Source organism: Roseobacter sp. (genome assembly GCF_045106495.1).
In the GTDB taxonomy this organism is placed as follows: domain Bacteria; phylum Pseudomonadota; class Alphaproteobacteria; order Rhodobacterales; family Rhodobacteraceae; genus Roseobacter.
The window spans coordinates 230,289-287,959 of the sequence record NZ_JBGCEQ010000010.1; the positions used below are offsets into that span (position 1 = coordinate 230,289).

Sequence of the window (57,671 nt, forward strand, 5' to 3'; positions counted from 1 at the left end):
AGGCCAGACAAAAAAGCAACGCGTCGCGATAGGTGCTGCGCAACCGGTCATACTGCCCCGCTCCGTAATTTTGCCCGAAGATGCCGCCAATCGCACCGGACATTGCGAAGATGCCGCCAAAGGCAACCACTGTCAGGCGACCCACGACAGCCCATGCGGCAACTGCATCATCCCCGAAAGGCGCCATGACAATGGTCAGAAAGTAGTTGCCCGCCGGCGTCGCCATCTGGGTGGCAATGGCGGGCAACGCCACCGCCAAAAACGGGCGCAACACCTGCAAGACACTGGCCCGTGATGGCAACGCGATGAGTTTTTCCTGATACGCTGCAAAAAAGAGGCCCAACGCCATCAGGGCGATGCGAAAACAAACGAGACCGATCGCTGCTCCATCCAGCCCAAGCTCGAGCCAAAGGATCAAGATCGGGTCGATCACCATCAACAACGTGCCCGACAGCAGCGTGATATACATGGACTTCGCCCCGAGGCCCTCAGCCCGCAGTACACCTGACGCGATCATGCCAACGGCCATGAAAACCAGCGATGGCATGGTAAATCCCAGGTACCTTGCCGCGAGGGCCGCCGTTTCGCCCGATGCACCGGCGAGGCTAACCAGATCATGCCTGAAAAAGATCACAAGCGCGGCGACACAAGCCTGAAATCCGGCAGCAATGACAATTGCGGCGCCCGCTTGATCGCGCGCAGCGTCCCGGCGCCCGGCCCCAATGCTGCGCGACACAAGCGCAGTCGTCGCGATCATCAGCCCCACACCGGAGGAAACTGAAAAGAACTGGATTGCAAAGGCAAAACCGATCGCCGCCACCAGTTTCGCGTCACCCAGTTGCGAAATCCACAGCAGGTTCGCGGCATCAACCAGAAACACAAAGGTGATCCCCATGGCCCCTGTTGCAGTCATCCGTATGACATGCCCCATGGTTGAGCCGGTCAGAAAGCGGGCATCGCTCATTCCGCCGCAGCCGTCACCGGTCGCGCAAAAATGGTTTCATTGCCTTTTTCAGGATGGCGCGGAATCAACATTGCCAGTGCCATCGACACGCCCGCCATGCCCGCCGCCATCAGGAATACGGCCGCCGGCGAGACAAGCCACAAAAGGCCCAGCAATACCGGCAAGAACACTGCTGCAATGTGATTGATGGTGAAGGCAACGGCAGCCGTGGGCGCAATATCTCCAGGATCGCCGATCTTCTGAAAGTAAGTTTTTATCGCCAATGCAAGACCAAAAAACATATGATCGATCACGTAGAGAAACGCCGCGACTTCGAATCTCCAATCGTAGAAATAGACCCCGCCATAGGCCAGAAAAACACACACCAACCCGGCGTATTCAAAAACCAGCGCGTTGCGTTCGCCAAAGCGAGATACGATATGCCCCAAAAACGGGGCCACGGCCATGTTGATCACCAGATTGATGAGATACAGCCCCACAACTTCGTGCACTTGAAATCCGAATTTCTCGACCATCATAAAGCCCGCAAAGACCATGAAGATCTGCCGCCGTGCACCGGACATGAACTGCAGCGCATAATAGAGCCAATATCGCCTGCGCAGGACCATTTTCTTGATTTGCGGATGGGGCGCTTCGAATTGCGGGTAGGCCAGCATTGCAAATATTGCGATGGCAACTGTGACACCACCGCCCGTCATGAACACAATATTGTAGGTCAGACCCAAAGGTTCCCACAAAATCATAATCACGAAGTAGACAATGAAAGTCGCCGCCGAACCCGAGGCCAGCAGCCATCCCAGTATTTGTGGTGCACGGTCCTTGGGCAGCCATTGCAGCTGCAACGATTGATTGACAGTTTCATAATAGTGGAAACCAACCGAACTGAGGAAGGTCAGGATCAGGATGCCTGTAAGTTCCGGAAACTGAGCGGTCACGGCCGTAGCCAGGCCCAGCAATACCAATGAACAAAGCCCCAGCACCTGCTCCCTCATGATCATGATAACGGCAATGACACCCACGGCCAGAAAGCCCGGGACTTCACGAATGGTGTGCAGGAGCCCGATGTCGGCACCGTCAAAACCGGCAACTTCCTTGGTGAAGTTATTCAAAAGCGCGTACCAGGTGAAAAAGGCGATAGGCATCGCAAATGACATCACAAACAGCAAGGTGATCGGACGCCGCAAAACCGGCAGCTCATGTGCTTGAGACAAGGTGACAAACTGGACCATAGCTTTGCAATATGCTCTTTATGACCCCTTGGCGAGGCGCAAAAGCGCACAAATACCCTGCGCATTGGAAGGCGATGTTTCCGGCGATACCTTTCAGGAGATTATCAGAAACCGCTTTTCAACGCATACGTGTCAATAGAAACTCTGCGGATCGATATCGACCGCCAGCCGCAAATCGCCCGAGAGACGCAGTTGCGCCACCCATTTGGCAAGCGCCACTTGCAGCGGTGCGGTTTTCTCTGCCTTGACCAGCAAACGCACCCGGTGGCGGCCCCGCACCCGAGCAATGGGCGCAGGTGCAGGCCCAAAAACCTGTGCTCCAATAGAGCGTAAAGGCGCATCCTGACGTGCCAAAGCATTGCCCGCATCAAAAACCTGCGCCACATCCGGTCCGCTCAGGATAATCCCGGCCATACGCCCATAGGGGGGCACGCCCGCTGCTGCGCGTTCCCGCGCTTCTGCGGACCAGAATCGATCCTCATCTCCGGCCAGAATCGCGCGGATCACCGGATGCTCCGGCTGGTAGGTCTGCATCAGCGCAGTGCCGGGCTTTTCGGCGCGACCGGCGCGGCCTGCGACCTGGCGCATCAATTGAAACGTACGTTCTGCCGCGCGCAGGTCCGAACCTTGCAGGCCAAGATCGGCATCGATGACCCCAACCAGTGTCAGATTGGGGAAATTGTGCCCTTTGGCCACCAACTGCGTGCCGATGATGACATCGGCGGCTCCCTCGGCAATGCCCTCTATTTCGGCCTTCAACGCGCGCGCAGTGCCATACATGTCCGAGCTGAGCGTCGCGATCCGTGCGTCCGGAAACAGACGGGCTGCTTCTTCACCTAGCCGTTCGACGCCGGGCCCTACCGCTGCCAGCCGACCTTCGATCTCGCAAGACGGGCATTGATCCGGCATTGGTTTTGTCTCGCCACACTGATGGCACACAAGTCGCTTGAGAAACCGGTGCTCCACCATGCGGGCATCACAGTGCTCGCAGCCGATCTGGTGGCCGCAGGCCCGGCAAAGCGTAATCGGCGCATAGCCTCGCCGGTTGATGAAGAGCAGCGCCTGTTCCCCCTTGTCCAGGCGCGCTGTCACCGCGTCTTGCAATTGCTTGGAGACCCAGCGGTCAGACGGCAAGGTCTCGGCGCGCATGTCGATGGCACACATCTCCGGCATGACGGCCGGACCAAACCGCGAGGTCAGTTCCAACCGGTTGTATTTGCCAGCCTCCGCATTGGCCCAGCTTTCCAGACTGGGTGTCGCAGAGGCCAGAACCACCTGCGCCCCGCAGATCGACGCTCGCAGCACCGCCATGTCGCGCGCGTGGTATAAAACCCCTTCTTCCTGCTTGTAGGAGGTGTCGTGCTCTTCATCGACAACGATGAGCCCGAGGTTCTGAAACGGCAAAAACAGCGCCGACCGGGCGCCGATCACCAATTGCGCATCGCCCTGTCCCACCATGCGCCAGATGCGGCGCCGTTCGGTCATGGTCGCGCCGGAATGCCATTCTGCGGGCTTTGCGCCGAACCGTTCCTGAACCCGCGTCAGAAATTCTGCGGTCAATGCGATCTCTGGCAGCAAGACCAAAGCTTGCCGCCCCGCCCGCAGGGCCGCCGCCACAGCTTCAAGATAGACTTCGGTTTTGCCGGAGCCTGTGACCCCCCGCAACAGAGTGGTGCCATAACGTGCACTGGCGACAGCTTCGGCCAATTGCGCCGCCCCAGCCGCCTGATCCGGGGTCAATGCCTTGCCCGGTTGATCCGGATCAAGCCGCGGAAAGGGCAAATCACGCGGGCTGTTCTCTTCTTTCACGACATTCAGCGCCACTAGGCCTTTGACCACAGAGGTTCCCACACCTGCCATTTCAGCCAGCTCATTCAGCGTAAAAGCCAAATCACCATAGGTGCTCAGCGCGTCCAGCACCTTGCCCCGCGCCGCCGTCATCTTTTCTGGCTCGCCATGGCCCCGCCGATAGATCTTGCGCATCGACGGCGGATCGCCCAACCCCGGGGCACGCGTCGCCAAACGCAACATAGCAGGCATTGGTGTCAGCGTGTATGCGGCGGCCCGCTCCAGAAAAGCCCGCAGTTCCGCACGCATTGGCGCCACGTCGAGTACCCGCAAAACAGCGCGTATCTTGGACAGATCATAATCACCCTGCCCCGGGCCCCAAACCACGCCCAAAACCTTGCGCGGTCCCAAGGGCACTTCGACAAATGCGCCCAAGTGGCACCCGCCTTCAGGCGCGCGGTAGTCCAGCGCACGGCCCAAAGGTTGCGTTGTCAGCACGCCAATCAGGTCGCCATGATCGTAGAATTGCGGCAAGCTCAACAGGCATGCTCCGGCTGGCAAGGACATTTCAGGGTTTCAGCATCGCAGATCATGCGGTAAAGCCAAGCGCAAGAGGCAAACATGTTAGCGTTCACATTGTCATTCGAAAGGAACAGCAACAATGAAATTCTTTGTTGATACAGCCGATACCCAAGCCATCCGCGAACTCAATGACCTGGGCATGGTCGATGGGGTGACAACGAACCCTTCCCTGATCCTGAAGTCCGGGCGCGATATTCTTGAGGTAACCAAAGAGATCTGCGACATCGTTGAGGGGCCTGTCAGTGCCGAGGTTGTGGCGCTCGAAGCAGATGCGATGATTGCCGAAGGGCGCAAACTGGCCGAGATCGCATCAAACATCACCGTGAAACTGCCGCTGACATGGGCCGGGCTCAAAGCCTGCAAGGTGCTGTCCGGCGAGGGAAAGATGGTCAATGTGACCTTGTGTTTCTCTGCCAATCAGGCACTTCTGGCCGCTAAGGCCGGTGCAACATTCATCAGCCCTTTCATCGGGCGTCTGGATGACATCAACCTCGACGGGATGGATTTGATCCAGGACATCCGCACCATCTATGATAACTTCGCCTTTGAAACCGAAATCCTGGCCGCCTCCATTCGCTCGGTGAACCATGTGCAGGACGCAGCCCTGATCGGCGCCGATGTGATCACCGCTCCGCCAGAAGTGATCAAGAAACTGGCCACACATCCTTTGACCGACAAAGGCTTGGAGCAATTCATGGCAGACTGGGCCAAGACGGGTCAGAACATCCTCTGAGAGCAATTCTTGCCAGGCTGGCCAGCGTCCCTGTGATGCTGGCACCCATCGGCAACACCTTGGCTGATCCTGAATGATCGTGCTCTTTTCGGTGCAGATTTTATGCGGCCGTTGTGATAGCGTTAAGAAAAACAAAAGAGCACAACATGAGCAGCATACCAAAAATAGAAGACGCTGTGCGCGCAGCGATTATTTCGCGACCCGATGCCATTCTGGACGATTCAGACGTCATGAAGGCGTTGATTGCAGAAAACGAAAGGTCCATGGGGCCCAATATCGTGGACTTGCGCGGCATTGCGATGGACCGGATGGAAACCCGTCTGGACCGTCTGGAAAACACGCACCGTTCAGTGATCGCAGCTGCCTACGAAAACGTGGCGGGCACCCAGCAAATCCACCGTGCGATTTTGCGGCTGTTGGAACCGACAAGTTTCGAGACCGTTCTGGAAGATTTGGGCGGCGAGATCGCCGACATTCTGCGGGTGGATGTGGCCAAGTTGGTGCTGGAGGCCGAAAAATGCACGACCGAACGTGAGATCATTCCCCTGACCCATGGGCTGACCGTAGCGGATCCCGGGTTCGTTGCGAGCTATCTGGCGCAAAATCGAGACGGTGCACCTCGGCAAATCACCCTGCGCCAGATCCAGCGCGGGTCTGGCCTTGTTTACGGTGTCAAGGCGGAGCAGATCCGATCCGAAGCCTGTTTGATGCTCGATCTCGGACCCAATAGGCTGCCCGGCATGCTGGTTTTAGGTGCTGTCGACGAGACCGTGTTTGGTCCGCATCAAGGCACTGACCTTTTGCTGTTTTTCGCCGGCGCTTTTGAACGGGTGGTACGCCGCTGGTTGTCATGAGCCTGATCAGCCCCGCTGCGAGAGACGCGTTGGAGGTTTGGCTCAGTCACCAACGTGCTCTACGTGGGGCTGCAGAAAACACGATTACGGCCTACCAGGGCGACGTTACGGAATTTTTGGCGGTTATCACCGAGTACAAAGCCGAACAACAAGGGCTTGCGGCCTTGTCGCGTCTCACGGTGACCGACATGCGGGCATGGATGGCACAAGCCCGCGGCTCCGGGATCGGGGCACGCTCGATGGCGCGCAAACTTTCTGCCGTCAAAGCCTTCTATCGCTGGTTGGCAGAGCGCGAGGGCTTTGAACCCACCGCCGTCCTCTCCATACGCGCGCCAAAATTCCAGAAAAAACTGCCGCGACCCTTGGCAGAAGATGCCGCGCGCAGCCTGATAGATGCCATCGAATTTCAGTCGGACAAACCCTGGGTCGCCGCGCGCGATGTCGCGGTCGTTACATTGCTGTGGGGCTGTGGGTTGAGAATTTCCGAAGCGTTAGGTTTGACAGGCGCAGATGCGCCTTTGCCAGATGTGCTTCGGATCACCGGCAAGGGCGGCAAAGAACGGGTTGTCCCGGTCATTCCGGCCGCAAAGGCGTCTGTCTCTGCATACTTGCGCGCCTGCCCTCATCCACTGGATGCAACCGGGCCGCTCTTCAAGGCGGTGCGCGGGGGGGCCTTGCGTCCCGGCGCAATTCAAAAAGTCATGGCCCGCGCCCGCATGCAACTGGGTTTGCCTGCCAGCGCAACGCCTCACGCCTTGCGCCATAGTTTTGCTACGCATCTTCTGGAAGCAGGCGGCGATTTGCGTGCGATACAGGAATTGCTGGGCCATGCCTCTTTGTCGACAACACAAGCTTATACCGCAGTGGACACCGCCAGACTGATGGAAGTCTACGACCGTGCCCACCCTAAAGCCTAAAGCCTGAAGCAGCTCACCAAATTGTGCGCGAAGGTTTACCTCAACGGCGCGCGGACATGTGCAACGCTGCCAACTGCGGCATTCCGCCACACTTAAATACCTGAGGTACGATCATGACACGCATTACAACTTTCCTTGCCGCCGTTGGCATTTCCGTTTTTTCAACCAGCTCTCATGCGGCAGACTGCGACTATACAGTTGAAAGCCCTCTGGACCTCGAACAGTCGGAGGTTGACGCTATCTACGATTGCGTAAAAGCCGCGATGGCAGAAGGTTATGCAAAAACCGGCGATCCTGTTGGAACGGCCTATCGAGATTGGACAGTCACTGCGACATCTGCAGCCATCGCGGGTGCCCACAGTAACCGCGCACTGCTGACCTTTGCCAATGAGATCGCTGCGCCACAATACCTTAAATTCGAAGAAGAAGGCGTCACAATGCCAGTCGGGTCAGTTTTGGCAAAGGAGAGTGTGTCTTTCAGTAAGAAAAAGAAAATGGCAAGACCAGGCCCCTTGTTCATTATGACAAAGGTCGCCGCGGGCGAAGCCCCTGATACAAACGATTGGGTCTATGGCGGCCTGCAACCGAATGGCAAACCGATGAAGTTCAAACAAGCCTTTTGCCATGATTGCCATTCAGCCTGGGCAGATCAGGATTATTTGGCCTATCCGCTCGAAGACGTGCGCGTCACGCCTTGAACGGCATCCGATACCTGCGACAGAATGGCCCGACGTCCACCGCGTCGGGTCTTTTCTTTTTGCATCCCCCGCACGCATGCGGCAAAAACGCCTAATGACACTTCGACTACGCGCACTTTGCGTGCATCTTTTTACGGCCACAGGTGCAGTTTTTGCGATGCTGGCAATGCTCGCTGCTGTAGAGGCCAAATGGGATCTGATGTTCCTTTGGCTGGTTGTGGCTTTTTTCGTTGATGGAATCGACGGCCCCCTCGCCCGCCATTACCACGTCAAACAAAACGCACCTGAATTCGATGGCGTGTTGTTAGATCTGATCATCGACTACCTGACTTATGTTTTCATTCCAGCATTCGCGCTGTTCAAATCCGGCTTGATGGACGGCTGGACCGGCTGGTTTGCGATCATTATCATCACCTTTACATCATCCTTGTACTTCGCAGATACACGCATGAAAACAAAGGATAATTCATTTTCAGGTTTTCCCGGATGCTGGAACATGCTTGTCTTGGTGATCTTCGCGCTTGAGCCAAACTTCTGGGTGTCTCTGACTTTGGTCACAGTGCTGGCGATTGCCATGTTTGTGCCGTTAAAATTCGTCCACCCGGTACGCACGGAACGATGGCGCAAAATCACGTTGCCCATGGCCTTGGCCTGGACATTTTTCGCAGGCTGGGCCGCGTGGGTCGATTTCCATCCGCAAAGCTGGGCGCATTGGGGGCTGGTCGTGACCTCGCTATACCTCGTTTTTGCCGGCATCGCACAACAGCTGTTTCCGAGCGCAACAGAGCACTTACCCGAATAGAGTCTGTGTTAAACTCAGCTTACGGCACCCCGGTATCACCGGCAACAAATGCCGCGACTGGCCGCGCTCAACCCACATGGCGCCTAAATAAGCAGCCCCGCCGCTTTTTCATGGCGCAACAGGGCAACCTTGGTCTCCACGCCACCCGCGCCGGAAAATCCGGTTAGCCCCTTGGCCCCCATGACACGGTGACAGGGGATAATGATCGGGATCGGATTGCCGCCACAGGCCTGACCCACAGCTTGTGCAGGCACCGCCAGCGCTTTGGCAATGTCGCCATAGGTGCAGGTATCACCAAAGGCAATTGCCGAGATTGCATCACAGACATCCCGCTGAAAAGCACTGCCTTGGACCCGGATGGGAATGTCAAACTGCTCTCTCGTGCCCGCGTCGTATTCTGCGACCTGCCGCACGGCCTCCTTCAGCAATGCCGTATCATCGTTGCGCAGAGATTTACCCCAACGCAACTGCGTTATCGCCTCGTCCTCTTCCCGGATCGTCAGCGATCCGAATTGCGTATGAACCGTTGCTTCTTGCATCTGTTGATCCTCTCTCAACACCGCGCTGTGAACAACCCGGTTTTTGCGCCTTTCCGGGGCCGTCGACGTGCCTCGCAAATTCGTTGGGAAATTTTCCGGAAAAGCGGCAGACTACCCACATTCGCCCCAAATCTCTTTTTCAAAGGATCATGATTGTGGCGCTTAAACACAAAGCAGCTGACGACACGTCCGCCTGGAATTCCTGCGATCCGGTTGCATTAGCCACCCATTTCGAACAGAACGTTCAAGTCGTGATCAACCGCCGCGATCTCCGTAAAGGCACCCAAGCACTGACAGATAGGACCGCCGGTTTTTAAGCCGAGTTTCCCGATCTGAAGGCATCCGGGACAATGGTGACCACGTGGTCTATCTCTGGACGCTGAACGGTCCCCATGTGGACACGAAAAATCCAGTCACAGTACCGGGTTGGAAAGCGTTGGACCTTACGGAAATCATGCTGATATCCGCCTCATTGGGGTGGTTTGACGCCACCGATTGCCAAAACCAAATCGACGGCATCGCCTGAGGCAGACAGGGGGAAGGCCGCCCGAGCCGCCTTCCCACTATCGTTTAACCGATTGCGCTGTTGCACCGTGCACAGACGCCGGGGTGATCATGCTGGCCGACATCCGGCAAGACCTTCCAGCAGCGTGCACATTTCTCGCCTTCGGCTTTTGCAAAACGAACGGCAACGCCTGCGATATCCGGCAGCGTGAAGGCATCCTGGGATGGCGCATCAGCACTGACCGCAATCTGCGATGTGATGCAAATGTCTGCAAAAGGCAGGCTTTCCAGAGCATCACGCACCTCCGCGTCAGAGACATAGACCAAAGGCGCGGCCTCTAGGGAGGCGCCAATGACCTTGTTGGTCCGCTCCACCTCCAAGGCAGCCGTGACCACGCGCCGGACACTGCGCACTTTCGCCCATTTCGCTGCCAGATCCGGGTCGCGCCACGCGTCGGGCGTGTCTGGGAAATCCGTCAGGTGTACCGAACTCTTCTCATCCGGGAACCGCTGCAGCCAGACCTCTTCCATGGTGAAAACCAGGATCGGCGCCAGCCAGCCGGTCAGCCGGTGGAATAACAGATCCAGCACCGTCCGGGCGGCGCGACGCTCCGGCGTGTCCCCATCGCAATAGAGCACGTCCTTGCGTACATCGAAATAAAAGGCCGACAAATCCACGGTGGCAAAGGTAAAGACCGCCTGGAAAACCCCCTGGAAATCAAACTTCGCGTAACCGTCCCGCACGGTTTGATCCAGTTCCGCCAGACGGTGCAGCACCCAACGCTCCAACTCTGGCATATCCGCAGGATCAACCCGGTCAGCCTCACTGAAATCGCTCAGAGAACCCAGCATGTAACGCATTGTATTGCGCAGACGGCGGTAACTGTCGGATACCCCTTTGAGGATTTCCGCGCCAATCCGCTGGTCCAGTGTGTAGTCGGTTTGCGCCACCCAAAGGCGCAGGATATCCGCGCCATATTGCTGCACTACTTTCTCTGGCACGATGGTATTGCCCAAGGACTTGGACATCTTCATGCCCTTCTCATCGAGCGTAAACCCATGCGTCACCACGTTGCGGTAAGGCGCCCGCCCGGTGGTACCCACGGACTGCAACAGCGAAGAATGGAACCAGCCGCGGTGCTGGTCTGTGCCTTCCATGTAAACATCTGCAATGCCGTCCTCGGACCCATCTGCCCGGTCACGCAGAGTAAACGCATGGGTCGAACCTGAATCAAACCAAACATCGAGAATATCGGTGACCTGATCATAGTCATCCGGGTTCACGATACCGTCCAGGAACCGCGCCTTGGCCCCGTCTTCATACCAGGCATCCGCGCCTTCAGCTTCAAAGACCTCGACAATCCGCTGGTTCACCTCCGGGTTGCGCAACAAAAAGTCATCTGCTGTGGGCAACACACCCTTTTTGGTGAAACACGTCAGCGGCACACCCCAGGCCCGTTGCCGCGACAACACCCAATCCGGGCGCGCCTCCATCATGGAATGCAGCCGGTTGCGACCAGATTTCGGCGTCCAGTTCACATTGTCGATTTCGGTCAAGGCGCGTTCGCGGATCGTTGTGCCATGGGTATCCAGCCCATCCCCCACGGATTTATCAATCGCGGCAAACCACTGCGGCGTGTTGCGATAGATCACTGGTGCTTTGGAGCGCCAGGAATGCGGATAGCTGTGCTTGATCTTGCCGCGCGCCAGCAAACCGCCGACTTCGGCCAGTTTGTTGATCACCGCCGCGTTGGCGTTGCCTTCTTTGCCGTTCGGCTTCAGGATCGCCGTCCCCCCAAAGAGCGGCAGATCATCGCGAAAACGCCCATCATTCATCACGTTGTAAGTGATGACCTGTTGCAGCATCCCCAGATCGCGATAAAGCTCGTATTCCTCCATCCCGTGGGAAGGCGCACAATGCACAAAGCCCGTGCCTTCGGTGTCGGTCACAAAATCTGCGGCACGGAAATCGCGAATGTCATCCCATTCGCCCTGCGCATCTTCAACACCCGACAAGGGGTGGCTGAGTTGGATTTTGGCCAGATCTTCGTTGGTGATAGCGCACAGGCGACGATACATACCTTCTTCAAGACGGGCGCGTCCCAGAACATCCTCAGCCAGATTATCGGCCAGAATATAGCGGTCCCCGATGGTGACCCAGCATTCTTCCGGGCGGCCCGTAATCTCGTAAAGCCCGTAAGAAATGTTTTCGCCATAAACCACCGCCTTGTTTGACGGCAGGGTCCAGGGCGTCGTGGTCCAGATCACCACATAGGCATCATCGAGGGTCCTGTCCCCAGTACCCACAACCTGGAACTTTACCCAAACCGTGAAACTTTCCTTATCGTGGTACTCCACTTCCGCCTCAGCCAGCGCGGTTTCTTCCACCGGTGACCACATCACCGGTTTGGAGCCCTGATAGAGCGTGCCATTCATCAGGAATTTCATGAATTCCTCGGCGATCACCCGCTCGGCATGGAAATCCATCGTCAGATAGGGATCGGCCCAATTACCGGTGATGCCAAGGCGCTTGAATTCCTCGCGTTGGATGTCCACCCACCCGGCTGCAAACTTGCGACACTCCGCGCGGAAATCATTGATCGGCACGTCGTCCTTGTCGCGCCCCTTCTTGCGATATTGCTCCTCGATCTTCCATTCGATCGGCAGACCGTGGCAATCCCAACCCGGGATGTAGCGCGCATCAAATCCCATCATCTGATGGCTGCGCACGATGATGTCCTTGATGGTTTTGTTCAGCGCGTGACCGATGTGCAAATGCCCGTTGGCATAGGGCGGACCGTCATGCAGCGTGAAAGGCGTACGCCCCGTCTTTTCACGCAACCGGTCGTAGATGCCCATGTCTTCCCAACGCGTTAGCCAATTGGGCTCGCGCTTGGGCAGGCCGGCGCGCATCGGGAAATCCGTCTTTGGCAGGTTCAGCGTTGATTTGTAGTCAAGTTTTTCGGTGGTGTCGGTCGTGTCGGCGCACATGGTGGGCGTCCTTCGGATGGAGCGTGGATATGGAAAAGCGGTCGGTGCGAGCGGCTCAAACACCTTGGCCCGGCGTCTCAACGGTCAGAGCGCCGGGGATGTAATTCGTATGATAATCGCGCAAAGGCTTGTCATGCGCGTCTTATAGGCAGACAGGCGGACACGAACAAGACCCAAGACGCGAGGCCGGGACAAACCCACCTGCGGGTGGGTTTTCAGGTCACCGTTGCAGCAAGTCATCCGTTCACATGCGCCCAGACCGCAGACATCACGACGGATCCCTCGCCCACTGCAGAAGCCACACGTTTCACCGAGCCCGCGCGCACATCACCCACGGCAAAAATACCTGGACAGGAGGTTTCAAATTGCGAGCCGGCTTCGACATCCGCGCCCGTCAAAACAAAACCCTTCGCGTCCAGTGCCACTACGCCAGACAGCCACGTCGTATTGGGCGCAGCGCCGACCATCACAAACAGCGCACCTGTGCGCAAATCCCAATTCTGTCCAGATGCACCGTCGTAAATGGTGATCTTCTCAAGTGTCTTATCCCCATGCAGTCCCTGCACTTGGGTCCGCGTGTGGATGGTGATGCGCGGGTGCGCATTCAACCGTTGCAACAAATAGTCCGACATGGACGCGGCCAGCGTGTCACCGCGGATCAGAACATGCACATGTCGCGTAGTGCGGGCCAGAAACATCGCTGCCTGCCCAGCGGAGTTACCGCCGCCAATCACGGCGACCTCCCTGTTGCGGCAATAGCGCGCTTCCAATTCTGTGGCTGAATAGTAGATGCCTGCGTTCTCAAATCGCTCCAAGCCCTCAAGCGGCAATTTGCGATACTGCACTCCGGTTGCAACGATCAAAGCTCTGGCATTCACCTCCTGACCATCATCCAGCGTCGCATGAAACCACTTCTCCGGACACTGTCGCAGTGTCACGGCGCGGCGCGGCACTGAAAACCGTGTGCCGAACTTCATCGCCTGCACCTCCCCGCGCCCAACCAGATCGCCCCCGGAAATGCCAGTTGGAAAACCCATGTAGTTTTCGATCCGGCTCGACGTGCCCGCCTGCCCGCCGATTGCCATGTCTTCGAGCACCAACGCTTTAAGGCCTTCAGCCCCGGCATAGACCGCTGCCGCCACACCGGCCGGGCCGCCACCCACGATCAAAACATCGAAAGTACAGTTCTGCGACATCTCCAGATGCAACCCCAACGCCCGCGCGACACCGCGCGGTGTCGGTGGATCGATCTTCAGATCCCGCCCGAAAATCACACCCGGATGCGCGTTCTCGATCCCGCAGTCCGCTGCCAGAGCCCGTGCCTCATCGGAAGTAATTTCAATCTCGCGATAGGGAATTCGATTGCGCGCTGCAAAGCTGGCCACATGTCGAATATCGCTGCTGACCTCGGTTCCGATCAGGGTCAGAGCGGAATCTGATGCTTCAACTGCACGCCTGCGCCGGGCCGCCAATACGGTCACAATGATGTCGCTCATTTCCGGCAGATCCGACATCAGTTGTAAAACATCACCGCGCGGAATGCACAGCACCTCACTATTCTCGGTCGCCCTTGCTCCCACCAGCGCCACGCCACCCGATAAGAACTGTAAATCGCCAAAGAACTGTCCGGCGCGCAGTGTCGCCCCGCCAACGCCTTTGAAAGTTTTCGGATCAAAAAATTCCAACTCGCCGGACAAAACAAAATGAAACAGGGCGATGTCGCGCCCCGGTTCCTGAACAATCTCACCGGTCTCGAATTCGAAAACCTTGCCACGTTTGCGCAGTGCCGCGATGTGATCCGCTTCCAGAGGTCGGCGGATCATTGTGGACAGATCGGCGGCAAAGTTTTCCATTCCAAATTCTCCTGATGCCGAAGCATGGTCACGATGCGTTCAGGATTTTGACGATGCAGAAAACAATCCGCCAAGGCTCCTCTTAATGATATCGCGCGTTTTCGGCTTTTTTCCAGCCGCAAAAGGCAAGGGCCGACAGACCTCCATCGCGGCGACACCCACGCGCGCGGTCAAGGCGCCATTGACAAGACCCTCGCCAAACCTCCGGGACAGTTTCCCCAGGATTGATCCGCCCAGAACCGGCTCCAAAAGATCATCGCCCACGGCGACCGCGCCGGTCGCGACCAGATGCGCCATCACCGCCCGGGTCAGACGCCATCCGCCCAGCACTCCGGACCGCCCGCCATAGACCTCGGCAATCCGCCGGATCATCCGCAGGTTGGCGGTCAGCGCCGCAGCGACATCCGCCAGCGCCAAAGGTACCAGCGCCGTCACGGTTGCCACCTGTCGGGCTCCGGCTTCAACTTCTCGCGAGGCCGCGACATCCAGAGGGCCCAGAATTTCATGGTCCGCCAGTGCGATGAGGCCGGGCGCATCCATCTGATCGTCTTGCAAATGCGCAAACCGATCTCGCCCCCAGCGCGTGTCTTCCCTGCCCTGATACAAACTCAAAAGCCGTTTCGTGACACGCCGCGCGGCGCCGAGATCGCCCTCTGCAATTGCCGTATCCGCCGCCTGGCGCAACCCGTCCAACCGCCCCAAGCGCCCCAAGGCCGCGATTTCACGCAGGCAAATGACCAATAGCACGGCAAAGAATGCAACCGTGAGCCCGGTCACACCCCAACCTAGAATCGGGTTGCGCAGCATCAAGCCGGTCAAAAAATCCCATAGCGCAATGGAGGCAAATGCACCGACGAGAGCCAATGCCAGCGACCAGAACCAACGCACCAAACGCGAGGGTTTGCGCGCCGCCAGACCGGCGGCCATCTGCATCGCCAGTCCGCTGGGCAAAGCGGTATCTATATCTGGAACGGGTGCCGCATCCGCAACCGAAGCGGCAGGTGGGTCATTTTCCAGATCGATCAGTACCGGGTCGGTATTTGCCATTTGCTCTGAAGCTGCTTTTGCCTGTTCCACTCAAACCTGATGTCCGGCAGCCCGACGTCGTTTTCGCTGCCATCGGTGCGCTCCATCTCGACAAAACCACGCAAACCGTAAAACCGCGTTGCACTCGTGTTTGCCTGATAGCTCCACAGCACAAGTGTTTCGCATTCCGACTTGGCATCTTCCACCAAGGCCGTGCCGATGCCCTGATCTTGCCAGTCCGGCAAGACATATAAGGCATGAATATCGTTTTCCCACCGCGCAATGAAGCCAACAATCTTGTCATCCGCCCGCGCCAACCGGATCCAGCCGGCCTTGATCATCTCCTCGGCATACATGATTTCTTCAGCCGCTGAGTGCAATCGCGGTAACCAGGGCATCAAATCATTGGACGCAGACAGAATGTCGCCGACCTTGCCTGCATCAAGAATTCGCGCGGAGGTTATCGCAATCGTGGTCATAGCCTATCCCCTAAAAGGAATTGGGCTGCCTTATCAAGCCGGATATGCGGCGGACCATCGCCGGGGCGCAAAGTAAGTGGCTGTGGTGCGAAATTCATCACACGGTAATCCTGATCCAGCCAGCTCTCGGCGCCTTCGCGCGCGGGTGTTAACAAGTGGTTAGGATCTTCGGGCAATTCACCGGGGAAAAACGCCGCCTGTTTGCCCGTGTCCAGTAGGGTGCCCCGCACCACATCCAAGTCGCCACCCTTATGGGTCATGGTGTCTTCGGTAGTCGCGCGCAGTGCGGCAATCACCAAAGATGATGTTTCGGCACCGGCAAACCGCGCACGATCCGTAGCACCCCGCACCAAAGCTTCCATGATCGCGCTCAGACGCCCATGCTGTTTGTGGTGCAAATGGTCGGCCTTGGTGGCTGCGAACAGAATTTTCTCAACCCGTTTGCCCTGAAACAACTGCGTCAGGAACGCGTTGCGGCCGGGTCGAAAGGCGCCCAGAATATCCGTCATGGCGCCACGCATGTCTTCCACCGCACGCGGACCCTTGTGGATCGCCCCCAGCGCATCAACCAGCACCACCTGACGATCGATGCGCGCAAAGTGGTCGTAGAAAAACGGGCGCACGACCTGCCGTTTGTACGCCTCATACCGGCGGTTCATCTCACGCAGTAGCGATCCGCGTGGCCCAGTGCCTTCGCCCGGTAAAGGCGCAAAAGTCAGAACCGGCGACCCCGCCAGATCGCCTGGCAGCAAGAACCGCCCCGGCGTGCAATCATAATATCCAGCGTTTCGGGCCGCTTGAAGGTAGCCTGTGAAAGCCTCAGCCAGCGCTTTGGCGGTTGGTTCATTCAGGGTCTTTGCAGGGTCAGTTTGCGCGGCAATTTCTGCGAACTGCCCGGCCTCTGCACGACCTTGCAATCGCGCCAATGTCTCGCGGGACCATTCAGCGTAGGTTTTGTCCAGCAACGCAAGGTCCAGCAACCATTCGCCGGGGTAGTCCACGATATCCACGTGGATCGTGCGCGGCCCCTGCAACCCAGCAAGCAATCCTGCACCCCGAACCCGAAGCGACAGGCGCAACTCAGAGACCGCGCGCGTGCTGTCGGGCCACTGCGGTGCGCGGGCGGTAAGATGCGACAAGTGGCTTTCGAAATCGAAACGGGGAACCGTGTCATTAGGCTGTGGTTGCAGGAACGCGGCTTCAATCCGCCCCTCGGCGGCCGCAACCAGATGCGGCATGCGCCCGCGATCCATCATGTTGGCCACCAGCGAGGTAATGAACACCGTCTTTCCGGAGCGCGCGAGACCGGTCACGCCAACGCGGATCACCGGCTCGAAAAAAGCTTCGTTGACGGTGTCTTGCACGGTTTCAATCTGGCGCAGAACTGTATCTGCGAGTGACGCAATAACCAAAATCTGGCTGTCCCTAAGGTTTTGTTGTCCGCTACATAAGGCTTGCTGCACGGCCATGCCAGAGCGAAGAAAGACATTTGACGCAATGTTCGCCACAGGCTAGGGGCTGCGCCATGCCGCGCTACGCTTTGAGAATCGAATACCACGGGGCACCCTTCGCGGGGTGGCAACGCCAGACAGACCAAGTGACGGTCCAGGGCGCCATCGAGGCCGCCCTGGCCCGGCTGGAACCGCGCGCCCACAAGATTGCCGCAGCAGGCCGGACCGATGCCGGTGTGCATGCCTTGGCCCAAGTGGCACATTGCGACATGGAAGCCGACTGGGCGCCTTTCCGTCTCTCCGAGGCGTTGAACTACCATCTCAAACCCGCTCCCGTTGCCATTGTCGACTGCGCGCGGGTCGCGGACGAATGGCATGCACGCTTTTCCGCAAGCCAAAGGCAGTATCTGTTTCGCATCCTGATGCGGCGCGCACCGGCCACGCATCAGGAAGGTCTGGTGTGGCAGGTCAAACATGAGCTGGATACCGACGTCATGCAAAGGGCAGCGAACCACTTGATCGGCCATCATGACTTCACAACTTTCCGCTCGACCATCTGTCAGGCCGACAGCGCAATGAAAACGCTGGACAAATTGACTGTGACCCAGGTCGATACCCCGCATGGCAGAGAGATGCATTTCGATGTGCGGGCGCGCTCATTTTTACACAACCAGGTGCGGAGTTTTGTCGGCACGCTGGAACGTGTCGGTACCGGCGCGTGGTCGCCGGATCGCGTGGCTGAGGCTCTGGCGCAAAGAACGCGTACCGCCTGCGGCCCGGTATGCCCGCCCCAAGGTCTCTACCTGGCGCATGTTGTCTACCCGGATGCGCCCTTTCCCAGCGGGTAAGGTGAACTCAACTGCTCGGCACTTAGTCGTTGTCGGTAAGACCGGCGCCTGCACCCGCCCGCCGTGAGGCATCGCTTTCAGGGACAAATGTGCGCGCGGCCAAATCGGACATCCGCGCGATCAACCTGTCGCATCCCGATATCCGCCCAACGGGTTTGCAAGCTGCGCCCCGATCATTACCCGTTACAACGCGGGTGTGATCTGGTTCAATGGCCGTGGTCTTCACCTCAAACGGTAAGGCGCTCAAGTAACTGTCGAAAAGCGCCGCGCAGTCATCGACACGCACATCAACGCAGGTGTCCGCTATCGCCAGCGCGGCCATCTTCACACGGTCGATGTCCCGTCCAAACCGCAGGATCGGGCCTTCGGGCAACGCGCGCAAGGCTTGATCAATCTCTGACGCCGCACGCCCCTGCGCCAGATGAGCCGCCGCCGCCTGACCAAATCGGACCGCCTGCTCCGGAGGTGCCCCCGCGCCACGTGCTGCCTTGGTCGCCAAAGCGCTGATTTCGGCCTGTGACCAGCTCATTGCCCAAAGACCGGCAACCACCAATCGTCTGCGCCGGTATCCAGCTCATCCGCAAGCGGCGCGCCCTGGCAGAGGGTGATCCGGGTCCAGCGGTCCGATTTCGGGTCAAATTTCGACGCACCGAAAAACGAGAGCTTGCACCGCAGCATGTCAATCGGCAGGCAGGTCTCCGCGATCAGGTTATCGCGAATTTCGGCATAAGGGTGCTGATTGGCCAAACACACCCGGGTGACTGCCAGCATATGGTCAGGATGCTGGTGCAAAAACGAACACACATCCATTGAGGCGGCGGGCAGATCGGCATGCAATGATTTGATGCGCCGCGCAATATCCAGTGGGCTTTCCAGATCCGCTCCCGCTTCCTCGAACCGGTTGCCCAAGCGGGGTTCTTGTTTGGCTGCACTGACATACCAGAACTGCCTGCACTGTTCCGGTGCTAGGTAATTCACATCCAGCGCCCAGTCGAAATCCGCCTCCAGCACCACGCGCAAGGCCTCTGTGTCCGGTAAGGGGGCAGGCCCCGCCTGCAACGGGTCGGCCATACATTCGGTCAATCCGTCGACAAGCTCCGGAAAAAGCTCGATGACCAAAGAGACGAGAAGCTCCTGCAGATCTTCCGACTGGGTCTCTGACCACCCCAGCAAGGATTCAATCGCGAAATCTGCGCTTGTATTGTCCGGCGTCAGCCAAGCCAGGACCCGCGCCCAATCCGCGCACAGCCGGTCTATCCGCGCCTGATGGGTCGCGTCCGGTACATGCCACTCGCTCAGATGCTGTGCGGCACGGTGCGCCAGTTGCATCAGACGATCCGTTTGCGCCGCGTCCAACGCGCGCACGGCCCGCACACGCGCCAGCGCTGTTTCCCGCACAAGCATCCAATTGTTCAGCAAAACCGGATGGTTGACCAGAAAAGGCGCCATCCCCAATCCTGTCGAATTGCCAATGCCCAGATGCCGTTTCAAATTCCGGTCCAACCGTCCCTGCCCGACATGTTCAACCAGATCATGGGTGAAATGCCGGATCAACCAAACGGTCAGCATCTCCGCCATGAACGGGCCACTCATCCCCGGGCGGGTGTCAATGACACCGCGATCCGCGATCCCGAACTTGCCATTTCCATAGACGGCCGTGGTGCGCATCAGATAACCAATGTCACGCACCATCGCCGCGTCGGGCTGCTGTCCGGCCCGAAGGCAATCGACCACATGGGAAAACAGCCGCAATGATTTATTCGCCCGGCTCAGCACCAGATCCCGCTCGGTGAAGCGCGCGGCTTCCTGTTTGGGCGCTGTCTGGCAAATCCGTACAATCTCATCGTGGCTCGGCACACCATCGTAAAGCACATAGGCCGTGTCCCAGGCCGTCGCGATGACACGGTCCGTGCGATCCTCCGGCGCCAGTTCGGTGGAGACCGCGACCAGAGAATAGGTATAACCACCCAGATCCACAGAATAGACCGCGTGGCCAAAGCCATTGGCACAGATCTCCCAGCTCTGCCGTTGGACCTGCGCCTTTTCCGTCGCCAGAAAACGGGTCAGCGTGCGCAAAAACGACAACCTTGTGGGGAACATGGCGCCCATGCGCGACAGGCGCATGACCTGAGCGGGCGGGCGTAACGGTGCTTGCGGGGGGGATATGAAATCCTTCATGCGGCACCAAAACTGGTGTCATAAAACCGCTGCCAATTGCCGCCCATGATCCCGTCGACATCCTGCGCGGGCATCCCTTGCGCCAACAACCCATTGCGAATATTGCCAAAATCGCGATTGTCGGCAAACCAGTCCGGCATCGGTGGAAACCCTGCGTGCGATTCAGACCCTTCCCCATAGTCGATCACCTTGGACCAGCGCCCGACCCGCATCCACTCCACCACACTGTTAGGCTGGTCCTGGCACAGATCCGACCCCAACCCCAGATGCTGTGCGCCATAGCGGTCAGCCGCCTCGGCAATCATGGCGGAAAAACCCTCAAGGGTGCAGGCCCCGCCGCCCGCAAGATGATGCGGATACATCGAAAACCCCAGCATGCCGCCCGCCCCGGTCAAAGCAGACAACACCCGATCCGATTTGTTGCGCAGCGCCGCATGCCACCAGTGCGGATTGGCATGGGTGATGGCAATGGGCCGGGTCGAGTGTTCAATAGCCTCCAGCGTGGAGCGCTCCGCGGAATGGGACATATCGACCACCATACCGACCCGGTTCATCTCTGCCACGACCTGCTTGCCCATACGCGTCAGTCCGGTGTCCTCGGCCTCGTAACAGCCCGTGGCAAGCAGCGACTGGTTGTTGTAGGTCAGCTGCATGAAGCGAATGCCCAGTTGGTGGCAAATCTCCACCAAACCGATGTCATCCTCGATCGGGCTGGGGTTCTGGAACCCGAAAAAAATCGCCGTGCGTCCGGTCTCTTGCGCCCGGACCACATCGGCCCCGGTTGTTGCTTTGAAAATCAGATTGGCGTGGTCTTCGAACCACCTGTTCCACCGCTCCAGGTTCAACACCATTTCGCGAAACGTTTCATGATATGCGATCGTCACATGCACCGCATCCACACCGCCCGCGCGCATCTGCTCAAAGATACAGGGCGAGAAATTGGCGTATTGAAGGTTGTCGATCAAAGGGGCGCGCATGCGGCCATCTTGCGAGAGAAATGCGTATTGCTCAATTCAAAAAACGACCCTGAAGATGCAACAGCGGCATGCTTTGCCAGGCCGCGCGTCGCAAGAACACTTTAAAACCGCCAAATACCAACACAACACACCAATAACATTGAATATATTCGATATTTTCACGGCCCAGAGCAATGGCTGTTGCACGTGTCTGCCCTATGCGACAGCACCACCTGCCACGCAGGACCTTGCCACAGACATCAGACCTTCTCCTGCGTATGCTTGCGCAATTCTGCCCTTGCGACCTGACGGCGGTGTACCGCATCTGGGCCATCGGCAAGCCGCAGCGTGCGCACGTGGGTCCATGCATGCGCCAGCGGCGTGTCCTGGCTGATGCCTTGAGCGCCATGCATCTGCACCGCGTCGTCAATGACCTTAAGGGCTACCAGCGGCGCGACGACCTTGATCTTGGAAATCCAAGGGGCCGCTGCGCGTTTATCGCCCTGATCCATCATCCAGGCCGCTTTCAGGCACAGTAAGCGCGCCTGCTCGATGTCCATCCGCGCCTCGGCGATGATGTCGTAATTTGCGCCCAACTGCGCCAGCGGTTTGCCAAAAGCTTCACGCGCAAGACTGCGTTTGCACATGATCTCCAGAGCCGCTTCGGCCTGCCCGATGGCCCGCATACAGTGGTGAATACGTCCCGGTCCCAAACGCCCCTGCGCGATCTCAAACCCGCGTCCCTCACCCAGCAACAGGTTCTCTGCCGGCACCCGGACATCGGCGAACCTGATGTGCATGTGCCCGTGCGGCGCGTCGTCATGGCCATAAACCTGCATCGGGCGCAGCACTTCAATACCCGGCGTGCTGGCGTCCACCACGATCATCGACTGACGGTTATGCTTGGGCAGATCATCTCCGCCGGTTTTCACCATCACGATATAGACGGCACAGCGCGGATCCCCGGCACCCGAGGCCCACCATTTCTCGCCGTTGAGCACGTAATCGTCGCCGTCCCGCACACAGGAAAGGCGCACATTCGTAGCATCCGACGAGGCCACATCTGGTTCCGTCATGAGATAAGCAGACCTGATCTCCCCCTCCAGCAACCGTGCCAGCCAGGTGTCTTTCATGGACTGTGTGCCATAACGCTCGAAGACTTCCATGTTCCCGGTATCTGGCGCGGAACAGTTGAAAACCTCCGCGCCCAGCGGCGTTTTCCCCATCTCTTCGGCAAAATAGGCATATTCGACCGTGCTGAGACCGATGCCTTTCTCCGACTCCGTCAGCCAGAAATTCCACAAGCCCGCCGCCTTGGCTTTGGCCTTCAATCCTTCAAGTATCTCTGCCTGCCGCGTGGTGTATTGCCACCGATCTCCCTTGCCGATTTCCGCATGGTATTCAGCCTCCATCGGCGTCACCTCGTCGCGGATCATGGCCGTCACCCGACCCAGAAGCGCACGGTTTTCGGATCGCATTCCAAAGTTCATGTCCATCGCCCGCGTCTCTCTCATATGTCAATCGGGGCTTTCCCCGCCCGCGCAGAGTTGCTTAGATCACGGTGAGATGTCCATGGCTCAGGAGGGTTTTTGCGATGCACACCTACGACCCGGCCAAGCTTGAAACCTATCTGGCGCAGCATATAGCGGGTTTTGGCAGGCTGGATGGCTTTGACAAATTCTCTGACGGGCAGTCCAATCCGACATACCGGGTCACCAGCGGCGCGCACTCTTATGTGCTGCGCGCCAAACCACCGGGAAAACTGCTGAAATCCGCACATGCCGTGGACCGTGAATACAAGGTCATGAAAGCCCTCTCCGGGTCCCGCGTTCCGGTGCCACAGGTTTACCATCTCTCCGGGGATGATACGCCTCTGGGCACGCAATTCATGGTCATGCAACACGTCGAAGGTCGCATTTTCTGGGACCCGGCTTTGCCGGAGCTGGAAAAACCCGCGCGCACGCGCGCCTACGACGCGATGAACGCCGTGCTCGCTGCGCTGCATGATGTTGAACCGCAAGCGGTTGGGCTGGGCGATTTCGGCAAACCCGGCAACTACTTTGCCCGCCAGCTGGCGCGCTGGTCCGGCCAATACCGTGATACGGCGACCGACCCGCGCCCGGATGTGGATTGGTTGATCGACTGGCTTGGCGACAGGATGGTCGCCGATGATGGAGCTGCCAGCATCGTGCATGGCGATTATCGCATCGACAACATGATCTTTGCGCCGGACCGGGAAGAGGTCATCGCCCTGCTCGATTGGGAGCTCAGTACCTTGGGTCATCCGCTGGCCGATCTGGCCTATCAATGCATGCACTGGCGCCTGCCGCATGAAGGTCATTTTCGAGGGCTGGGCGGCATCGACCACACCGCAAACGGCCTGCCGGATGAGGCAAGCTATGTTGCTGCCTATTGCGCCCGACGCGGGATCGACACTCCGGACAATTGGGATTTCTACGTTGTTTTTTCCTTTTTCCGCCTGCTTGCCATTCTGCAAGGGGTGCTGCGGCGCGGGCTTGACGGCAATGCGTCAAACCCACGCGACACTGGCCGTTGGAACGATGTGATCAACCTGATGGCGCAAGAAGCCCGCGCTTTGGCGCAGACAGGCTAATTCATTGGGAAATTTTGTGAAATCCGGCATATGCCCCTTGGTTTTGGTGATCCGGGCACGGGATGGCCTGACCGGCCCTGCGATCGGGTGCGAAAACCTTCGCTGCACCTTGGTACAACGCCTTCGACGCGCCAATCGCACCTCGCTGCGTGACAAAGCTTGACGCCACCCCGTCACCCGTGGTCCAGAAGTAACGCAGGAAAAAGGGGGCTTTGTGGCGCAACAACACAAATCATATGATGTCGTCATTGTCGGCGGGGCAATCTACGGATCCAGTGTCGCTTGGTGGTTAACCCAGATGGCTGGATTTGATGGCCGCGTTTTGGTGGTCGAGAAAGATCCGACGTATGAATTTGCCGGTACCAGCCACACAAACAGCTGCATCCGCCAACAATTTTCCAACAAGATCAACGTCAGCGTTTCGCAATTTGGCGCAGAGTTTATCAAGAACTTTCAGTCCTTTATGGGCAATGATCCAGAGGTTCCACCGCTCACCCTGCAAAGCTATGGCTATATGTATATGGCCGACACACCCGAATTTGCCGAAACGCTGCGCGAAAGCCAGGAAGTGCAGGCGGAGCTCGGGGCCGGCACAAAATTCATGACCGCAAAGGATATCGCAGCCGATTATCCTTTCTACATGCTGGACGACATCATCGGGGCCAACCACAACCTCAAGGACGAGGGTTACTTTGACGGTGGCACCATGTTCGACTGGTTCAAACGCATGGCGCGCAAAAACGGTGCGGAATATGTCGCTGATGAAGTGATCGCCATAGCCCGCTCCGGCAACCAGATCACCGGTGTGACGCTGAGGTCAGGGGACGATATCACCTGTGGCACGGTCGTGAATGCATCCGGCACCCGCGGGGCCTTGACCGCGCAAATGGCCGGTCTCGACATCCCCATCGAGCCACGCAAACGCTACACCTACATCTTTGATGCCGCCCACCCGCTTGATCGCGATCTGCCGCTGACCATTGATCCGTCCGGTGTGCACATGCGTACCGATGGGCGGTACTACCTGGCAGGCGGGCCACCAGATGAGGATCCCGCCGTTGGTCTGGCGGATTTCAACGCCGATCACGGGCTCTGGGAAAACAAATTCTGGCCCGTGATCGCGACACGCATACCGCAGTTCGAAAAGATCAAGCTGATCAACATGTGGGTTGGACATTACGACTATAACACGCTCGATCAGAATGCGATTGTCGGGCCGCACCCCGAGGTCAGCAACTTCATGTTCCTGAACGGCTTTTCAGGACATGGGTTGCAACAGTCTCCGGCCTTGGGGCGGGGCATGGCTGAACGGATCGCTTACGGCGAATACCGCTCGCTGGACCTCACGCCGTTTTACGTGGACCGCGTGCTTAGAGGCGAGAAATTCTTGGAAAAAGCTGTGATCTAACACGGCGGGAAGGACACTTATGAAACTGGTTTTAACAGGGGCAGCAGGACGTCTTGGCTCGTACTTGCGCGAGCCGCTGGCGGAAATGTGTGACACGCTGGTCAGCACGGACATCGCCGACGACATCGGCACGCTTTATGATGGCGAAAGCTACATCAAAGCCGATCTTGCCGATATGGCACAGATTGCGCCGGTTCTTGAGGGCGCGGATATGGTGATCCATTTCGGCGCCATCGTTGACGAAAAACCCTTTGAGGAATTGCTGGGCCCTAATTTCGTGGGCTCCTACAACATCTGGGAAGCCGGGTACCAAGCGGGCGTGAAACGCATCGTCTACGCCTCCTCCATTCACGCTGTTGGCATGCATCTGAAATCTGATTTTATCGGCATCGACGCCGAGCACCGCCCAGACACTTTCTACGGGCTGGCCAAATGTTTTACCGAAGATCTTGGCCGTATGTATTGGGACAAACGCGGGTTGGAATCGGTCCATCTGCGCATCTTGTCCTGTGCGCAAGTCACAAACACCCGCGCCCTGGGGTCGTGGCTGAGCTACGATGATCTGATCCAGCTGGTCACCCGTGCCATCGACACACCCTCTGTTGGTTTTGGCATTGTCTATGGGGTGTCCAATAACGACCGTGCACCGGTGGACAATGCCAAATCATCATTCCTCGGCTATCGCCCCAAGGACAACGCAGAAACCTTTGCCGCGGAGCTGTTGGCCGAAGCCGGTCCGGTGGACGTCACCGATCCGGGACAGATGTGTCACGGCGGGCCGTTTTCTTCCGTTGATCTGGGCCAAAGCGGCGTGGCGCAGATGAACATCGTCAACGACAAGAAAGAGATCTGACGGCGCGGACTGCGATCTGGACCCGGGAACAGGCCGCCGCATTGCTGCGCACGACTATCGCAAGGCGAACGTCGCAGCATGCGACGGTTTCTGGTTCAACAATCCCGGCAACCGACGAAGCTTTCAAAGCCAGCGCCAGCGGAACCCGATCAGATCCGGCGTACTGCCATCGAAGGTCACTTTCCCCGCACCCGACAACCTGCGCTCCTGAGACATCGGCCCGTTGATCCGAAGGTTACAATTGAAGCGCGGCACTATCAGCAAACGAGGCACTTGCACTCAGGCTTTATGGATCATCGGCACCCAGTGAAAACGCGGTGATGCCCATGAATGCTTCGGACGGCATTGTTTTCAGGGCGAAAGCCAAATCGAACGCCAGCCCCTAAAAGAGGCGCGCGACATTCAAAAAACTGCGTTGGACGCCTGCCAAACCAGCCGCTCCGTTGACAAGATCATCGCAGGTTGGCGCGAAGGCGATCAATGCGTCCACCGGCGAGCCCATCCATGAATTACGGGTTGGGGCGACTATGATAGCCACCGAATTCTTGCTAGAGGTGATGGCTCTACCAACGCTTTGAAAAGGATCTGCGCGCCATGCCCGTTGATATGATTGCCGGCGCCAGCCCGCTGATCCTGGCTTTTCCGTATTCAAGTACCAAGATAAATCGCCCTGTCTTTCAGCGGCTGAATGAGACCGGGCAGAAACTGGCCGACACCGATTGGCATATTGATCAGCTCTATCTGGATATCGTCGATGACGCGACTTACGTCCGGGCGGATTTTCACCGCTACGTTTGTGACGCCAACCGTGACCCCACCGGTCGAAGCCTTTATCCCGGTCATATCACAACCGGGCTGGTGCCGCTCACCAACTTCAAAGGTGAAGAGCTCTGGGATCAGCCCCCCAGCAAAGCAGAAATGGCAACCTGGCGCGCCGCCTTTCATGCCCCCTATCACGCAGCTCTTACGGCGCAGATTGCACGGGTCAGAGCCAGATACGGATTTGCCATCCTATTTGATTGTCTTTCCTCCAAGTCCACGACCCCAGAGCAGTTTGAAAACGCGCTTCCTGATCTGAGCATCGGGACATTTATGGGGGCCTCATGCGATCACAAACTGACCGCGCAGGTCGCAGGCATTTGCTTGAATGATCCCGCCTACACCAGCGAAGTAAACGGACGGTCCAAAGGCGGCTGGACGACGCGCCATCACGGACGGCCGAAATCCGGTGTGCACGCCCTGCAAATGGAATTGGCGCAATCGACCTATCTGGTCAACGAACCCGACGTCTGGCGCTACGATGATACGAAAGCAGAAGGGGTGCGTCAGGTTTTGGCGAAGATCCTGCTCCATTTGCAAAGCTGGAGCCCCAAGTAGCCGACCCGCACAACATTACTGATTAACGTGCCAGTACAACCCTGCAACGCATCTCCGTATAGCCCATAGTATGGCGATGAACGCTCTACCACCAGAGCGTGGCCGGGTAGGATGTACAGGCGATTTACCATCGGATGGGTTGCTCAGAATTCAGCCATCGTGCCTAAGAGACGCTTCCAGCAGGTTTCGTCAAATAATGCTGCGAAAAAAACAAGATGCGGCAAGCTGTTACCAGGCGCATCGAAGAGAGCGGGTGCGCCTGCGTCCCATTTCCCGAGCTATTGGATATGCTTTATCTATGCCACGTACCCATCTGCTATCACGGGTCGCCTAAGAGCTGCCAATTCCCCGGCTTCGGCTTTGCGACCTTGTCGCATCAGGCAAGCCAACAGGCTGTGCTCCACCAGATCGCGCTGCGCCCGGCTGCCGCCAATCCGCGCCGTATCCGCCATCGCTGCCCGCAAATGTGTCGCCGCACTGCGCCAGTTGCCCTGCGCCATGTCTTGAAAACCCAAAGCGATGCTGGGTACGAGATCCGCCGCAGGCCCCGCCGGAGCCGTCACGATACGTGACAAAGCCGCATTGTCCCCGGCCATCGCATGCGCAACGGCGGCATGCATGTCGACAAACGCATTGCCAGTTTTTGGAAAGGCCGCTGAGGCGAAGGCACTGATCGCGGCCCACCGTTCTGCGGGCACATCAACACCCGCCAGCTCCGCGCGGTGCAAAAGCGACGCGGTGTCCACAAGCACGCTCAGCGGGGCACCGCCAATGGCCGCATCCGGCGTCACCGCATCATCCAACAAGGACCACATGCCATCGACATCACCGATCTGCAGCGTCCAAAGCGCCTGATGCCAGCTCAGGTGGCCATGCATGACACCCTCCTTGCCGTAGCCTTGCAGCCAGCTTTTCAAATAGGCAATCCCGTTCGCCACTTCTCCCTCTTCGTACAACACGTGGCTGCGGACATGCGCGCCATGGGCATTTCCCGGATTGCGGCTCAGCGATGCATCGATCACCTTGCCGGCCTCTTTCAATTGCCCGGTTTCGCAGAGCGCAAAGGCGTATTGACTGGCAAACCACCAGTCGTCGCCGTAATGCGGCGCCAAACGCGACAAAAAGGCCAGCGCTTGCGCTTCACGGCCCGGCTGCCCGGAAAAACCGATCAACCCGTAAATCGAAGAACTCGTCTGCGCCACAACCGCGTCGCGCGGAAACCGATCCATATGATCATAAACCGCCTGTAAGGCCGCAGCACCTTGGCCCCGCATCATCAGCGCCAACATATGGATCTGCGAAGCTTCCCGCTCGTTGACGCCCGTCGTCAATGTCTGCGCCTTGGCAATGGCCGATTGCGCCCCGGCCATGTCTCCCACGGTCTGCCGGGCGCGGGAAAGCCCTGCATAGGCCGCCGCAAACCCCGGGTCTACGTCAATTGCCGCCAGAAAGCCCACGTCCATCTGAGGCTGGCCTGCCAACAGCCGATCCAACGCGGTCTGATAGTGCTCTGCGGCACTTCGAGACGCCGTCGTCAGCCCGTTGCCATAGCGATCTTTGAACATGGCGCTCCCCCTGCTGCACATGTCACACGCTAAATCACAGCATGCGTCGAAACAAGCAGCCTCCTAGGCGCCAGAGGCTTTGAGCTCAGGCAGCCTATACCGCCAGAAACGCAGCGACAGCAGCACGCCCGCCAGCCCCAGCCCGATGACAAGACCCATCCAGACACCAATACCGTCGAAGCCCAACACAAACCCAAAGATGTAGGAACAGGGTACACCAACGATCCAGTAACTCAGCGCTGCGCAGATCATTGGCACGCGAGTGTCCTGAATGCCGCGCAGCAGACCAAGCGCGATCACTTGCGCCCCATCCAAAAGCTGGAAGAGTGCGGCCATCGCCAAAAGACCCGCGCCGATGGTCAGGATCGCGTCTCTTTCAACCTCTTCTTTTTGGATGAAGAGAGAGATCAAAAGATCAGGAAACAAAAGGAAAAGCACAACCGTAATGGCGGCCACCGATAAGGAAAGCACCAAAACCACCAGCGCCCCTTTTTGCATATGCCAAGGATCATGGCGTCCATAGGCGTTGCCTGCGCGGATGGTTGCCGCATTGCTGAGCCCCATATGCACCATGAATGTAATGGAGGCGAGTTGCAGGGCAATGCCATGTGCCGCGAGTGGAACGGTGCCCAGCCAACCCATCATCATGGCAGAGGCGGCAAAAAGCCCAACTTCGCTGAGCCCTGTCAGACTGATGGGCCACCCCAGCCGAAAGACCTGCGCCAGCATTTTCCAATCAGCGCGCCACAGCCTTTGAAACAGTGTATGCTGTGGCAGCGCAAAATGCGCATAGGCGACGATGCCAATCAGCGCGCAAACATTCGTGCTCAAGGTCGCAATCGCAGCACCCGTAATGCCGAGTTCCGGCGCGCCCCAGTTGCCGAAAATAAACGCGTAGTTGGCGACCCCGTTGACCACCGCACTGAATACCGTGATCCAGAGCACAACCTGCGTGCGCTCCAGGGCGGCGAGGTAGGATTTGATCACCATCACCAAAAGCGCGGGCAGAATAGCAAAACCAGCCACACGCAAATAAGCACCTGCGTTTGCCGCCAGCATCTCGCTCTGACCCAAGGCGCGCAACACCGGTTCGGACCACACCATGACCGGCAGCGCCAGCATCGCAAAACCAGTGCTGAGCCAAAGCCCCATGCGGGTGGCGCGGCGCAGGCTGGTTTCGTCTTCTTCCGCATGAAATGACGCCACCATGGGCATGACTGCCCAGGCAAAACCGGAGCCAAAAATAAAAAGCACAAAGTAAAAGGTCGATCCCAACGTGACGGCTGCCAGTGCCTCGACACCGTACCAGCCCAGCATGACAGTATCCGTCACGCCGATCGCCGTCTGGGCGATATGGCCCCCGATCAGCGGCAATCCCAGCGTCATGATCGCGCGGACATGCTCAGGATATGTCATAACTTTGTGCATATGACTGCCTTACGCTTCGCGCATCGGTGTTGAAAGACTTCTTGTGACCCTGACACCGCATTAGCCGTGCGGTTCCGATGCGTCCAGACAGGGTGCACAGGACAAAAAACCGACCACATGATTTTTTGGTGTTTGTTCTGTCTTTCGTACCCGTATGGCCGCCTGCAACGCCGTCCTGGTTTCCAATTGGTCCGAAATGTAACAAACAAGGCCAGAAAAAACGCCTGCAGACACAAAATACACGTTTCAAGTGGTTGAATGGTTGCGAATTCCTGTCACTCTGTGCGCGGATTCATGCCGACAGAATACGCCTTGGAGCCGAAGATGAAGACCAGACGATCCCTAGCAGCCCTCACAGTCCTCGTGGCGGCTCCGGCTCTTGCGAACCCAATCGACCTCATTCGCCCAGATGCGCCTGAGCTTGCAGTCTATGGGGTTTTTCCGATCGGTGTGCAAACACTTGAATTGGTTCATACAAATCAGGTCGACATCGTGAATGCCGATGACGATTCCCTGCCCGAATACGACCGGCCGCTGACCGCAGAAGTCTGGTATCCCGCTGTCCAGGGCACCGAATCAGGTGGCGAGTACCGCGCCTTTCTGCGGGACGGTAAAACCGAAGTGACCCTGACCGGTCGCGCTGCGCGGGACGCCGCACCAGCCGCAGGCGAAAAATTTCCCTTGATCATCATCAGCCATGGCTATCCGGGCAATCGATATCTGATGTCCCATTTGGGCGAAAATCTGGCTTCCAAGGGCTATGTGACGGTATCGATCGATCACACCGACAGCACATATTCGGATCAGGATATTTTTGGATCGACCTTGTACAATCGCCCGCTGGATCAAAAGTTCGTGCTGGAACAAATGGCAACGCTTGACGGTCCGCTGGGGGCGATCATCAACACCGATGCCGTGGGTGTCATCGGATATTCGCTTGGCGGTTACGGTGCCTTGGTGTTTGGCGGCGCCGGCGTGACGCAATCATCCACCGAGTTCAGTTGGGGGACACCTTCTGGCTTGTTGTCAGAGCATCTCGCCGGCTCCGAAAGTCACGAAGCGCTGGTGGATCCACGCGTCAAGGCGATCATCGCAATTGGACCTTGGGGGCGAAACGCCGGTTTCTGGGACGCTAATAGTCTGGCCGGTCTGCGCGTGCCCACGCTGCTCATGGCCGGGGGTGCGGATGATGTTTCGGTGTATGATACCATCCGCACAATCTTCGAAGAGGCTGGCGGCGCCGACCGCCATTTGCTCACCTTTGAGCATGCCAATCACAACGCAGCCGCCCCGATCCCCGCTCCGAAAGAGGCTTGGCAGCCCGTGGACGAGCTGGAATTCATCCCGTTTGAGCATTACGCAGATCCCGTCTGGGACACCACGCGCATGAATAACATCGCACAACACTTCGCCACCGCCTTTTTGGATCTGCACCTGAAGAACGACAAAGAAAAAGGCAAATACTTGGATCTGATCGCTGTAGCTGAGAACGGCATTCTGGCCTTGGATGAAGACGGCAAACCGACAGAAGACCATACCTACTGGACCGGTTTCCCGGTGCGCACCGCCAAGGGGTTGCGTTTTGAGACCCTGCTCAAAGGCGAATGACCCGCGTAAAGCTGCTGCCGGTCGCCCGCCCATAAGAGATCGTCCTGACCCACATTATGTGTCCTGACCAGCGTCACAGGTTTCGCCCTCAGTGAAACCCCGAGCATACGCAACAGGAAAGCGGCGCAGACAAGCTCTGAACCCTTCCCCCGCCTTGCCTGCTCTGCCATAGTTGCGCCAATCAAAATAAAAGAGGTGCGAGCACAATGCCCAACGACCTGCTGTCCAACACCGATACCCCCATCTATGACGCCTCCTCCATCGAGGTTCTCGAAGGGCTGGAACCGGTGCGCAAACGCCCCGGCATGTACATCGGCGGCACTGACGAACGTGCCTTGCATCACTTGGTCGCCGAAGTGCTGGACAACTCCATGGACGAAGCCGTCGCAGGCCACGCCAATCGGATCGAGGTGGAATTGCACGATGATTTTGCCGTCACCATCCGCGACAATGGCCGCGGCATCCCGATCGACCCGCACCCCAAATTCCCCGATAAATCCGCCTTGGAAGTGATCCTCTGCACCCTGCACGCGGGCGGCAAGTTTTCGGGCAAGGCCTATGAAACCTCCGGCGGCCTGCATGGGGTCGGCGCTTCCGTCGTCAACGCGCTCTCGGATTCGATGGTCGTGCAGGTGGCGCGCAACAAGGAACTCTTTGAACAACGCTTCTCACGCGGTCTGCCGCTGGGCCCGATCGAAAAACTCGGCCCCACCCAGAACCGCCGCGGCACCACCGTCACCTTCCACGCCGATGCCGAAATCTTTGGCTCGCATCGTTTCAAACCGGCACGGCTCTTCAAATCCATCCGCTCCAAGGCCTACCTCTTCTCCGGCGTCGAAATCCGCTGGAAATCACACATCGACGATGGCGAAACCCCGCAAGAGGCCACCTTCCACTTCCCCGGCGGCCTGTCAGACTACCTCAACGAAACCCTCGGCAAGGCCACCACCTACGCCGACAAACCCTTTGCCGGGACTGTCGATTTCAAGGAGAAATTCGGCCAACCCGGCAAGGTCGAATGGGCGATCAACTGGACGCCCTCGCGCGATGGCTACATCCAGTCCTACTGCAACACCGTGCCCACCCCCGAAGGCGGCACTCACGTCGCCGGTTTCTGGGCCGCCATCCTCAAAGGCATCAAGGCCTACGGCGAATTGTCCAACACCAAGAAAGCCGCCCAGACCACCCGCGAAGACCTGACATCGGGCGGCTGCGCGCTGGTCTCCTGCTTCATCGCCGAACCAGCCTTTGTCGGCCAGACCAAGGACCGCCTCTCCACCGAAGCTGCCGCGAAAATGACCGAAGGCGCTGTGCGCGACCACTTTGACAACTGGCTGGCCGCCGATACGAAATCCGCAGGCGCCATCCTCGATTTTCTGGTCCTGCGCGCCGAAGAACGCCTGCGCCGCCGTCAGGAAAAGGAAACCGCGCGCAAATCCGCCACCAAGAAACTGCGCCTGCCCGGCAAACTCACCGATTGCACCTCCAAAACCCGCGAAGGCACTGAGCTGTTCATCGTCGAGGGCGATTCTGCGGGCGGTTCCGGCAAGGGCGCGCGCAACCGCAACACCCAAGCGCTGTTGCCACTCAAGGGCAAAATCCTCAACGTGCTGGGCGCGGCCTCGTCAAAACTCGGCACCAACGCCGAAATCTCCGACCTTTGCGAAGCTCTGGGCTGTGGCATGGGCACGCGTTTCAACCTCGACGATCTGCGCTATGACAAGATCATTATCATGACCGACGCCGATGTGGACGGCGCCCATATCGCCGCCCTGTTGATGACCTTCTTCTTTACCCAGATGCGCCCGCTCATTGACGCGGGCCACTTGTACCTCGCCTGCCCACCGCTCTTCCGCCTGACCCAAGGGCCCAAACGGGTCTACTGTCTGGACGAGGCCGAGAAAGACGCCTGGTTGGAAAAAGGTCTCGGCGGCAAAGGCAAGATCGACGTCTCCCGCTTCAAGGGTCTGGGGGAAATGGACGCCAAGGATTTGAAAGAAACCACCATGGACCCGGCGACGCGCAAATTGATCCGCGTTTCGATTGATGAAGACATGCCCGGAGAGACCGGCGATCTGGTCGAGCGGTTGATGGGGAAGAAGCCGGAACTGCGCTATCAGTATATTCAGGAGAACGCGAAGTTTGTGGAGGAGTTGGATGTTTGAGGAAAGTCACATTTGAAGAGTTCTCGAACGAAACAAATAACACGCGAAGCGAGTATCGCGACTCGATAATCTGGTTACTCAACCGAATGAACGTGAAGTTCATGATGCTCGGAAAAGATAGTGATACCATCACCAATGACCAACTAAGAGTTTCAACAGCGCTAGTTCTTTCCGCTAGTACGACTGGCGCAAATATCTCAAAGTTGGTCGAGCAGCTATCGATCTGCAGTAAGGATGCGTTACCGCTTGCTAGAACTTTCTATGAAAGCAGTTTGCAAGCCTGCTTTGTTTTGGCCGACGGCGACGAAAGTGCCCAAAGAGCCGAATACTATTCCGTTTACAGAGCTTTCGCTTCCCAAACCGAACACTTCGAACTTGGCCGGGCTGTTGGTCTAATTCAAAGTTCGACGCGGTTGGACCGAAACAACCCGACTGTAAAGCGCGCAATTGAAATATTCGCTCCAAAAAAAGGCAAACGGGCTAGGCCATGTTTCGATGCGTCACGAGATGAAATGATACGCAGGATAAAGGACGTTTCGCCACATGCAGCTATTGGATTCCAGGGAGTGGAAGGAATGAACTTCGACTTCGCCTCGGAGATTTCGCACGGTTCGTATCATGCACACAATCTGCTTTCAGGTCACCTTGAACCGAGTATAAGTGCCTCAAATGAAATACTTCAAGAAGTTGCTTTTCGCGCAACGGTTACCGTGGCTCTGTGTTCGGATGCGATTGCACGAACAATGCTTTCTGTGTCTAAAGAACTTGATGAAGCTAAATATGTGATAGAGGCCTGCAATCTGTTTTTTGCAGACGAGGTACCAGAAATGGCGCAAGACTTGCAGAAGTTGAATATTTGAGATTGATCGCAATGTGCTCGCGGCTCACCAGCCCGAGGCCCCGCCTCGGGAGGGCGCACTACGTGCCCCCCGAGGCTCACGCCCCCCTCCGGCTTCAAAAGGTCCACCGGACCTTTTGCAAGACAGCCTCCGGCCCGAGGTCGGGCGCGGCCCTTAACTTCTGTCTTACAAGACAGCCGCTACGTCCGGGGCTCCGCCCGTTCGGCCCTGAAACCTTCCCCCGGAAGGTTTCCAGGACGGGCCTCACCCCCACCCTCTCCCAAAACCCCCAAACCTCAAAATCACATCAGCGGTGCACAACCTGTGCTCAGATGTCATACGCAAATCATACAGCCATTTTTCACACATCAAGGTTCCTTCAGCACAGTGCTGACCCGGAGCCCCATCCCGCACCCCAGACAGCAACTGCTCAAATTTCCACCGCCCAAGGGCAGAAAGCCAAAGGAATGAGCATCCGCGCAACTGCCTTCGGATGCCATCGATGAACCCCATGTTCTCTCCCCTCGGATCGTGGATAAACAGCCCTCATGTCAAAAAACCTGCGCATCCTTGTCGTCGAAGCTAATGCCGCGAAAGCGCAGGATATTATCGACGCCCTCTCAGATGCCGGCTGGCGCGATGTCCATGCTTTGGCTCAGATTTCTGGCCTGGAACGCTCGATCAAGACCCATGCACCCGACATCGTTTTGATCGATATGGAAAACCCCGATCGCGACACGCTGGAACACATCAGCCTCGTGTCAGACACCAAATCGCGCACGGTCGCAATGTTTGTGGATCAGACCGACGAAGAGCTGACCCAAGCCGCGCTCGCCGCTGGCGTCAGCGCCTATGTCGTCGATGGCCTGCAGATGAACCGGATCAAGCCGGTTCTCGAAACGGCCATCGCACGGTTTCAGATCATGCGCCAAATGCAGTCGGAACTCGACGCCGCCAAACAGGCGCTGGAAGATCGCAAAACTCTGGATCGTGCCAAAGGCATTTTGATGCGACGGCGCAGCTTGACCGAGGATGCGGCCTACTCGCTCTTGCGCAAAACCGCGATGGACCAAGGGCGCAAAGTGATTGATGTTGCCCAAGCCCTTGTTACTGCATCGGATTTGCTGTCGTGACAGGTACTGTTTTGAATTGCGGGTATGTGCCGCTTGTCGACTGCGCCCCTTTGATCATTGCCAAAGAACTTGGCTTTGCCGCAGAAGAAGGACTTGATCTAAATCTTGTGGCACAACCTTCGTGGTCCGCGCTGCGCGACATGCTGGCGCTGGGGCACCTGGACGTGGCGCAGATGCTGTCACCCATGCCCATTGCAATGTCACTCGGTATGGGAGGGCTGAGCGCGGACATCGATACCTTGATGGTTCTGTCGGTCAATGGCACGGTCTTCGGTGCTTCTGACACGCTCACAGCCGCCCTTGGTGATGTGACATTTGGAGACGCCAGCGCTCTGCTCCAAGCATTGGCGGACCTTAACCATGGTCGGCTGCGCATTGGCGTGCCCTTTCCCTATTCTATGCACAGACTTTTGCTGGACTACTGGACGGAGGCGCAACCGGACCTGGCGGTTGAAACCGTCACCGTTCCGCCGCCGCGCATGGCGGATGCAGTCGCGGCAGGACAAGTGGATGCGTTCTGGGTTGGAGAGCCCTGGGGCACGGCCAGCATGCTGCGTGGCGTCGGTCGTATTTTGATGACAGGTCGGGATGTCTGGGAGTTTGCACCAGAAAAAGTGCTGGCGGCGCGCCACACTTGGATTGCTGACAACCCGGACGAAGTCCGGCATTTGATGCGCGCGATATATCAGTCAGCACGCTGGCTGGATGCCAAAAAGAACAAACCACTCGCGATTGAGATATTGGGGCGCAGTGAGCACCTCAACTTGTCACATGAAGTCATCGATCCGGCGGTGACCGGCTTTATCACGCCCCACCAAAACGCCCCGCCGCACCAGATTGATCGGTTTTTGGTGTTCCATGAACACGCTGCTCACTTCCCCTGGCGCAGCCAAGCCTCCTGGATTGCGGCCAGACTTGGTGCAGATGCAGAAGGCATTGCCCGAGCCAAACGCTGTTTTCGAACCGACCTCTACCGGCAAAACCTTGGCCCAATCGGTGCCGATTTGCCCGGCGCATCTGAAAAAGTCGAAGGTTCCATGCGGTATGACACCGCTGTTGCCTCGTCACGCGGACATATGATTCTAGCACCAGATGCCTTTTTTGACGGCAAAACCTTCGATTCAAGCTCAAAGAGCGATTAATAATAAGGCAAATCGCTGCATCGCCGCAAAATTTCATGCGGCAATGCAGAAAGTTCTTGTCCAAAGCGCGTGAGTTTTTCACGCTGGTTTCAAGGGGCACAGATGCCCGTTGTTCTGCACACCAATGTCGGTGCCGCAGGTTTTATAAGAGCAAAGCCGCTCGCTAGGTTTACGGAATCCTCCCCCCGTGAACTTCGCGGGCGGTTTTTTTTATTTTTGCTGGTTCGACCAGCTCAGACAAAGGAAAAAGCGATGAAGAAACCCCTGTCTTTCGTTCTCACGGCGACAACAATTCTTGCGACTTCAGCCTCTGCCGAAATGCTCGACCTGGAAAAGGATGAGCTGACGTTTGGTTTTATCAAACTCACCGACATGGCGCCTTTGGCGGTTGCCTATGAGTTGGGGTATTTTGAGGATGAAGGGCTCTTTGTGACCTTGGAGGCACAAGCCAATTGGAAAGTCCTTTTGGATGGCGTCATTGACGGACAGCTGGATGGTGCGCACATGCTTGCCGGCCAGCCGCTGGCCGCGACGATCGGATATGGAACCGAAGCACATATCATTACGCCCTTTTCCATGGATCTGAACGGCAACGGCATCACCGTTTCCAATGAAATTTGGGAGCAGATGAAACCCAATATTCCGCTGATGGACGATGGTCGCCCCCAACATCCGATCAGCGCCAGCGCGTTGACGCCCGTGGTTGAAGATTACAAGGATCAAGGCATCCCGTTCAATATGGGCATGGTTTTCCCTGTCTCCACGCATAACTATGAGCTCCGTTACTGGTTGGCGGCAGGCGGTCTGCAGCCCGGATACTATTCGCCTCAGGATATATCAGGCCAGATCGGTGCCGACGTGTTTTTGTCTGTTACACCGCCGCCGCAAATGCCCGCGACAATGGAGGCGGGAACGATCTTCGGATATTGCGTGGGTGAGCCCTGGAACCAGCAGGCGGTCTTCAAAGGCATCGGCGTCCCAGTCATCACGGATTACCAATTATGGAAGAATAACCCCGAAAAGGTTTTTGGCATTACGGATGAATTCGCCGAAGAAAATCCAAATACCACACTGGCTGTGACCAAAGCACTGATCCGGGCCGCGATATGGCTGGACGAGAACGAAAATGCCAACCGACCGGAAGCGGTCGAAATATTGGCGCGTTCTGAATATGTCGGTGCAGACTACGACGTGATTGCCAACTCGATGACCGGCACGTTCGAATTCGAAAAAGGCGACAAGCGCGAAATTCCCGATTTCAATGTCTTCTTTCGTTACAACGCCACCTACCCCTACTATTCCGATGCGATCTGGTACCTGACCCAGATGCGCCGTTGGGGTCAGATTGCCGAACCAAAATCCGACGAGTGGTTCATCGAAACCGCCAAGGAAGTCTATCGCCCAGACATTTACCTTGCCGCAGCGCGGCTTCTTGTCGACGAGGGCATGGCCAACGAAGCTGACTTCCCATGGGATACGGACGGGTTCAAAGCACCGACCCCTGCAGAAGACATCATCGACGGCATTCCTTATGACGGCACTGCGCCAAACGCCTACCTCGAAAGCCTGCCGATTGGTCTGAAAGGTCAACAGATCGTCGTGGATAACGAAATCCAAGGCTGACGCATAGTCCCACCCGGCGCCTTGATGCGCGGGGTGGATTTTTTCCAATTCCGTTCCATTCCGAACACAGGATCCTTGATATGTCCGTTACCGACCCCGATACGTTGAGTTCTGAAGCGCGTCGCGCCAGACTTTTCACCCGCATCAACAAAGCAGACGGGTGGTTCCAGGTCTTGGGATTGTCGTGGATGACGCCCATCTTGAAGGCTGTGGCGGGAGACAACCCCAAAGCTCAGTTCAGCGAGATTTGGCGTCTTCTGGGCGTGCCCATTCTCGCCATTCTGATCTTTCTGGTGGCATGGGGAACGCTTGCACCCAAAGTGCAAACTTCACTAGGCGCTGTGCCTGGTCCAGTCCAGGTATGGGAGCAGGTTGGCAATTTGCACAACGACGCGATCCGCGAGCGCGAAAAAGAAGCCGCCTTCTACGAGCGTCAGGAAACACGCAACGAAAAGCTGATCGCCGAGGGTAAAGAGGACAAGGTCAAGCAGCGCACATATACGGGCAAGCCCACCTATTATCAGCAAATATGGACCTCGATCAAAACCGTGTTCTTTGGTTTTGTCATCGCTTCCTTTATTGCCATTCCGTTGGGCATCACAGCCGGCTTATCGCAAACAGCAAATGCTGCGCTGAACCCTTTGATTCAAATTTTTAAACCTGTCTCCCCACTGGCCTGGTTGCCGATTGTGACCATGGTGGTGTCTGCCGCCTATGCCAGCAATGATGGGATGTTCTCAAAATCCTTCCTGATTTCGGCCATCACCGTCACGTTGTGTTCGCTTTGGCCAACGCTGATCAATACAGCACTTGGCGTAAGCAGTATCGACAAGGACCTTATCTCCGTGTCCCGCGTGCTCAAAATGAACACCTGGACCAAGATCACGAAACTGGTGCTGCCTTCCGCCTTGCCCTTGATTTTCACTGGTCTGCGTTTGTCGTTGGGTGTCGGTTGGATGGTGTTGATTGCAGCAGAGATGCTGGCACAGAACCCGGGTCTCGGCAAATTCGTCTGGGATGAGTTTCAGAACGGTTCATCACAATCTCTGGCCAAGATCATGGTGGCTGTTTTCACCATCGGGATCATCGGCTTTTTACTGGACAGGGTGATGTATGCCTTGCAGTCCATGTTCACCTTTTCGGCCAACCGGTGAGTGGCATGAGCATTCTTTCCATCAAACACGTGAACAAGGGCTTCGGCGTTGGAACACACCGCGCGGAAGTTCTCAAGAACATAAACCTCGAGGTGAAAGAGGGCGAATTCGTCGCCATCCTCGGTTTTTCCGGAACTGGAAAATCCACCCTGATGAACCTCATCGCCGGGTTGGAAACGCCCGACAGTGGGTCACTGACCTTCAAGGGGGCGCCGATCACCGAACCGGGGCCGGAACGCGGGCTGATCTTTCAAAGCTATTCACTGATGCCATGGCTGAGTGTGGGTGGGAACGTAGGTCTGGCCGTGGACGCGGTTTTTCCGAAACTCACCAAAGCGGAGAGACAGCAGAAAATCCTCCACTACGTAAGCATGGTTGGCCTCTCACATGCCATCAGCCGCCGCCCTGCGGAACTGTCTGGCGGTATGCGACAACGGGTGGCGGTGGCGCGGGCTCTGGCCATGAACCCCGAAATGCTACTGCTGGATGAGCCGCTGTCGGCACTTGATGCATTGACGCGTGCCAATCTCGCAGACGAAATCCTCGACATCTGGGAGCAAGACAAAAAGACCTGCATCCTGATCACAAATGACGTGGATGAAGCCATTCTTCTAGCCGATCGCATCGTACCACTGAACCCGGACGGCACCCTGGCGGCCCCCATCAACGTGAATATCCCGCGTCCACGCGACCGCATCCGCATGAACAATGATGCGACGTTCAAGAAGCTGCGCAGTGATGTGACCACATATTTGATGGATGTGGGGATTGCAGCCAAAGTGGCCGAAAGCAAAACGCTGCCCAATGTGACTCCGATCCATGGGGTTCCCAAAGCCGTGGCCGAGGTACAAAAAGGCGCTATCGAAGACCGGTTTTTGAATTTCTCCCAACTTCACAAAGTCTACCCAACCCCAAAAGGGCCCCTGACCGTCGTCGAAGATTTCGATCTCAAGATCAACAAAGGCGAGTTCGTCTCCCTGATCGGGCATTCCGGCTGTGGAAAATCCACGGTGTTGACCATGGCAGCCGGGTTGAACCCGATCTCCAAAGGCGCAATCCGATTGGACGGTTGGAACGTGGAGGGCGCAGATCCCGAACGCGCTGTTGTCTTCCAATCCCCCAACCTCTTTCCCTGGCTGACCGCCAAGGAAAATGTCGCGATTGGGGTTGATAAGGTCTACCCAAAAGCCAGCCAGGCGGAACGGCAGGATGTGATCGAGTATTACCTCGAACGTGTCGGCCTGGCGGACAGCATGGACAAGGGCGCCGCCAGCCTCTCCAACGGTATGAAGCAACGCGTGGGTATCGCGCGCGCCTTTGCCCTGTCTCCCAAACTGCTCTTGCTTGATGAGCCCTTTGGCATGCTTGACAGCCTCACCCGCTGGGAGCTGCAAGAAGTGTTGATGGAGGTCTGGTCGCGCACAAAAGTGACGGCGATCTGCGTCACTCATGATGTTGATGAGGCTATCCTTTTGGCGGACCGCGTTGTCATGATGACCAATGGGCCGCGTGCCACGATCGGGAAGATCACGGATGTAAAACTGCCCCGTCCGCGCACTCGCAAGGCCTTGTTGGAGCATCCTGACTACTACACTTACCGCCAACAAGTTCTCGATTTTCTTGAAGAATATGAGCATGGCGCCACCCCAAAGCCCAAAGCCATCGCAGCGGAGTAATAAGATGAAACAGAAGCTTATTGTCATCGGCGCCGGCATGGCGACGGGACGTGTGCTGGAACACCTGCGTGAGGCAAACCCCGACGCCTATGATGTGACCGTTTTTAACGCCGAACCCCGTGGCAACTACAACCGGATCATGCTTTCACCCGTTTTGGCCGGCGACAAAACCTATGCTGAAATCGAAACGCATTCGGATGAATGGTATGAACAAAATGCCATCACTTGCCGGTTTGGCGAAAAAGTTTCGCATATCGACCCTGCCACAAAAACCGTGACGGCCGCGAATGGGGATGTGCTGACCTATGAGAAGCTGCTGCTGGGCACCGGGTCTACACCCTTCATGATTCCCTTACCGGGTCACGATCTGGAAGGGGTGATCGCCTATCGCGATCTCGAAGATACCGAGCGGATGATGGCCCTCAGTTCAGGCGACCGATGCGTCGTCATCGGTGGCGGTCTCCTCGGTCTGGAAGCGGCGGCTGGCATGGCCGCCCGCGGTGTTGATGTTACCGTCGTGCACATCATGGGTCACCTGATGGAACGACAACTGGACGAGGCGGCCAGCTATCTGTTGCGCAAAGCACTGTTGGATAAGGGCATTGTCATCAAATGCTCTGCCAACTCCAAGGAAATTCTCGGCGAAAACGGCCATGTTCGCGCCTTGTTGCTGGATGACGGCACAGAACTGCCCTGTGACTTGCTGGTCATGGCGGTGGGCATTCGCCCCAATGTGGCGCTGGCTCAAAATGCAGGCCTCGCCGTTGGGCGCGGCATTCACGTCGATGATCAGATGATCACTTCGGATGCCAACATTCTGGCCGTGGGAGAGTGTGTCGAGCACAATGGCGCGGTATTTGGCCTTGTGGCCCCCTTGTACGATCAGGCCAAGGTGGTCGCCAAAACGCTGCTGGGCGAAGACGCTTGCTTTGTGCAGAAAGAATTGTCGACCAAGTTGAAAGTGACCGGTTGCGATCTTTTCAGCGCAGGGGATTTTGCCGACGGTGACGGGCGCGAAGATATTGTGTTTCGCGATCCTGCACGGGGCGTGTACCGCCGGTTGATTATTGAAAACAACATTATAATCGGCGCTGTGATGTATGGTGACACCGCAGACAGCAACTGGTTCTTTGGGCTGATCAAGGACAAGACCGACATTGCCGAGATGCGCGATACGTTGATCTTCGGACCAGCTTATCAAGGGGGTGCCCCCCTGGACCCGTTAGCGGCCGTTGCAGCCTTACCGCGTGATGCGGAGATCTGTGGCTGCAACGGCATTTGCAAAGGACAGATCGAAGACGCCATCGCCGCCGGTGCCGCGGACCTGGGCGCAGTCAGGGCCACTACAAAGGCGTCAGCCTCTTGCGGCACCTGCACCGGGTTGGTGGAGCAGGTTCTGGCCGTCTCCTTGGGCGATGATTTCGTTTTGCCAGCCGCGCAATCGATCTGCGCCTGTACAGAGATGACCCATGAAGACGTGCGCCGGATGATCAAATCTCGCGGGTTGAAGTCAATGCCAGCTGTCTGGCAGGAATGCGGATGGAAAACGTCTTGCGGATGCCATGTCTGCCGCCCCGCGCTCAACTTTTACCTTCTGGCAGATTGGCCACTGGAATATCGTGATGATCCGCAAAGCCGGTTTATCAACGAGCGCAAGCACGCCAATATCCAAAAAGACGGAACTTTCAGTGTCGTGCCTCGCATGTGGGGCGGGATTACGACGCCCTCCGAATTGCGCGCCATCGCCGATGCCGCAGATAAATACATGGTGCCAACGGTCAAGGTCACAGGCGGGCAACGCATCGATTTACTGGGCGTACGTGGCGAAGATCTGCCCGACATCTGGGCCGATCTGAACGCGGCGGGCATGGTGTCAGGGCACGCCTATTCCAAAGGTCTGCGCACCGTGAAAACATGCGTAGGAACAGACCATTGCCGGTTTGGAACCCAGGACAGCACCGGTTTTGGCATTAAACTCGAAAAAGAACTTTGGGGCTCCTGGACACCACACAAGCTGAAGCTTGCCGTTTCCGGTTGCCCGCGCAACTGCGCGGAAGCTACCTGCAAGGATATTGGCGTCGTCTGTGTCGACAGCGGGTATCAGGTGTCGATTGGCGGCGCTGCCGGCATGGATGTCAAGGAAACCGAGTTTCTTGTACAAGTGGGAACAGAAGAAGAGGCCATCAACGTGATCAAGGCCGTCACCCAGTTGTATCGAGAAAACGCCAAATACCTCGATCGGATCTACAAATGGATGAACAAGGTAGGCCTTGAGTGGATCAAGGCGCGCGTGGTCGACGACTTGCAGGAACGTGCGGCTTTGGTGGCGCGGTTCGAACTCAGCCAGAGCATCTACTGCAAAGACCCGTGGGCGGAACATTCAAGCCAGAAAGCAGGCGACTACCAGCCTTTGGCAAACCTGACTTTGGAGGCAGCAGAATGAGCACTTGGATCGACATCGCAGCGCTGGAAGACGTTCCTCTGAGGGGGGCCCGCGTGGTCAAAACAGGCTTTGGCTGCATTGCGGTTTTTCGAACAGGTGCAAACAGTGTCCATGCACTCAACAATACCTGCCCCCATAAGTCGGGACCCTTGGCCGAGGGGATCGTTCACGGCAAGTCAGTGACTTGCCCGCTGCACAATTGGGTAATCTCCCTGGAAACCGGTGAGGCACAGGGCCAAGACGAGGGCCGTGTGGCGACCTACCCCGCGCGGGTTGAGGCAGGACGCATTTTGCTGGATCGTTCGGTTTTGCAGGCACGCGTGGCAGCATGACACTGACGAAGACCACCTGCCCTTATTGCGGCGTTGGCTGCGGTGTTTTGGCCGGCTCAGATGGCACCATCAAAGGAGATCCCGATCATCCGGCCAATTTCGGACGTCTGTGTTCCAAAGGGTCCGCTTTAGGAGAGACTATTGATCTGACCGGTCGTCTTTTGCATCCGAAAGTCGATGGCAAGCGTGCGGATTGGGATCACGCCCTGGACTGCGTCGCCGAACGTTTCCAAACCGCCATCAGAGACCACGGACCTGACAGTGTGGCATTCTATGTGTCGGGCCAATTGCTAACCGAAGACTACTACGTGGCCAATAAACTCATGAAGGGCTTCATCGGCTCCGCTAACATCGACACCAATTCGCGCCTTTGCATGGCATCATCCGTAGCCGGTCACAAACGCGCCTTTGGTTCTGATACGGTGCCCGGCACCTATCGTGACCTCGAAGAGGCGGATTTGATCGTATTGGTCGGGTCCAATTTGGCTTGGTGCCACCCCGTCTTGCACCAACGCATCGCTGCGGCCAAGCAGGCCCGCCCTGGCATGCACATTGTCAACATCGACCCGCGGCGGACAGCGACTTCTGATCTGGCGGATACGCATCTGCAAATCACACCCGATGGCGATGTGGCGCTGTTCAACGGTTTGCTATCTCATCTGGTGGACGCTGGTACTGTTGATCTGGCTTATGTGCATGACCATGTTTCCGGATGCCGGGGAGCAGTTGAAGCCGCGCGCCAGTCTGAACCTTGTGACAGCGGTCTCGCGTCAACGGAGCTTTTGCAGTTTTATCAGCTCTGGGCCAACACGCCCAAGGTCGTCACCGTCTATTCGCAAGGCGTAAACCAATCAAACTGCGGCACCGACAAGGTGAATGCGATCCTGAACTGCCATCTGGCCACGGGTCGCATCGGCAAACCGGGCTGCGGCCCTTTTTCGGTCACCGGCCAGCCTAACGCAATGGGCGGGCGCGAGGTCGGAGGGTTAGCCAATATGCTGGCCAACCATTTGGACATCGATAATCTTGCACATCGCAAAGTGGTTCAGGACTTTTGGGCATGCCCCAATATTTGCACATCACCTGGCCTCAAAGCGGTTGATCTCTTCAAGGCCTGCGCTGAGGGTCAGATCAAGGCGCTGTGGGTGATGTCAACCAATCCCGCTGTATCCATGCCCGACGCAGACGGTGTCGCCAAATCCATCGAAAACGTGCCTTTCGTTGTGGTTTCTGACGTCATGGAGCGAACAGATACCTGTGATCTGGCCGACGTGTGCCTACCTGCCACCGCTTGGGGTGAAAAAGACGGCACCGTGACCAATTCAGAGCGCTGCATTTCACGCCAACGTGCCTTTTTGCTCGCCCCGGGCTCTGCGCGTCCTGACTGGCAGATTATTTGTGATGTAGCCGCGCGCATGGGCTTTTCCGATGCCTTTGCTTATCGAAAACCGGCAGATGTATTCGCGGAATACGTCGCTCTGGATGCCGCGGCTCCCCAACCGCGTGATCTGGACTTGAGCATTTTCAGCGATGCGGACTACGCCAATCTTGTTCCGACTCAATGGCCCCGAAATGATCATCGTTTCTTTGCAAACGGTCGCTTCTTTCACGAAGACGGCAAGGCCCGGATGATCCCGACTGCAGTGACTTCCAAACTGCACCCTAAGCTCACCCTGAATACCGGGCGCATTCGCGATCAGTGGCACACCATGACGCGGACCGGCAAATCACCCCGTCTCGGAGCGCATTTGGCGGAACCTTATCTGGAAATCCATGCGGAAGACGCCAATGCGCTTGATGTGATCGCCGGTAGCCTGATCCTGGTCGACACTCTTTATGGCACAGCCATACTCCGCGCCTTGGTGACGGACCGCGTAGCACCCGGTCAACTCTTCGCGCCGATGCATTGGACACGCCAAACCGCGGCAAACGGGACCATCAACAGCCTGACCGCGCCGGTCACGGATCCTTTGTCCGGCCAACCCGCGCTGAAGTCCAATTCGGTAACGATCTCCCTCTATGAACCCCGGTGGTATGGGTTTCTGTCCACAGCTAGAGAGCTGCGCCCGCAGACACCATATGCGGCCATCGCACGCACGGCCACGGGCTGGCAGGCTGAGCTTGCAGACATGGAATTGCCCGAGGATTGGGCGGCTGAAGCGCGCCTGTTGGCGGGATTGCCAGACACACATGCGTCTGTGCACCAAGACGCATCCACAGGCACAGTACGGGTGGCCTTGTGCGCGGGCGAGATTATCCAAGCCTTGTTCTTTGCATCACCCTCACCAGTGGCACTGTCGAGATCTGCCGCGATTGCGCACGTCGGCACAAATACTGCACCTCTCGTCGCCCTTGCGGGACGCACCGCAGCCGATCAACCGGACCCCGGCGCCACAGTCTGTGCCTGCTTCGGCGTCGGCAAAAACACGCTTTTGACTGCCATTGCCAAGGGTGCCAATACGGTCGAGGCTTTGGGAGATCAAACCTGCGCAGGTACAAATTGCGGGTCGTGTAAGCCGGAACTGGCCAGCTTGATCGAAGATGTGCGATTGCCGATGGCGGCGGAATGATGATTTTACCTCGCGTGCATCTCCTAGGTCGACCAACTCTCAAAATAGAAAGCCGGATCCTATGAAGACCTTTCCAATGTTCCTGCAAATGTCCGGCCGGCGCGTTGTGATTGCCGGTGGCGGCGAACAGGCCGCACAAAAAACCCGGTTGATTCTCAAGACCGAGGCCGAAATTCACCTTCTCGCCGACACTCTGGATGAGGAACTTGCCGCATTGGCACGGGAAGGCAAGATCGCACAAAGGCGCGGGCCTATCTCAGCTGAGGCCTTTGCCGACACTGCACTGGTTTTTGTCGCAACCGGGTGCCCGGGAGCCGATGCAGCCCTGCACGCCTTGGCAAAGGCGGCAAGCGCCACAGTAAACGTTGTCGACCAGCCGCATCTTTGTGATGCCATCACGCCCTCTATTGTCGATCGTGACCCGGTTGTCGTGGCCATAGGTACAGAAGGCACCGCGCCTTTTTTGGCGCGCCAGATCAAAACGCGAATGGAACAACTCCTCGAACCCCGATTGGGCGATCTTGCGGCACTTGCCGGGCGGTTGCGCGGAGCTGCAGCGGCTCGTCTGGCACAACGTCAGCGGCGAGACCTGTGGCGTTGGGTGTTCAATGAAACGCCGCGACACACCCATGCTCGTGGGGCGCAGCGCGAGGCAGCACAATTGATCAAATCGGCCATACAGACCGGCGAATTCGGTGCGACATCTGACGGCAGCGTCGCCCTTGTCGGCGCAGGTCCCGGCTCGAAGGATCTAATCACCCTGAGGGGCGTCCAACGTCTTCAGGAAGCGGATGTCATTTTTTACGACCGGCTTGTGGACCCCGATGTTCTGGAACTAGCGCGGCGCGACGCCGAACGCGTTTTTGTAGGAAAAGCCCCTGGTTGCCACAGCTGGCCACAAGACAAGATCACATCCATGCTGGTCTCGGCAGCGCGGCGCGGCAAACGTGTGGTGCGATTGAAATCTGGCGATCCCGGAATTTTTGCGCGCAGTTGCGAGGAGTTGTCCGCCCTTGAGGACGCCTGCATACCAGTGGAAATCGTTCCTGGCGTAACGGCAGCCTGCGGCGCGGCTGCAGCCAGCGGTGCGCCGCTCACGGAACGACATGCCATCGACACGTTGGTGTTGACAACAGGACACTTGAGCGACGGTCATCGGGTGCCGGATTGCGTGAAACATTTGCAGCCAGGCACCTGTGTCAGCCTCTACATGGCCGTATCCGCCGCCGCTTCCATTGCCGACCACCTGCGCAACCACCCCAATGTCGATCGAATTTCCATAACAATTGCAGCAAAAGCGCAAACCGAAGACCAAACAATTGCGACGTGCACACCAGAAACACTGACCGCCACGTTGGAACATCATAACATCATCGACGCTGCGACCATATTTCTGCGTTTGCGGAAAACCATAGAAGAGACGCAAAACGCCCCCGATCTGAATGCCACACCGAAATTGGATGTGCGGCATGTACAAGTGATTTGAAGCAGCGTTGCCCGCAGATCAGGAAGGAACCCTTTCTTGCTTGTTGTAATAGGCCGGGCGGGATCACAACGCCGACGCTAAATTGGAAGACGCAGGATTGCGCATAAAACAATGCCGCAAATCGTATGATAAGACTTGATCGTCGGGGCCATTTGAGCCCCACTGCCGCTATGCGATTTGTCTTAGCCTCCCTCATGTTGCTGGTTGCTTGTGGGCGCCCTCTCACACCTAATGAAACAGCTTTTATGCAAACCATTCACGGTGGCACTTTGGACGCGAGCAAAGTACGGATTGTGGATGGAGCTCCAACGCGGGCTGTCACTTTCGAGCGCAAACCCCGTCCCCGTACCACATGTCGCGCGCGCATTCTGCCTCCCATCAAGTCGGAAGTCGTGACCTCAAAACCCGCCGCTGTCGCCGTTTACAATCACATTCTTTTTGACCGCGATTGGTATCTTGACGATTACCTACCGGATTACCCCGATCAGATCGGGCTCGTCTCTGCCATGCTGTTTGCCCATGAGATGCTGCATGTTTGGCAATGGCAAAACCGAAAACTGACGGGCTATACGCCGCTGCGTGCAGCGTTTGAACATGGTGGTGCAGGCGATCCCTACTTGTTTGACCTGAACACAGCACCTCAGTTCAACAACTTCGGCTATGAACAGCAGGGCGCCATCATGGAGGAATTTGTGTGTTGTCGCGCGTTGGATCCAACCGCACCACGAACACAGCGCCTGCATGACCTGATTTCCCAAGTGATGCCGGTGGCGCCGCTTCCCCAAGCCCGGGAATTTTCAGTTGGATTGCCTTGGGAAGGCGTTGAAATCAATGGAATTTGCGATTGATCACGGGCGTTGCAGTGTCGACAGATAGGTTAAAAGCGCGGCCAGTTGTTCGGTGGTACGCGCGCGCTCTCGATCAATTCGAACACGTTTCTTCCGTTTGCCCTGCAGATCGGAAAAACCCGCCATTTGACGGCCCCTCATGCCTCCGTCTGCATAACCTTCTAGTGTTTCCAGCGTTGTGTAGACCGGAAAAGCACCGCCATTTCTTTGACTTAGGCCAGTCAGATCAGGTGGCGTTTTGCTCAGGCCATAGACACCGGCGCCACCGCCGCCCTGAGCGTCCCCACCATGGCAAACCGCGCAATTTTCCGTATACAACATCCCCCCACGGCGCAGATCGTCTTGCCCAATACCGCCGCAGCCTGCGACCAGTGCAGCGCTCAACATAGTTACCAACAAGAAACGGATCACCTTTGTACCTCGCGATATATGTTGTGCGGCGTCGCGCGACTGGGCTTGCCGAGCGCGCCTGACGAAGCCATGGTTGCGCTCAATGACACTACCCTAAAGGAGAATTATGAATGGCCCATTACGCAGGTATTATGTTGCTGGCCGGGATTGGCATTCCCTTGCTGGCCGCCTTGAATGCGGCATTGGGCATCCGCATCGGGTCACCGGCTGCTGCCGCAACTGTGCTTTTTGTAGTGGCCTTTGCAACCTGTGCCGTGGTGATGTTGCTAACCGGCACGCAGGCCTTGGCAAAGCTTTCAACGGCACCGCGACATCTCTTTTTTGGGGGAGTTCTGGTTGCTTTTTACGTGCTGACCATAACCTATATCGCGCCGAGTTTCGGGGTCGGCAATGCTGTTTTTTTTGTGTTGCTCGGGCAGCTAGTCAGCACCGCTGCTATTGACCACTTTGGACTTTTTGGTGCGAAAGTGACGCCTTTGGATGCAACCCGTGGCATCGGCATCGCCCTCATGAGTGCCGGAGTTTTTGTCACGCAGAAAGCTTAGGCGCCCTCAGCCAGTTGTAAAAGCCGTGTCCATGTTCGGTCGTCGACTTCAACCTCTTCACGCATTTGCCGGTGTTGACCCGGCAGTCGCGCACCCGCGTCTTGTGTGGCTGCCGTTTGCAACGCCATCACATGCGCGTCGAAAACAGATGATGCACCTGGGTCGATCAAAATGTAAAACTGGCCCAAATCATGCGGTGGCCCGTCCGGAGCCTTGAGAGGCTTCACGTTTTTCGACAAGACCGACCCGGTCATCCCAGCCGCCAAGATTTCAGCCATCAAGCCGAAACCCCAGCCCTTGTGCCCGCCGACGGATACCAGTGAGCCTAGCAAAGCTGCGTCTGGGTCCGTTGTGGGTTGACCCTTGGCATCCAAAGCCCATCCCAGCGGTATTTTATGTCCCATCGTTTTGGCCATCGTGATTTTGCCCAAGGCTACCGCGGTGGTGGACTGATCAAAATGCATGGCTATTTCACCGCTCGCCTTGGGCACCGAAAACGCGATAGGGTTGGTCCCGATGATGCGGCTTTTGCCACCTGGGGCCGCAACAATCGGCGATGCATTGGTAAAGCCAATGCCAATACACCCTTCGCGCGCGATTTGCTCCGTGAAATACCCCAACGAGGTGCATGTATGGGCATGCCCGATGGCAAGGGTGGCCGTGCCAAATTGCTGGGCGGCTTCCAACGCGGGTGTCAGGCCATGCGCAAATGCAGGCTGTGCAAAACCAAACCCCGCATCGACATGGATCGTCGCAGGCCGAGGATGTGTGACAACCGGTTTCACATCGCCCTTCACGCGCCCCGATTTTAACTGCAAGCAATAACTTTCGACGTAATATAGGCCACAGATTTTGTTACCGTAGCCTTCGGCAGCACGTACCGCGCGCGCGACTTCTGATGCGGCAAATGGGTCCGCGCCATGTTCCAGGAGTGCCTTGTTGGTGAGTTGTTCAATCTCGTCGAGCGCGTGATGGGACATGCGTAAAATTCCAATTCCTGACGGTCTATTCGTGAGTCAAAACCCGGCCTGCCGTCAAGCATTGCAGTCGGACTAGACGGATGCCAGTTTGCCATCCGCAAGGCGGATTTGACGATCCATGCGGGCGGCAAGCTCCAGATTGTGTGTTGCGATCAACGCAGAAAGCCCAGTTTCGCGCACCAGTTCCAAAAGCGTCTCGAATACCTGGTCCGATGTACCAGAGTCCAGATTGCCGGTCGGTTCATCGGCCAGTAACAGCTTCGGTTGATTGGCAAGCGCGCGGCAAAAAGCGACACGCTGTTGTTCGCCCCCAGACAGCGCCGCCGGTCGGTGCGCTGTCCGCGCGCCCACGCCAACGCGTTCCAAAAGGTCTTGCGCGCGCGCCTGTGCTTCGGAACGTGGCACGCCGTTTGCCAACTGCGGCAGCGAAATATTTTCCAGCGCAGTAAATTCAGGCAGCAGGTGGTGAAACTGATAGATGAACCCCACTTCAGCACGGCGCATATGTGTGCGCTTGCTGTCTGAGAGATGGGTCATATCTTGCCCGGCTATGGAAACAGTGCCGTTATCTGCAGTGTCCAAAAGACCGGCTATATGCAGAAGCGTGGACTTTCCGGCACCTGAAGGCGCAACCAAAGCAACGATCTCGCCTTTTTCCACAGTGAGATCGATGCCGTGAAGTACGTTAACCTCACTCGGCAAGCCGCGGTTATAGGATTTCGCGATCCCGGTAAGCGCCAGCATGGGTTCACTCATACCGCAGCGCCTCGACCGGGTTCATGCGCGCGGCCCGGCGGGCTGGAAAAATCGTTACAACAAAGGAAAGGCCCAAGGACAGTACCACTGCAGACAGAACGTCGTTCAAATGCAATTCTGCTGGCAGCGCATAGATCCCGCGAATGGAAGGGTCCCACACCCCGCCACCCATCATGACATTCACAAAGCTGAAAATTGGATCAATGTAGAGCGCAAAGAGCGACCCTAAAATGACGCCAAACAGAGTGCCCAAAATACCTGTGAATGCCCCACAGATGAAAAAGACCCGCATGACCGACCCTTGCGTCAACCCCATGGTGCGCAATATGCCAATGTCCCGGCCTTTGTTTTTGACCAGCATGATCAGACCGGACACAATGTTCATTGCGGCGATCAACACAAGGATTGACAGGATGATGAACATCACGTTGTCCTCCACTTCCAGAGCCCTGAGAAACCCTCCGGATGCGTCCTGCCAAGTCCAGATTTGCGCGCGCTCACCTGCAGCCTGCAGGAGCGTCGGAGTCATGGCGTGTACCTTTTCGGGCAAATCAACCATCACCTCGATCTCGTCGGCCACACCTTCGCGGTTAAAGAAGGATTGCGCCTCTGAAAAGGGGAGGTAAGCGCGGGTCTGGTCGATGTCATATCGCCCGGCGCTGAATATATAGGTGACGTCATAGGCACTCACCCGAGGGGAGGTACCAAAAGCGGTTTTGACGCCGTTGGGGGAGATCAGCTTTACCTTGTCACCCAAACCAATACCCAACGTGCGTGCGACACCGGACCCGATGGCGATCCCGGCGTCGAAATCGCCGATATTTCCCCGCGCGGTGTCAGGATTTGCAATACGAGGCAGCGTTGCGAGGTCTTCCGCCAGGATACCGTAGACTTCAACACCGGCGTTGCGACTTTGGAAAGCGGCCATGACCTGCCCGCGCACCAGCGGAGCCGTCCGCACCACGCCCGGAACAGTTGCAAGTCGTTCTGCCAGCGCCGTGTAATCCGCGATCGTTCTATCCACCGTGCCAGCCTCAGAGACAATGCCTAGAGAGTAAACCGTAGCATGCGCGTTTGACCCGAGTATTGTATCAACGAATTCAGCCCTGAAACCCGAACGCACCGCCAGCGTCGCAATCAAGGCGAAAACTGCCAGCGTAATTCCGATCAGACTGATCCACGTCATGACACTGACCCCACCTTCAGCGCGTCGCGCGCGTAAAAAGCGCCAGGCGATCATCCATTCAAAAGGGGCAAAAGGGGGGGGCGCTTTGGTCATGAAATTCCTGGTCTCAAGATGCGCGCAACCTGAGGCTTTGCTGTCACAGGGTCAAGCGGGCAATGACCTGCGCCGAAACGGCAGACGCAAAATCGCCAAGAGCAGATGGAAGCCGGTAACCGCCACGCCGAAACCGAAGGCGGCAAAGAGCAAGGTTGAGAAGTTCAAAGGGAAGGCCGGCTGAAAGGCCTGCCAGGCACGGGTGGCGATCTCGGCATCTGTCAGACGGCCGACATGATAAGCCCGCATAAAGGGCCCCTGCCCGGCAAGTGTTGCAAAATCCGATTGCAGTGTTTCATAACGCTGGATCGCGCGGGTCATGTCAGCCCGCCGTCGCTCTACAAACGCGCCACCTTGCATTTGCGCCAACGCAGCTTGTCGGGTCAGCCCTTCCGCTTGGGCGGAAGCATCGAAATCGGCGACAACCTGCTGCAAAGCGTCCACGGCACCGCCAAGACGCTGCAAATACTGCTGAGAATACGCCGGGAACTGCGCGGCCCCAAAGCCGCCAGCCAGTCCTGCGGTCAGCGTCATGGCGCGAAGTATCATCGCGACCCTCCTGCTTGCCCCCAGGCAGCACGTCGCAAAATCTATCAGAACTCAGTGCCGTGGCAAAGCCCTAGATATAGGTGAGAAACGACCGCTGGCCCATCATCTATACATGTTCAGAGCTGCTGAGCCCATTGTAGATGTCCGCGATCTTTTTCGCTGCCTGTTCGGGGGGCATTTCTTCACTTTCACCTGTGCGCCTGCTGGTTACCTCAACAACACCTTGCTTGAGACCGCGCGGCCCCACCGTAATTCGCCATGGCAATCCAATCAGGTCCATGGTTGCAAACTTTCCACCCGCCCGTTCTTTGCGGTCGTCGTAGAGCGGTTCAAGACCCAAGGCCTGAAGGCTGGCATATAGGCTTTCGCAAGCGGCATCGGCCTCGGCGTCACCCTGCTTCAAATTCACGATGCCGCAATGAAATGGCGTCACACCTTCGGGCCAGATAATGCCCTTGTCATCATGGCTGGCTTCGATGATAGCACCAACAAGGCGGCTGACACCGATCCCATGGCTGCCCATGTGCACAGGCACCGGCTTGCCATCCGGTCCCTGCACCGTTGCCCCCATGGCATCGGAATACTTGGTGCCAAAATAGAAAATCTGCCCCACTTCAATTCCGCGTGCCGTGCGACGGCGCTCTTCCGGGATCTGCTCGAATAGCGCTGGGTCATGGGTCTCGTCCGTACGCGCATACTTTGATGTAAATTCCTCAAGGACACCGGCACATTGTTCCACACTATCGTAATCAATGTGGCGGTCGCCAAACGTAAGATCGGTAACGGCGCCGTCGTAGAACACTTCAGACTCGCCCGTTTCCGCCAGTACCAGAAACTCATGCGTGTCGTCCCCACCAATGGGCCCGGAATCCGCGCGCATCGGGATCGCCTGAAGGCCCATCCTCTCGTAGGTACGCAGATAGCTTACCAGATGCCTGTTGTACGCATGCATGGCGTCTTCTTTGGTAAGATCAAAGTTGTACCCGTCCTTCATGAAGAACTCGCGCCCGCGCATCACACCAAAACGCGGACGCATCTCATCGCGGAACTTCCATTGGATATGGTAAAGCGTCAGCGGCAAGTCCTTGTAGCTGCCAACATGCGCCCGAAAAATATCCGTGATCATCTCTTCGTTGGTCGGACCATAGAGCATGTCCCGATCCTGACGGTCTCGCACACGCAGCATCTCCGGGCCGTAGGCGTCATACCGCCCGCTTTCACGCCACAGATCAGCTGATTGAAGCGTCGGCATCAACATCGCGATGTGGCCAGCGCGCGCCTGTTCTTCATGGACAATGTTCTCAAGCTTGCGCAGCACTTTGAACCCCAGAGGCAACCATGAGTAAATCCCCGCTGAGTTTTGTTTGATCATGCCAGCACGCAGCATCAACCGGTGGCTTACAATCTGTGCCTCGGCCGGGTTTTCACGCAGCACAGGCAGGAAATAGCGGGTCAGGCGCATGGGATGTCCTCTCAAGTCTCAGGTCGCCCCTGATTAGGCGAAAGAACGCAGCCCCGCAATCGTGAAACCGGCACCGGGTCAAAAGCGCCTGACCACGCTCGAAACGCTAGGATATCGGAATTTGAAAATCACGTGTGCAAATATTACACGTTTCTCACAAAGCCGCGAGTCCTCTGATCCATCACAAGTCAGGGCCGTAACCCGAACATGCCAGACAGGCATGAATGATACTGAAAAAAAGGACCAACCATGACATATTTTCGCAAATTCGCAGCCGTTGCCGCAACAGCATTGACCTTAGGATCAACCGCCCAGGCCGCTAACATTGTAGAGATCGCTTCCGGCGACGCGCGTTTCTCCACGCTAGTCGCAGCTGTCTCGGCAGCGGGTCTGGTCGAAACCCTGCAAGGCCCAGGACCTTTCACTGTGTATGCGCCTGTCAACGATGCGTTTGCCGCGCTGCCTGAAGGCACTGTGGAAACCCTCTTGAAACCCGAGAACAAAGACCAACTCACCGACGTGCTGCTCTATCACGTGGATGACCGCAAGCTGACCGCTGAAATGATTCCCAACGGGTCGAACTACTTCAAACCTGTCCTAGCCTCGCAACGGTTGTGCATCAGCAAGAGCGCGGATGGTGTATCGATTGGCGATGGTACTGGCGAGACAGCGACCGTCATTGTCGCCAACATTGAAGCAGACAACGGCGTTATCCATGTGGTTGACAAAGTCCTGTTGCCCGGCACGCGGCCAACCTGTCACTGATCTCATTGAAACCTTGCGCTTGGGCCCCGCGGACGCGGGGCCTTTGTCGTTAAACCGTATTTTGGCAGTTCCTTCGGCCGCTTGATCAAAAACATGCCCCGATGACTATCCTTTATTGACTTGAAACAACCGCTCGCATGAGCGATGTCACTTCTTGTCGAAACACCGGAGTTGTAATGGCACTTCCCGTGCACAAACAGTTGACTTATTGGGGGATCGCCACGGCGATTTTCCTCATAGTGCTGTGGTCCTTGGGGCATGTGTTGTTGCCGTTTATCCTAGGTGGCGCCATCGCGTATTTCCTAGACCCAGTCGCAGACAAGCTTGAACGGTTGGGACTAAGTCGCGTTGCTGCAACTGGTGTGATCACAGTCGCTGGCCTTTTCATTTTTGTAACAATGGCCTTACTGGTCATTCCGACGCTGACAAATCAGGCTTTGGCCCTGTTCAATGTGGCACCTGAATACGCCAAAAGCATCAGCGCCTTTGTCACCGAGCGCTTTCCTTCCTTGCTGGATGCCAGCTCGACGCTGCGTCAATCCATCGACTCGGTTGGTGAAACCATCAAAAGTCGCGGTGCCGAGCTTCTGGACACAGCACTGGGGTCGGTGGCTTCGATCCTGAATGTTGTTGTTTTGATCGTTATCGTCCCCGTGGTTTCGGTTTATTTGCTTTTGGATTGGGACAATATGGTCGAACGCATCGACGATCTATTGCCGCGAGATCACGCGCATATCATCCGGCAGCTGGCGCGCGAAATTGACGGCACTCTCTCTTCGTTTATTCGCGGCATGGGAACTGTTTGCCTGATCCTAGGCACATATTACGCCGTAGCATTGATGATTGTTGGTCTGCAATTTGGTCTGGTCGTCGGCTTCATCGCCGGGCTGGTGACATTCATTCCTTATCTCGGTGCTCTGATTGGAGGGGCTCTTGCCATCGGGCTGGCCTTGTTCCAGTTCTGGGGCGACTGGTTTTCGATTGGATTGGTCGCGGGAATTTTCGTGATTGGCCAGGTGGTAGAAGGCAATGTTCTGACGCCCAAACTGGTTGGTAGCTCCGTCGGCCTCCACCCGGTCTGGCTCATCCTGGCACTCTCTGTTTTTGGCGCTCTGTTTGGATTTGTCGGTATGCTTGTGGCCGTGCCTGTGGCGGCGGCAATAGGCGTGGTCACGCGTTTCGCCGTGGGACAGTACAAACATTCGCTGCTCTACCGAGGCCTCTCGGGACGAGACGAGGACTAATATGACCGAACAACTGGGGTTAGA

At 57.2% G+C, this 57,671-nt stretch carries 49 protein-coding genes (2 of these 49 cut by a window edge); 28 read left to right on the forward strand and 21 right to left on the reverse strand.

Translation table 11 applies throughout. From position 1 onward, the window contains the following. From AB8B75_RS08125 to AB8B75_RS08135, 3 genes are all read right to left on the reverse strand, one after another. Nucleotides 1-964 carry the 5' portion of an MATE family efflux transporter gene (locus AB8B75_RS08125; protein ID WP_405361296.1) on the reverse strand. It extends 428 nt beyond the left edge of the window, so 964 of the gene's 1,392 nt are visible here — the first part of the coding sequence; its start codon is at nt 962-964; its stop codon lies off the left edge, out of view. Then, nucleotides 961-2,193 carry an MFS transporter gene (locus tag AB8B75_RS08130; RefSeq protein WP_405361297.1) on the reverse strand — a complete coding sequence of 411 codons (1,233 nt, stop codon included), beginning with the start codon at nt 2,191-2,193 and terminating at the stop codon, nt 961-963. The genes AB8B75_RS08125 and AB8B75_RS08130 overlap by 4 nt, the downstream gene beginning before the upstream one ends. A gap of 132 nt (nt 2,194-2,325) precedes the next feature. Next, nucleotides 2,326-4,548, reverse strand: a complete 2,223-nt coding sequence (locus AB8B75_RS08135) for a primosomal protein N' (RefSeq protein WP_405361298.1) — start codon at nt 4,546-4,548, stop codon at nt 2,326-2,328. Between the two features lie 94 nt (nt 4,549-4,642). Between AB8B75_RS08135 and fsa the strand changes: the two genes are divergently transcribed. The 5 genes from fsa (at nt 4,643) to AB8B75_RS08160 (ending at nt 8,567) form a co-directional block, all read left to right on the forward strand. Beyond that, the gene (gene fsa, locus AB8B75_RS08140) at nt 4,643-5,296 is read left to right on the forward strand and encodes a fructose-6-phosphate aldolase (RefSeq protein WP_405361300.1); all 654 of its coding nucleotides are present in this window, start codon (nt 4,643-4,645) and stop codon (nt 5,294-5,296) included. Between the two features lie 146 nt (nt 5,297-5,442). Then, nucleotides 5,443-6,150 (forward strand): DUF484 family protein, encoded by a 708-nt coding sequence (locus AB8B75_RS08145; protein WP_405361302.1) that lies wholly within the window; start codon nt 5,443-5,445, stop codon nt 6,148-6,150. Beyond that, on the forward strand, nt 6,147-7,067 hold the full coding sequence (locus AB8B75_RS08150) for a tyrosine recombinase XerC (RefSeq protein ID WP_405361303.1): 921 nt from the start codon (nt 6,147-6,149) through the stop codon (nt 7,065-7,067). The genes AB8B75_RS08145 and AB8B75_RS08150 overlap by 4 nt, the downstream gene beginning before the upstream one ends. Before the next feature lie 113 nt (nt 7,068-7,180). Continuing rightward, entirely contained in the window at nt 7,181-7,765 is a 585-nt protein-coding gene (locus AB8B75_RS08155; RefSeq protein ID WP_405361304.1) for a cytochrome P460 family protein, read from the forward strand. Nucleotides 7,766-7,859: 94 nt separating this feature from the next. Next, entirely contained in the window at nt 7,860-8,567 is a 708-nt protein-coding gene (locus AB8B75_RS08160; protein ID WP_405361306.1) for a CDP-alcohol phosphatidyltransferase family protein, read from the forward strand. Between the two features lie 83 nt (nt 8,568-8,650). On the opposite strand, the gene AB8B75_RS08165 is transcribed toward AB8B75_RS08160, so the two are convergent. Then, nucleotides 8,651-9,106, reverse strand: a complete 456-nt coding sequence (locus tag AB8B75_RS08165; RefSeq protein WP_405361308.1) for a methylated-DNA--[protein]-cysteine S-methyltransferase — start codon at nt 9,104-9,106, stop codon at nt 8,651-8,653. A 361-nt stretch (nt 9,107-9,467) separates the two neighbouring features. Here AB8B75_RS08165 and AB8B75_RS08170 point away from each other — a divergent pair, with 361 nt between their 5' ends. After that, nucleotides 9,468-9,632, forward strand: a complete 165-nt coding sequence (locus tag AB8B75_RS08170) for a hypothetical protein (protein WP_405361310.1) — start codon at nt 9,468-9,470, stop codon at nt 9,630-9,632. A gap of 44 nt (nt 9,633-9,676) precedes the next feature. Here the strand turns inward: AB8B75_RS08170 and ileS are convergent, their stop codons facing one another. The 5 genes from ileS to AB8B75_RS08195 form a co-directional block, all read right to left on the reverse strand. Then, nucleotides 9,677-12,601 carry an isoleucine--tRNA ligase gene (gene ileS, locus AB8B75_RS08175; protein WP_405361312.1) on the reverse strand — a complete coding sequence of 975 codons (2,925 nt, stop codon included), beginning with the start codon at nt 12,599-12,601 and terminating at the stop codon, nt 9,677-9,679. A gap of 236 nt (nt 12,602-12,837) precedes the next feature. After that, nucleotides 12,838-14,454 carry an FAD-dependent oxidoreductase gene (locus tag AB8B75_RS08180; protein ID WP_405361314.1) on the reverse strand — a complete coding sequence of 539 codons (1,617 nt, stop codon included), beginning with the start codon at nt 14,452-14,454 and terminating at the stop codon, nt 12,838-12,840. Between the two features lie 39 nt (nt 14,455-14,493). Further along, nucleotides 14,494-15,501, reverse strand: a complete 1,008-nt coding sequence (locus AB8B75_RS08185) for a YcjF family protein (protein WP_405361315.1) — start codon at nt 15,499-15,501, stop codon at nt 14,494-14,496. Further along, nucleotides 15,477-15,959 carry a GNAT family N-acetyltransferase gene (locus tag AB8B75_RS08190; RefSeq protein ID WP_405361316.1) on the reverse strand — a complete coding sequence of 161 codons (483 nt, stop codon included), beginning with the start codon at nt 15,957-15,959 and terminating at the stop codon, nt 15,477-15,479. Before AB8B75_RS08190 ends, AB8B75_RS08185 begins: the two co-directional genes overlap by 25 nt. Further along, nucleotides 15,956-17,371, reverse strand: a complete 1,416-nt coding sequence (locus AB8B75_RS08195) for a YcjX family protein (RefSeq protein WP_405361318.1) — start codon at nt 17,369-17,371, stop codon at nt 15,956-15,958. The genes AB8B75_RS08190 and AB8B75_RS08195 overlap by 4 nt, the downstream gene beginning before the upstream one ends. Before the next feature lie 113 nt (nt 17,372-17,484). Between AB8B75_RS08195 and truA the strand changes: the two genes are divergently transcribed. Next, entirely contained in the window at nt 17,485-18,258 is a 774-nt protein-coding gene (truA, locus tag AB8B75_RS08200) for a tRNA pseudouridine(38-40) synthase TruA (RefSeq protein WP_405361319.1), read from the forward strand. Between the two features lie 22 nt (nt 18,259-18,280). Here truA and AB8B75_RS08205 read toward each other — a convergent pair whose 3' ends face one another. From AB8B75_RS08205 to AB8B75_RS08220, 4 genes are all read right to left on the reverse strand, one after another. After that, nucleotides 18,281-18,787 carry a hypothetical protein gene (locus AB8B75_RS08205; RefSeq protein WP_405361320.1) on the reverse strand — a complete coding sequence of 169 codons (507 nt, stop codon included), beginning with the start codon at nt 18,785-18,787 and terminating at the stop codon, nt 18,281-18,283. Continuing rightward, nucleotides 18,784-20,436: a hypothetical protein gene (locus AB8B75_RS08210; protein ID WP_405361321.1), complete on the reverse strand. Its 1,653-nt coding sequence runs from the start codon at nt 20,434-20,436 to the stop codon at nt 18,784-18,786. Before AB8B75_RS08210 ends, AB8B75_RS08205 begins: the two co-directional genes overlap by 4 nt. Further along, nucleotides 20,433-21,413 carry a membrane dipeptidase gene (locus tag AB8B75_RS08215; RefSeq protein ID WP_405361322.1) on the reverse strand — a complete coding sequence of 327 codons (981 nt, stop codon included), beginning with the start codon at nt 21,411-21,413 and terminating at the stop codon, nt 20,433-20,435. Before AB8B75_RS08215 ends, AB8B75_RS08210 begins: the two co-directional genes overlap by 4 nt. Before the next feature lie 239 nt (nt 21,414-21,652). Beyond that, nucleotides 21,653-22,888, reverse strand: coding sequence for an acyl-CoA dehydrogenase family protein (locus AB8B75_RS08220; RefSeq protein ID WP_405361401.1), 1,236 nt, complete (start codon nt 22,886-22,888; stop codon nt 21,653-21,655). Nucleotides 22,889-22,986: 98 nt separating this feature from the next. Between AB8B75_RS08220 and AB8B75_RS08225 the strand changes: the two genes are divergently transcribed. The 4 genes from AB8B75_RS08225 (at nt 22,987) to AB8B75_RS08240 (ending at nt 27,644) form a co-directional block, all read left to right on the forward strand. Further along, nucleotides 22,987-24,006, forward strand: coding sequence for a phosphotransferase family protein (locus AB8B75_RS08225; protein ID WP_405361323.1), 1,020 nt, complete (start codon nt 22,987-22,989; stop codon nt 24,004-24,006). Nucleotides 24,007-24,220: 214 nt separating this feature from the next. Beyond that, nucleotides 24,221-25,414 carry an NAD(P)/FAD-dependent oxidoreductase gene (locus AB8B75_RS08230; protein WP_405361324.1) on the forward strand — a complete coding sequence of 398 codons (1,194 nt, stop codon included), beginning with the start codon at nt 24,221-24,223 and terminating at the stop codon, nt 25,412-25,414. A 19-nt stretch (nt 25,415-25,433) separates the two neighbouring features. Further along, nucleotides 25,434-26,267, forward strand: a complete 834-nt coding sequence (locus AB8B75_RS08235; protein WP_405361326.1) for an NAD-dependent epimerase/dehydratase family protein — start codon at nt 25,434-25,436, stop codon at nt 26,265-26,267. Nucleotides 26,268-26,861: 594 nt separating this feature from the next. Next, nucleotides 26,862-27,644 carry an N-formylglutamate amidohydrolase gene (locus AB8B75_RS08240; RefSeq protein WP_405361327.1) on the forward strand — a complete coding sequence of 261 codons (783 nt, stop codon included), beginning with the start codon at nt 26,862-26,864 and terminating at the stop codon, nt 27,642-27,644. 296 nt (nt 27,645-27,940) lie between these two features. Here AB8B75_RS08240 and AB8B75_RS08245 read toward each other — a convergent pair whose 3' ends face one another. Beyond that, on the reverse strand, nt 27,941-29,209 hold the full coding sequence (locus AB8B75_RS08245; RefSeq protein WP_405361328.1) for a tetratricopeptide repeat protein: 1,269 nt from the start codon (nt 29,207-29,209) through the stop codon (nt 27,941-27,943). Nucleotides 29,210-29,272: 63 nt separating this feature from the next. Continuing rightward, entirely contained in the window at nt 29,273-30,625 is a 1,353-nt protein-coding gene (locus AB8B75_RS08250) for an MATE family efflux transporter (protein WP_405361329.1), read from the reverse strand. Between the two features lie 336 nt (nt 30,626-30,961). On the opposite strand from AB8B75_RS08250, the gene AB8B75_RS08255 reads away from it, so the two are divergent. From AB8B75_RS08255 to AB8B75_RS08315, 13 genes are all read left to right on the forward strand, one after another. Further along, the gene (locus tag AB8B75_RS08255; RefSeq protein WP_405361331.1) at nt 30,962-32,245 is read left to right on the forward strand and encodes an alpha/beta hydrolase family protein; all 1,284 of its coding nucleotides are present in this window, start codon (nt 30,962-30,964) and stop codon (nt 32,243-32,245) included. A gap of 206 nt (nt 32,246-32,451) precedes the next feature. Next, nucleotides 32,452-34,410 carry a DNA topoisomerase IV subunit B gene (gene parE, locus AB8B75_RS08260; protein WP_405361332.1) on the forward strand — a complete coding sequence of 653 codons (1,959 nt, stop codon included), beginning with the start codon at nt 32,452-32,454 and terminating at the stop codon, nt 34,408-34,410. An 86-nt stretch (nt 34,411-34,496) separates the two neighbouring features. Further along, nucleotides 34,497-35,270, forward strand: coding sequence for a hypothetical protein (locus AB8B75_RS08265; RefSeq protein WP_405361333.1), 774 nt, complete (start codon nt 34,497-34,499; stop codon nt 35,268-35,270). Nucleotides 35,271-35,797: 527 nt separating this feature from the next. Further along, complete coding sequence (locus tag AB8B75_RS08270) at nt 35,798-36,382, forward strand: ANTAR domain-containing response regulator (protein WP_405361334.1); 585 nt, start codon at nt 35,798-35,800, stop codon at nt 36,380-36,382. Continuing rightward, a complete protein-coding gene (locus AB8B75_RS08275) occupies nt 36,379-37,524 on the forward strand; it encodes a CmpA/NrtA family ABC transporter substrate-binding protein (RefSeq protein WP_405361336.1) in 1,146 nt (381 codons plus the stop codon). Before AB8B75_RS08270 ends, AB8B75_RS08275 begins: the two co-directional genes overlap by 4 nt. 252 nt (nt 37,525-37,776) lie before the next feature. After that, a complete protein-coding gene (locus tag AB8B75_RS08280) occupies nt 37,777-39,147 on the forward strand; it encodes a CmpA/NrtA family ABC transporter substrate-binding protein (protein WP_405361338.1) in 1,371 nt (456 codons plus the stop codon). Between the two features lie 80 nt (nt 39,148-39,227). Beyond that, a complete protein-coding gene (locus AB8B75_RS08285) occupies nt 39,228-40,301 on the forward strand; it encodes an ABC transporter permease (protein ID WP_405361340.1) in 1,074 nt (357 codons plus the stop codon). A 5-nt stretch (nt 40,302-40,306) separates the two neighbouring features. Then, nucleotides 40,307-41,977, forward strand: a complete 1,671-nt coding sequence (locus tag AB8B75_RS08290) for an ABC transporter ATP-binding protein (RefSeq protein ID WP_405361341.1) — start codon at nt 40,307-40,309, stop codon at nt 41,975-41,977. A gap of 4 nt (nt 41,978-41,981) precedes the next feature. Continuing rightward, nucleotides 41,982-44,420: a nitrite reductase large subunit NirB gene (gene nirB, locus AB8B75_RS08295; RefSeq protein ID WP_405361343.1), complete on the forward strand. Its 2,439-nt coding sequence runs from the start codon at nt 41,982-41,984 to the stop codon at nt 44,418-44,420. Then, a complete protein-coding gene (gene nirD / locus AB8B75_RS08300) occupies nt 44,417-44,752 on the forward strand; it encodes a nitrite reductase small subunit NirD (protein WP_405361345.1) in 336 nt (111 codons plus the stop codon). The genes nirB and nirD overlap by 4 nt, the downstream gene beginning before the upstream one ends. After that, nucleotides 44,749-47,322 (forward strand): molybdopterin-dependent oxidoreductase, encoded by a 2,574-nt coding sequence (locus AB8B75_RS08305; protein WP_405361347.1) that lies wholly within the window; start codon nt 44,749-44,751, stop codon nt 47,320-47,322. Before nirD ends, AB8B75_RS08305 begins: the two co-directional genes overlap by 4 nt. A gap of 61 nt (nt 47,323-47,383) precedes the next feature. After that, entirely contained in the window at nt 47,384-48,808 is a 1,425-nt protein-coding gene (gene cysG, locus AB8B75_RS08310; RefSeq protein WP_405361349.1) for a siroheme synthase CysG, read from the forward strand. Nucleotides 48,809-48,978: 170 nt separating this feature from the next. Continuing rightward, nucleotides 48,979-49,656 (forward strand): hypothetical protein, encoded by a 678-nt coding sequence (locus tag AB8B75_RS08315; RefSeq protein WP_405361403.1) that lies wholly within the window; start codon nt 48,979-48,981, stop codon nt 49,654-49,656. On the opposite strand, the gene AB8B75_RS08320 is transcribed toward AB8B75_RS08315, so the two are convergent. Further along, nucleotides 49,657-50,055: a c-type cytochrome gene (locus tag AB8B75_RS08320; RefSeq protein ID WP_405361351.1), complete on the reverse strand. Its 399-nt coding sequence runs from the start codon at nt 50,053-50,055 to the stop codon at nt 49,657-49,659. A 122-nt stretch (nt 50,056-50,177) separates the two neighbouring features. Between AB8B75_RS08320 and AB8B75_RS08325 the strand changes: the two genes are divergently transcribed. Next, nucleotides 50,178-50,612: a DMT family transporter gene (locus AB8B75_RS08325; protein WP_405361353.1), complete on the forward strand. Its 435-nt coding sequence runs from the start codon at nt 50,178-50,180 to the stop codon at nt 50,610-50,612. On the opposite strand, the gene AB8B75_RS08330 is transcribed toward AB8B75_RS08325, so the two are convergent. From AB8B75_RS08330 to proS, 5 genes are all read right to left on the reverse strand, one after another. Then, a complete protein-coding gene (locus AB8B75_RS08330) occupies nt 50,609-51,592 on the reverse strand; it encodes an Ldh family oxidoreductase (RefSeq protein ID WP_405361355.1) in 984 nt (327 codons plus the stop codon). The two genes, AB8B75_RS08325 and AB8B75_RS08330, sit on opposite strands and share 4 nt — an antisense overlap. Nucleotides 51,593-51,664: 72 nt before the next feature. Next, nucleotides 51,665-52,348 (reverse strand): ABC transporter ATP-binding protein, encoded by a 684-nt coding sequence (locus AB8B75_RS08335; RefSeq protein WP_405361357.1) that lies wholly within the window; start codon nt 52,346-52,348, stop codon nt 51,665-51,667. Next, a complete protein-coding gene (locus AB8B75_RS08340; protein ID WP_405361358.1) occupies nt 52,341-53,627 on the reverse strand; it encodes a lipoprotein-releasing ABC transporter permease subunit in 1,287 nt (428 codons plus the stop codon). The genes AB8B75_RS08335 and AB8B75_RS08340 overlap by 8 nt, the downstream gene beginning before the upstream one ends. A 51-nt stretch (nt 53,628-53,678) precedes the next feature. Next, nucleotides 53,679-54,176: a DUF2937 family protein gene (locus AB8B75_RS08345; protein ID WP_405361359.1), complete on the reverse strand. Its 498-nt coding sequence runs from the start codon at nt 54,174-54,176 to the stop codon at nt 53,679-53,681. A gap of 106 nt (nt 54,177-54,282) precedes the next feature. Further along, a complete protein-coding gene (gene proS / locus AB8B75_RS08350) occupies nt 54,283-55,638 on the reverse strand; it encodes a proline--tRNA ligase (protein ID WP_405361360.1) in 1,356 nt (451 codons plus the stop codon). Between the two features lie 249 nt (nt 55,639-55,887). Here proS and AB8B75_RS08355 point away from each other — a divergent pair, with 249 nt between their 5' ends. The 3 genes from AB8B75_RS08355 to AB8B75_RS08365 form a co-directional block, all read left to right on the forward strand. Next, nucleotides 55,888-56,403: a fasciclin domain-containing protein gene (locus AB8B75_RS08355; RefSeq protein ID WP_405361361.1), complete on the forward strand. Its 516-nt coding sequence runs from the start codon at nt 55,888-55,890 to the stop codon at nt 56,401-56,403. A gap of 176 nt (nt 56,404-56,579) precedes the next feature. Next, nucleotides 56,580-57,647 (forward strand): AI-2E family transporter, encoded by a 1,068-nt coding sequence (locus AB8B75_RS08360; RefSeq protein ID WP_405361363.1) that lies wholly within the window; start codon nt 56,580-56,582, stop codon nt 57,645-57,647. A 1-nt stretch (nt 57,648) separates the two neighbouring features. After that, nucleotides 57,649-57,671 carry the beginning of a chromosomal replication initiator DnaA gene (locus AB8B75_RS08365; RefSeq protein WP_405361364.1) on the forward strand. Its footprint extends 652 nt past the window's final position, so 23 of the gene's 675 nt are visible here — the first part of the coding sequence; it begins with the start codon at nt 57,649-57,651; its stop codon lies beyond the right edge, outside the window.

Coding starts and splice junctions, on each gene's coding strand:
- AB8B75_RS08130 (WP_405361297.1), bottom strand. CDS start 2,193: ATGGTCCAGTTTGTCACCTTGTCTCAAGCACATGAGCTGCCGGTTTTG.
- AB8B75_RS08135 (WP_405361298.1), bottom strand. CDS start 4,548: ATGTCCTTGCCAGCCGGAGCATGCCTGTTGAGCTTGCCGCAATTCTAC.
- fsa (WP_405361300.1), top strand. CDS start 4,643: ATGAAATTCTTTGTTGATACAGCCGATACCCAAGCCATCCGCGAACTC.
- AB8B75_RS08145 (WP_405361302.1), top strand. CDS start 5,443: ATGAGCAGCATACCAAAAATAGAAGACGCTGTGCGCGCAGCGATTATT.
- AB8B75_RS08150 (WP_405361303.1), top strand. CDS start 6,147: ATGAGCCTGATCAGCCCCGCTGCGAGAGACGCGTTGGAGGTTTGGCTC.
- AB8B75_RS08155 (WP_405361304.1), top strand. CDS start 7,181: ATGACACGCATTACAACTTTCCTTGCCGCCGTTGGCATTTCCGTTTTT.
- AB8B75_RS08160 (WP_405361306.1), top strand. CDS start 7,860: ATGACACTTCGACTACGCGCACTTTGCGTGCATCTTTTTACGGCCACA.
- AB8B75_RS08165 (WP_405361308.1), bottom strand. CDS start 9,106: ATGCAAGAAGCAACGGTTCATACGCAATTCGGATCGCTGACGATCCGG.
- ileS (WP_405361312.1), bottom strand. CDS start 12,601: ATGTGCGCCGACACGACCGACACCACCGAAAAACTTGACTACAAATCA.
- AB8B75_RS08180 (WP_405361314.1), bottom strand. CDS start 14,454: ATGGAAAACTTTGCCGCCGATCTGTCCACAATGATCCGCCGACCTCTG.
- AB8B75_RS08185 (WP_405361315.1), bottom strand. CDS start 15,501: ATGGCAAATACCGACCCGGTACTGATCGATCTGGAAAATGACCCACCT.
- AB8B75_RS08190 (WP_405361316.1), bottom strand. CDS start 15,959: ATGACCACGATTGCGATAACCTCCGCGCGAATTCTTGATGCAGGCAAG.
- truA (WP_405361319.1), top strand. CDS start 17,485: ATGCCGCGCTACGCTTTGAGAATCGAATACCACGGGGCACCCTTCGCG.
- AB8B75_RS08205 (WP_405361320.1), bottom strand. CDS start 18,787: ATGAGCTGGTCACAGGCCGAAATCAGCGCTTTGGCGACCAAGGCAGCA.
- AB8B75_RS08210 (WP_405361321.1), bottom strand. CDS start 20,436: ATGAAGGATTTCATATCCCCCCCGCAAGCACCGTTACGCCCGCCCGCT.
- AB8B75_RS08215 (WP_405361322.1), bottom strand. CDS start 21,413: ATGCGCGCCCCTTTGATCGACAACCTTCAATACGCCAATTTCTCGCCC.
- AB8B75_RS08220 (WP_405361401.1), bottom strand. CDS start 22,888: ATGGACATGAACTTTGGAATGCGATCCGAAAACCGTGCGCTTCTGGGT.
- AB8B75_RS08225 (WP_405361323.1), top strand. CDS start 22,987: ATGCACACCTACGACCCGGCCAAGCTTGAAACCTATCTGGCGCAGCAT.
- AB8B75_RS08235 (WP_405361326.1), top strand. CDS start 25,434: ATGAAACTGGTTTTAACAGGGGCAGCAGGACGTCTTGGCTCGTACTTG.
- AB8B75_RS08240 (WP_405361327.1), top strand. CDS start 26,862: ATGCCCGTTGATATGATTGCCGGCGCCAGCCCGCTGATCCTGGCTTTT.
- AB8B75_RS08245 (WP_405361328.1), bottom strand. CDS start 29,209: ATGTTCAAAGATCGCTATGGCAACGGGCTGACGACGGCGTCTCGAAGT.
- AB8B75_RS08250 (WP_405361329.1), bottom strand. CDS start 30,625: ATGACATATCCTGAGCATGTCCGCGCGATCATGACGCTGGGATTGCCG.
- AB8B75_RS08255 (WP_405361331.1), top strand. CDS start 30,962: ATGAAGACCAGACGATCCCTAGCAGCCCTCACAGTCCTCGTGGCGGCT.
- parE (WP_405361332.1), top strand. CDS start 32,452: ATGCCCAACGACCTGCTGTCCAACACCGATACCCCCATCTATGACGCC.
- AB8B75_RS08265 (WP_405361333.1), top strand. CDS start 34,497: ATGAACGTGAAGTTCATGATGCTCGGAAAAGATAGTGATACCATCACC.
- AB8B75_RS08270 (WP_405361334.1), top strand. CDS start 35,798: ATGTCAAAAAACCTGCGCATCCTTGTCGTCGAAGCTAATGCCGCGAAA.
- AB8B75_RS08280 (WP_405361338.1), top strand. CDS start 37,777: ATGAAGAAACCCCTGTCTTTCGTTCTCACGGCGACAACAATTCTTGCG.
- AB8B75_RS08285 (WP_405361340.1), top strand. CDS start 39,228: ATGTCCGTTACCGACCCCGATACGTTGAGTTCTGAAGCGCGTCGCGCC.
- AB8B75_RS08290 (WP_405361341.1), top strand. CDS start 40,307: ATGAGCATTCTTTCCATCAAACACGTGAACAAGGGCTTCGGCGTTGGA.
- nirB (WP_405361343.1), top strand. CDS start 41,982: ATGAAACAGAAGCTTATTGTCATCGGCGCCGGCATGGCGACGGGACGT.
- nirD (WP_405361345.1), top strand. CDS start 44,417: ATGAGCACTTGGATCGACATCGCAGCGCTGGAAGACGTTCCTCTGAGG.
- AB8B75_RS08305 (WP_405361347.1), top strand. CDS start 44,749: ATGACACTGACGAAGACCACCTGCCCTTATTGCGGCGTTGGCTGCGGT.
- cysG (WP_405361349.1), top strand. CDS start 47,384: ATGAAGACCTTTCCAATGTTCCTGCAAATGTCCGGCCGGCGCGTTGTG.
- AB8B75_RS08315 (WP_405361403.1), top strand. CDS start 48,979: ATGCGATTTGTCTTAGCCTCCCTCATGTTGCTGGTTGCTTGTGGGCGC.
- AB8B75_RS08325 (WP_405361353.1), top strand. CDS start 50,178: ATGGCCCATTACGCAGGTATTATGTTGCTGGCCGGGATTGGCATTCCC.
- AB8B75_RS08330 (WP_405361355.1), bottom strand. CDS start 51,592: ATGTCCCATCACGCGCTCGACGAGATTGAACAACTCACCAACAAGGCA.
- AB8B75_RS08335 (WP_405361357.1), bottom strand. CDS start 52,348: ATGAGTGAACCCATGCTGGCGCTTACCGGGATCGCGAAATCCTATAAC.
- AB8B75_RS08340 (WP_405361358.1), bottom strand. CDS start 53,627: ATGACCAAAGCGCCCCCCCCTTTTGCCCCTTTTGAATGGATGATCGCC.
- AB8B75_RS08345 (WP_405361359.1), bottom strand. CDS start 54,176: ATGATACTTCGCGCCATGACGCTGACCGCAGGACTGGCTGGCGGCTTT.
- proS (WP_405361360.1), bottom strand. CDS start 55,638: ATGCGCCTGACCCGCTATTTCCTGCCTGTGCTGCGTGAAAACCCGGCC.
- AB8B75_RS08355 (WP_405361361.1), top strand. CDS start 55,888: ATGACATATTTTCGCAAATTCGCAGCCGTTGCCGCAACAGCATTGACC.
- AB8B75_RS08360 (WP_405361363.1), top strand. CDS start 56,580: ATGGCACTTCCCGTGCACAAACAGTTGACTTATTGGGGGATCGCCACG.